Source organism: Solihabitans fulvus (genome assembly GCF_008386585.1).
Classification (GTDB): Bacteria; Actinomycetota; Actinomycetes; order Mycobacteriales; family Pseudonocardiaceae; genus Solihabitans; species Solihabitans fulvus.
This window is the reverse complement of the sequence record NZ_VUOB01000010.1, coordinates 229,034-285,181: the sequence shown is the minus strand read 5'-3', so window position 1 is coordinate 285,181 and position 56,148 is coordinate 229,034. Positions and strand designations below refer to the sequence as shown.

The following is a 56,148-nucleotide window of genomic DNA, read 5'->3' as shown; positions in this document are numbered from 1 at the left end:
GCCGAGGCGTTCGCGTTCCGGGCCGGGCAGTACCTCACGCTGCGGCAGGAGGTCGACGGACGGGAGGAGCGCCGCTCGTACTCGATCTGCGCGGCCGAGGGCGAGGCGCTGCGGATCGGCGTGCGGCGGGTGTCCGATGGCCTGTTCTCCAGCAGGCTCGTGGACGGCGTGCGGCCCGGCGACGCGCTGGAGGTGTTGCCGCCGTTGGGGAACTTCAGCCCGGCGCTGGACGGCCCTGCGCGGCACGCGCTGGTCGCGGCGGGGTCGGGCATCACGCCGGTGCTGTCGATCGCGCGGACCGTGCTCGCCGCGCACCCCGACAACCAGGTGATCCTGTTGTACGGCAACCGACGCAGCGACACGGTGATGTTCGCCGAGGAGCTGGCCGACCTCAAGGACGTGCACCGCGCGCGGCTCCAGCTCGTGCACGTGCTGTCCCGCGAGCCGAGGGACGTCGAGCTGTTCTCCGGGCGGCTGGACGCGGACCGGCTGCGGGCGCTGTTCGAGACGGTCGTGCCAGCGGGCGACGTCGACCAGTGGTGGCTGTGCGGGCCGTACGGCCTGGTCCGGGACACCGAGAAGGTGCTGGCGGAGCAGGGCGTGCCGGCCGAGCGCGTGCACCACGAGCTGTTCTACGTCGACGAGCCGCCGCCCGCGCCCGTTCGCGCCGAGGAGCGCACCACGAGCGGCCCGACCGCCGAGGTGACCGTCGTGCTCGACGGCAGGGAGACCACCCTGTCGCTGCCCGTGGACACCCCGATCCTGGACGCCGCGCAACGCGTCCGCGCGGACCTCCCGTTCGCCTGCAAGGGCGGGGTGTGCGGCACGTGTCGGGCGATGGTGACCGACGGCGAGGTGCGGATGCGCCGCAACTACGCCCTTGACCAGGGCGAACTCGACGCGGGCTTCGTGCTGACCTGTCAGTCGCTGCCGACCTCGGACCGCGTCACAGTCGACTTCGACGCCTGACCTACCGCGCGGCCGCCCGGCGGTCAGCGCTTGGTAGGTGGGCGGTCAGCGCGCCCGGCCAGTCTTTGGTCATCGGCGGTCCGCTCCCGCGGGCCGGTCGCCAGGACAGGCCAGGGAGCACACCATGAAGAACACCAACGTCCTCATCTCCGGTGCGGGCATCGCCGGTCCGGCGCTCGCCTACTGGCTGGAGCGGCGCGGCTTCACCGCCACCGTGGTCGAGCGGGCGGCGGGGCTGCGCGAGGGCGGCAGCGCGGTCGACTTCCGGGGCGAGCAGATGCGGTTGCTGGAGCGCATGGAGGTGCTGGCGGACATCCGCGCCAAGGAGACCGCCATGGGCGCGGAGGTCGTCGTCGACGAGAACGGCAGGGAGCTGGTCAGCCTGCCGTCCTCGTTCTTCGCAGGCGAGGTGGAGATCGCCAGAGGGGACCTCACCAGGATCCTGTACGAGCGCACCAAGGACAGCGCCGAGTACGTGTTCGGCGACTGGATCACGTCGCTGACCGAGACCCCCGACGGCGTCGACGTCACCTTCGCGCACGGCGAGCCCCGCAGGTTCGACCTGGTGGTCGGCGCGGACGGGCTGCACTCGGCGGTGCGCAGGCTCGCGTTCGGCGAGGAGGAGCAGTTCAGGACGGACCTCGGCTTCTACATCGCGGGCTTCAGCACCGACAACACCCTCGGCCTCGACCACACCGGGCGGATCTACAACGAGCCGGGCAGGGGCGTGATGGTCAGCAGCTCACGGGACCACGCCAAGGCCGACGTCATGTTCGTCTTCGAGGCCGCGAACCTGCCCTACGCCCGCCGCGACGCTGGGCAGCAGAAGCGGATCGTGGCCGAGGCGTTCGCCGGGGTCGGCTGGGAGACGCCGGGCCTCGTGCGGGCCATGTGGGAGGCGGAGGACATGTACTTCGACTCGCTCAGCCAGATCCACCTGGACCGCTGGTCCACCGGCCGGGTCGTGCTGCTCGGCGACGCGGCCTGGGCGTCGGGCCCCGGCGGCTCCGCGACCGGCCTCGCCATGCTCGGCGCCTACGTGCTGGCCAGCGAGCTGGCCGCCGCCGACGGCGATCACGCCACCGCGTTCGCCGCCTACGAGGCGCACCTGCGCCCCGGTGCGGCCCTCGGCCAGAAGCAGGCCAAGGGCGCGGGCCCGTTCCTCGCGCCGGTGACCGAGAAGAAGATCAAGCAGCGCAACCGGGTGTACCGGATGCTGTCCACGAAGATTCTTGCCGGGCTTTTCAACAAGATCACCGCGGGTGCGGCCAACAAGGTCAAGGTGAAGGACTACCCGACCCTGCCCACCGTTTCCCGTGCGGCCTGACAAACGGAACTCGCCCGAACTCGCCGGAGTTCGGGCGAGATTCTTTGTCCAGGCATGATTGGATCTCTGGGAAGGATTCCCGCCCGAATGCTTCGATAGGAGTAACCTGATGGACTGAATGGGAACGTCAATTCCGGGCTAGTGGATGATCCCTGTCATGACCTGGCACGGATTCGTCGATGAATCGCGACGCGGCGGCGTCTACCTGATGGCGGTAACGCTGGTTCGGCCCCGAGAGTTGGACAGGACGCGGGTTGGCCTGCGCCGTCTCGTGAAGCCCGGCCAACGCCGAGTTCACTTCAAGAAGGAAAGTGACTCCCGCCGGCGCGAACTCGTCTCCCGCCTGCACGACCTCGGGCTCCGTGCCAGGGTCTGGAGCTGCCGTCATCACGACGACCTGGTGGCGCGGCGAGCGTGTTTGGCGGCAATCGCACGGAAAATGCTTGAGCTCGGGGTGTCCCGGTTGGCGCTGGAGAGCTGCCAGCACCAGGACATTGGTGATCGCCACACGCTCGCCGAGATAGTGGGGACGAACTCCAAACTTCTCACCTACGATCACCTGCGTCCCGGCGAGGATCCGATCCTCTGGGTGAGCGACGGTGTCGCGTGGTGTCATGGCGCCGGTGGAGACTGGCGTCGACGGGTGGGCTGCCTCGTGGACGAGGTCACCCAGGTCGATGTTCCCTAGAAAGCGCGAAGCCCGGCAACCGACCGTCCGGACGGTGAACCGGGCTCACTTTCGCCTCCTATTGGAGGCGACATGCAGACAATAGCAGAACTCAGAGCCCCGCGCAGGACTGCCACCACGCCAACACCTCTTCGGCGGCGCCGGGCGCGGCCACCAGCAAACCGTCCACCGGCAACGGGGCGTCCTCGCCGTTGCGATCCAGCACCGCGGCCCCCGATTCCACCGCAAGCGCCACCGCCCCGGCCACGTCCCATTCGTGATAGCTGTGCAGCACTGCCGCCGCCGCGTGCCCGAGCGCCACCTGCGCCACCGCCAAGGCAGGCGAGCCGAGCACCCGCACGCCCGTCCTGGCGGCCGCCGCGGTGGCGATGAACTCGCCCATCCCCGGCCACGGGCCGGTCCTGGTCAGCTCGGTGCACACGATCGCCCCGCTCGCCGTCGTCCGGTCCGTCAGCCGCACCGGCGTCCCGTTCGCCCGCATGCCCCTGCCGCGCGCCGCCGCGTAGATCTGGGACCGGTACGGGTCCGCGACCACCCCGACCACCGGCCCCCACCTGTCCAGCAGCGCCAGGCTGTAGGAGCACCACGGCATCCCGGCCACGTAGTTCGACGTCCCGTCGACCGGATCGACCACCCAGCGGAACTCGGCCTCGCTGGCGACGGTCGCGTCGATGTCGGAGTCCTCGCACACCACCGGCATGCCGGGGAACTCCGCGGCCAACACCCGCCTGGTGTGCCGCTCCAGCGTCCGGTCGGTGTCGGTCACCCAGTCGAACGGCGACTCCGTGCTGTCCGGCCGCGCCCCTCGCCCCGCGGTCGCCATGATGACGTCCGCGGCATCGTTCGCCAGCCGGCCGGCGACCTCCAGGGCGAGTGACACCAGGCCTGGGTCGACGGGCTGTGCGGGCCGAGAGGACAAGACGGTCATGCCGCCCTAGGTTCGCCGCGCAGGGTGTCCGTGATGCGACGGTCAGATGACGCTGTGCCAATCACCAGGTCAAGTCTGCACACCGCGCCGACGCGGTTCGAGGAGTTACGAAGGTGTTCCCCGCCTCTTCACGCACGCGTCGGCTGGGCGGACCCCGCACCGGCAACGGTAGGGCCCGTGCGAGTCGCGATCGTCACCGAGAGCTTCTTGCCGCAGGTGAACGGGGTCACCAACTCCGTGCTCAGGGTTCTTGAGCACCTTCGGCGGCATGGGCACGCGGCGCTGGTCATCGCGCCGGGTGCCGGTCCAGACCACCACGAGGGCACCCCGGTCGTCCGGGTCCCCTCGGTTGACCTGCCCAAGGTCTCCTCGTTACCGGTCGGCGTGCCGACCAGACGGGTGCTGACCGCCCTCGAGTCCTTCCGCCCTGACGTGGTGCACCTCGCGTCGCCGTTCGTGCTCGGCGCGCGCGGCCTGTCTGCGGCCCGCAGGCTCGGCCTGCCGACGGTCGCGGTCTACCAGACCGACGTGGCCGGTTTCGCCGGCAGCTACGGCCTCGGCCTCGGCGCGCGGGCCGCCTGGCGGTGGACCCGCCGCCTGCACACCCAGGCCGACCGCACCCTCGCGCCGTCGAGTTCCGCCGTGCAGGCGCTGCTCGGGCACGGCGTGCCGAGGGTGCACCGCTGGGCGCGGGGCGTCGACGTCGACCTGTTCCACCCCGGCCGCCGCGACGACGCGCTGCGCGCCGAGCTGGCCCCGAACGGCGAGCTGCTGGTCGGCTACGTCGGCAGGCTCGCGCCGGAGAAGCAGGTCGCCAGGCTCGCCGCGTTGAACGGCGTGCCGGGGGTGCGGGTGGTCGTGATCGGCGACGGCCCGGACGCGCCCGCGTTGCGCCGCGAGCTGCCGGACGCGGCGTTCCTCGGCTTCCGCTCCGGTCCGGCACTCGCCACCGCCTACGCGAGCCTCGACGTGTTCGCGCACACCGGCCCGCACGAGACGTTCTGCCAGGCCGTGCAGGAGGCGCTGGCCAGCGGCGTCCCGGCGATCGCGCCGGACGCGGGCGGTCCGCGCGACCTGATCCGGCACGGCCACACCGGGTTCCTGCTGTCGGACGACCCGGCCGAGCTGCGCGCCGTCGTCGACCGGTTGCGGGATCCCGTGCTGCGCGCGGACTTCGGCCTGGCCGCCCGGCGTTCGGTGCTTGGCCGCACCTGGCCCGCGCTGTGCCGGGAGCTGCTCGGCCACTACGCGGACGTGCTGGCCCAACCCCTCGCCGCAAAGGCGGCCTGAGCTCATGCGGATCGTCCAACTGGCCAACTTCTACGGCCCGCGCTCCGGCGGCCTGCGCACCGCGCTGAACCACCTCGGCGCGGGCTACGTCGCGCGCGGCCACGAGGTGGTGCTGGTGGTGCCCGGCGCGGCGGCCGAGGACGAGTCGCTGCCCGACGGCGTGCGCCGGATCGTGCTGCCGGCGCCCAGGATCCCCGGCACCGGCGGCTATCGCGCGGTCGACCCGTGGCGGGTGCGGGCCCTGCTCGACCGGCTGCGCCCGGACCGGCTTGAGGTGTCCGACCGGTTGACGCTGCGCGGCATGGGCCGGTGGGCCGCCGAGCACGGCGTGCCGAGCGTGGTGATCTCGCACGAGCGGCTCGACCGGCTGCTCCAGCAGTTCCTGCTGCCGGACGGCCTGGCGCGGCGGGGCGCGGACTGGGCCAACCGCAGGATGGCGGCCAGCTACGACACCGTGGTGTGCACCACGGAGTTCGCCCGCGAGGAGTTCGACCGGATCGGCGCGCGCAACGTCGCCCAGGTGCCGCTCGGCGTCGACCTGCGCACGTTCTCGCCGACCAGGCGGGACCGCGCGCTGCGCGCCGAGCTGGCGATGGGCGCGGACGCCCTGCTGGTGCACTGCGGCAGGCTGTCCCCGGAGAAGCACGTGGAGCGCAGCGTGGACACCGCGGCCGAGCTGCACTCGGCGGGCCACCGGGTCCGGCTGGTGGTGGCCGGCGACGGCCCAAGGCGGGAGGCGCTGGAGCGCCGCGCGGCCGGCCTGCCGGTGACGTTCCTCGGCTTCGTGCACTCGCGCGCCGACGTGGCCGCGCTGCTGGCGACCTCGGACGTCTCGCTCGCGCCCGGCCCGCACGAGACCTTCGGGCTGGCCGCGCTCGAGGCGCTGGCCTCGGGCACGCCGGTGGTGGTCTCGGAGTCCTCGGCGCTGCGCGAGATCGTCCGGCCGGACTGCGGGGCCGCGGTCGGCGACGACGCCGGCCAGTTCGCCGACGCCGTCGCCGGGCTGCTGTCGGTCAGCCAGCCGACCAGGCGGGCGGCCGCGCGGGCGCGGGCCGAGCAGTACCCGTGGCGGACGGCCGTCGACGGCATGCTGACGGCGATGCGCGCGGGCGTCTCCTGACCCGTCGGACGGCCCTGCTGGCGGCCCGGCTGGCGACCCGGCATGCCGGTGTCGGCCTGATCCTCAGCGGACCCGGCATAAGCTGCTGACATGTCGAGGGCTGGTCTGGACAAGAAACCGAGTGAGGTCGCCGAGATGTTCGACGGCGTGGCCAAGGGCTACGACCGGACGAACTCGTGGATGACGCTCGGCTTCGACCGGCGCTGGCGGGAGTGGACCAGGCGGGTGCTGGAGGCCGGACCGGGGGAGAAGGTGCTCGACCTCGCGGCCGGCACCGCCGTGTCGACCGTGGAGTTCGCGAGTTCGGGCGCGTGGTGCGTCGCCGCGGACTTCTCGCTCGGCATGCTGCGCAGCGGCGCGCACCGGGACGTGCCCAAGGTCGCCGCCGACGCGCTGCGGCTGCCGTTCGCCGACGGCGTGTTCGACGCGGCCACGGTCTCCTTCGGGCTGCGCAACTTCAGCGACACCGTGGCGGCGCTCAGGGAGATGGCCAGGGTCGTCCGGCCGGGCGGTCGGCTGGTGATCCTGGAGGTGTCCACGCCGCCGTGGCGGCCGATGCGCGCGCTGTACCGCGGCATCGGGCTGCGGGTGCTGCCGGCGATCGCGCGGCCGTTCTCCTCCAACCCCGAGGCCTACCAGTACCTTGCGGAGTCCATGCACGACTGGCACGACCAGCGGGCGCTCGGCGAGCTGATCGCCGAGGCGGGCTGGGAGGACGTGGCGTGGCTCAACCTGACCTTCGGGGTTGCCGCGCTGCACAAGGCGACCAAGCCAGTGACCGACCCGACCGCGAGCCCCTGATCTGGAGTTTTGCCCTCATCAGGTCGGGCGAAGCTGTGTCGATCGCCGAATTGAGACGAAACGGGCCGGGTTAGACTCGGCTCCACTTCGTGAACGCATTCACAAGGAGCCCAGCATGAGCCGTCGTCAGGCAGGCGAAGACGCCGAGGTGATCGTGGTCGGCGCCGGGCCGGCTGGATCAACGGCCGCCACCTACCTGGCCCGCGCCGGGCTGGACGTGGTGCTGCTGGAGAAGAGCACGTTCCCGCGCGAGAAGGTGTGCGGCGACGGCCTCACCCCGCGCGGCGTGAAGCAGCTCATCGACCTCGGCATCGACACCCGCGAGGAGGCTGGCTGGCTGCACAACCGCGGCCTGCGGGTGGTCGGCGGCGGGGTCACCATGGAGCTGGACTGGCCCGACCTGGCCACCTTCCCGCCCTACGGCGTGGTGCGGCCGAGGCAGGACTTCGACGAGCTGTTGGCGCGCACCGCGCAGCGGGCGGGCGCGCGCCTGCTCGAACAGACCACGGTGACCGGCGCGATCACCGACGAGCGCACCGGGCGGGTCGTCGGCGTCACCGCGAAGGCGGGCCAGGACCGGGTTCCGGTCACCTACCGCGCGCCGCTGGTGTTGGCCTGCGACGGGGTGTCGGCGCGGCTGGCGCTGTCGGTGGGCATCGACAAGCGCGACGACCGCCCGATGGGCGTCGCGGTGCGCCGCTACTACACGAGCCCGCGCACCAAGGACGACTACCTGGAGTCGCACCTGGAGTTGTGGGACCGCAGCGACCCCGCGCAGCCGGTGCTGTTGCCCGGCTACGGCTGGATCTTCGGCATGGGCGACGGCACGGTGAACGTCGGGCTCGGCATCCTGTCGACGTCGAAGGCCTTCGGCACCACCGACTACCGCGCGCTGCTGCGGTCCTGGCTGGACGGCACGCCGGAGGAGTGGGGCTTCCGCGAGGAGAACGCCAGCGGCAAGATCGGCGGCGCCGCGCTGCCGATGGGTTTCAACCGAACCCCGCACTACCGCAACGGTTTGCTGCTCGTCGGCGACGCTGGCGGCATGGTGAACCCGTTCAACGGCGAGGGCATCGGCTACGCGATGGAGTCGGCGCGGCTCGCCGCCGAGTGCGTCGTGCAGGCGCTGGCGCGGCCCGCTGGCCTGTCGCGGGAGCGCGCCCTCGCGGGCTATCCGGCGGCGCTCAAGCAGGCGCTTGGCAGCTACTACCGGCTCGGCAACGTGTTCAGCAAGCTCATCGGCAACCCGGTGATCATGCGTACCGCCACCAAGTACGGCATGCCGAGGGAGTCGCTGATGCGGCTGGTGCTGAAGCTGCTGGCCGGCCTGTACGACCCGAAGGACGGCGACTCGATGGACCGCGTCATCGTCGCGGCCACGAAGCTGGCGCCCAGCGCCTGACGCCCGCTAGGGCATGTCCTGACGGGACCCTTCGTGACACTCGATGTCCTGCCGGGCCTCTGCATGACATGCCCGTCCGGCGGCTGCATCGTTGCTGGTCGGAGGGTGTGCGGGCGTGATCGGGGCCACACTGTCGTGCGCGTGTCAATCCGCCGACAGTGTCGGAATTGATTGCGCCGCGTGTTCACTCGATTGAGCGAGAATATTCAACTCGCCCGCGCGGGATCATGATCAACTCCGGGAGCGCGACCCCGTCCGTCCATTGTCGACTCGGAGTGTGATCCCGTTCACCTCGTGACGAGCGGGTTGCGGGCCCGTCGCGGTGGCGTGTCCCTCCTCACGTGCGGATCTTCGCCCCGCGTGGCCTCGCGCCGCCCTGGCTGGGCGTAACCCCAGGTCAACCGCGTTGGGAGGGGGGCGAGACAGCGGCCGTATGCGCGTCCTACACTGGGCCCGCACCTTGTGAATCACTTCACAACCACACGGTGCGGCTTGTGAAGTGATTCACAAGCGCGGTACCAGTGAAGCGGTCAAGGAGCCGGCGATTACCGCCGGTTCTGTTAGGCCCGCCTAACTGAGAAGTGGGCGAAGTACACCCCATAGGGTGCGATCGGATAGCGACCGGAAGGTCGCGCGGACAAGGAAAGGACGGCGGACGGTGCTCCAGGCCTACGTCCCCCTCGTGCTGTTGTTCGCGCTTGCCGGCGCGTTCGCGCTCTTCTCGGTCGCCGCGGCGCCCTACATCGGGCCGCGCCGGTACAACAAGGCGAAGCTCGACGCCTACGAGTGCGGCATCGAGCCGTCGCCGCAGCCGATCGTCGGCGGCGGTCGCATGCCCGTCGCCTACTACCTCACGGCGATGCTGTTCATCCTGTTCGACATCGAAATGGTGTTCCTCTACCCGTTCGCGGTGTCCGCGAACGCGCTCGGCATGTTCGGCCTGGTGGAGATCGCGCTGTTCGTCGCGACGGTCGGCTTCGCCTACGCCTACGTGTGGCGGCGCGGCGGGCTGGACTGGAACTAGGCGCCGGACAAGGCGCGGGGAAGGCGGGGGTCATGGGTCTTGAGGAGAAGCTTCCCAACGGGATCCTGCTGACCAGCGTGGAGAAACTGGTCAACTGGACGCGCAAGTCCTCGCTCTGGCCGGCGACCTTCGGGTTGGCCTGCTGTGCCATCGAGATGATGACGACCGGCGGGCCGCGCTACGATCTGGCTCGCTTCGGCATGGAGGTCTTCCGCGCGTCGCCGCGCCAGGCCGACCTGATGATCGTGGCCGGCCGGGTCACCAACAAGATGGCCCCGGTGCTGCGGCAGATCTACGACCAGATGCCCGAGCCGCGCTGGGTGCTGGCGATGGGCGTCTGCGCGTCCTCCGGCGGCATGTTCAACAACTACGCCGTGGTGCAGGGCGTCGACCACATCGTCCCGGTGGACATGTACCTGCCGGGCTGCCCACCCCGCCCCGAGATGTTGATCGACGCGATCCTCAAGATCCACGCGAAGATCATGGACGAACCGCTCGGCCAGACCAGGGCCGCGATCAAGGCCGAGAGCGGCCAGCGCACCGAGTTGATCCCGTCCTCGGTCCGCTTCGCGAAGAAGAGGTGAACACGATGAGCAGCGACGACTCCGCGAACAAGCCCGTGCCCGGCGGCGAGCAGTCCAGCGCGGACCGCCCGGCCGACGGCCTCGAGCCGAGGGCCAACGGCACGCAGCCCGCCGAGGCCAAGGACAGCCCCCTGGTCGCCGGCCGCGCACGCAAGGGCATGTTCAACGTGTCCGGCTCCGGCGACACCTCCGGGTTCGGCGGCCTCCGGCTGCCGGCGCACGTCGCGCCGCCGGCCGAACGGCCCTTCGGCGGCTGGTTCGACGAGGTCGCCGACGAGCTGATCGGCGCCATCCGCGAGCGGGGCCTGCCGGCCGACACCATCGCGCAGATCACCGTTGACCGCGGCGAGATCACCTTCTACCTGCTCCGCGACCACCTCGTCGAGGTGTGCCGGATCCTGCGGGACGACCCTGCGCTGCGGTTCGAGCTGTGCAGCTCGGTGTCCGGCGTCGACTACGGCGTCGACATCCCGCAGCGGCTGCACTCGGTCTATCACCTCACCTCGATGACCTTTCGCAGGCGCATCCGCCTCGAGGTCGCCGTCGACGTGGCCGACCCGCACCTGCCGAGCGTCGTGTCGGTCTACCCGACGGCCGACTGGCAGGAGCGCGAGGCGTGGGACATGTTCGGCATCATCTACGACGGCCATCCCGCGCTGACCAGGATCCTCATGCCGGACGACTGGGACGGCCACCCGCAGCGCAAGGACTACCCGCTCGGCGGCATCCCGGTGGAGTACAAGGGCGCCGAGATCCCCCCGCCCGACCAGCGGCGGTCGTACTCGTGAACCTCCAGTCAGCGCAGGCGATGGGCGGGTGTGGACGTTGACCCAGATGAAGGAGTCCCCTGCGGGGACGGGCCCCGAGCAGGACGCCGTGGACACCAGCGTGTTCGGCGCGGACATCGTCGAGAAGGCGCGGCAGATCATCGCGCGCTACCCGGTGCCCCGTTCCGCGCTGCTGCCCATGCTGCACCTCGTGCAGTCGGTGCAGGGGCACGTGAGCCAGTCCGGCATCGCGTTCTGCGCGGCTCAGCTCGACCTGACCGCCGCCGAGGTCAGCGCGGTCGCCACGTTCTACACGATGTACAAGCGCAAGCCCTGCGGCGAGCACCTGGTCAGCGTCTGCACCAACACCCTGTGCGCGATGCTCGGCGGGGACGCCATCTACGCGCGGCTGCGTGAGCACCTCGGCAGCGACGGAAAGCCGTTGGGCCACGAGGAGACCTCGGGCGAGCCCGGCACGACCGGCTCCATCACGCTGGAGCACGCCGAGTGCCTCGCCGCCTGCGACCTCGGCCCGGTGCTCCAGGTCAACTACGAGTTCTACGACAACCAGACGCCGGAGTCGGCCCTGGAACTCGTGGAGTCGTTGCAGGCAGGGCAGAAGCCCGCGCCGACCAGGGGCGCGCCGCTGACCGGCTTCCGCGAGGTCTCCCTCCAGCTCGCCGGGTTCTTCGACGGCCGCGAGGCCGACCTCGACGGGCCGTCGGCGGCCGCCGAGACCGTGCGCGGCGCGGCGCTGGCCGCCGAGCGCGGCTGGACGGCGCCCGCCATGCCCGACCACGTCGACCTGCCGGCCGCGCCGGACAAGAAGTGAGGGGGCCGCGATGACGACCGAGGGCCAAGTCGACGACCTCACGCCGGTGCTCACCAAGCGCTGGCTGTCGCCGCAGTCCTGGACGCTGCGCACCTACGAGCAGCTGGAGGGCTACACCGCGCTGCGCAAGGCGTTGGCGGCGAATCCCGACCAGCTCATCCAGCTGTGCAAGGACTCCGGGTTGCGCGGGCGCGGCGGCGCTGGCTTCCCCACCGGCATGAAGTGGGGCTTCATCCCGCAGGGCGACGGCAAGCCGCACTACCTGGTGATCAACGCCGACGAGGGCGAACCGGGGACCTGCAAGGACATTCCGCTGATGATGGCCGACCCGCACTCGCTGGTCGAGGGCATCATCATCACCGCGTACGCGATCCGCTCGAACTTCGCGGCGATCTACGTGCGCGGCGAGGCGCTGCACTGCATCCGCAGGCTGCACGCCGCCGTGCGCGAGGCCTATGACGCCGGGTACCTGGGCAAGAACATCCTCGGCAGCGGCTTCGACCTCGACGTGGTGGTGCACGCCGGCGCCGGCGCGTACATCTGCGGCGAGGAGACCGCGCTGCTGGACTCGCTGGAGGGCAAGCGCGGCCAGCCGAGGCTGAAGCCGCCGTTCCCGGCGACCGCTGGCCTCTACGCCTCGCCGACCGTGGTGAACAACGTCGAGACGATCGCGAGCGTCCCCTACATCGTCAACGGCGGCTCGGACTGGTTCCGCGCGATGGGTCGGGAGAAGTCGCCAGGCCCGAAGATCTACTCGCTGTCCGGCCACGTCGAGCGGCCCGGCCAGTACGAGGCACCGATGGGCACCACGCTGCGCCAGCTGCTCGAACTGGCCGGCGGCATGAAGGACGGCATCCCGCTGAAGTTCTGGACCCCCGGCGGGTCCTCGACGCCGCTGTTCACCGCGGAGCACCTGGACGTCCCGCTGGACTTCGAGGGTGCCGCGCAGGCCGGGTCGATGCTGGGCACCACCGCGTTGCAGATCTTCAACGAGACGGTGTCGGTGCCGTGGGCCGTGATGAAGTGGACCGAGTTCTACAAGCACGAGTCCTGCGGCAAGTGCACGCCCTGCCGCGAGGGCACCTACTGGCTGGTGCAGATCCTGCAACGGATGGTGGCCGGCAACGGCACCCCCGAGGACATCGACACGCTGCTCGACGTCTGCGACAACATCCTCGGCCGCTCGTTCTGCGCGCTGGGTGACGGCGCCGTCAGCCCGATCACCAGCGGCATCCAGTACTTCAAGCACGAGTTCCTCGCACTCTGCGAGAGCAACGCGGCACAAGCCAAGGCACCGGCACTCGCGGGAGCGCACTGACCATGACTCTGGCACCCGAGAAGAGCGAGCTGGTGGTCCCCGAGGGCCACGTCAAGCTCACCATCGATGGCTTCGAGGTCGTCGCGCCCAAGGGCGAGCTGCTGATCCGCACGGCGGAGCGGCTGGGCATCGTGGTGCCGCGCTTCTGCGACCACCCGCTGCTCGACCCAGCAGGCGCCTGCCGGCAGTGCCTCGTCGAGGTCGAGATGGGCGGGCGACCCATGCCCAAGCCCCAGGCCTCCTGCACGATGACCGTCGCCGACGGCATGGTGGTGCGCACGCAGCTCAGCTCGCCCGTCGCGGCGAAGGCCCAGTCGGGCGTGATGGAGCTGTTGCTCATCAACCACCCGCTGGACTGCCCGATCTGCGACAAGGGCGGCGAGTGCCCGCTCCAGAACCAGGCGCTCAAGCACGGCAGGGGCGACTCGCGGTTCCACGAGCGCAAGCGCACCTTCCCCAAGCCGATCGCGATCTCCACGCAGGTGCTGCTGGACCGCGAGCGCTGCGTGTTGTGCCAGCGCTGCACCAGGTTCTCCGCGCAGATCGCCGGCGACCCGTTCATCGAGCTGCTCGAACGCGGCTCGCAGCAGCAGATCGGCGTGTCGGAGCAGAAGCCGTTCCAGTCCTACTTCTCCGGCAACACCATCCAGATCTGCCCGGTCGGCGCGCTGACCAGCGCGGCCTACCGGTTCCGGTCGCGCCCGTTCGACCTGGTGTCCACGCCGAGCGTCTGCGAGCACTGCTCGTCGGGCTGCGCACAGCGCACCGACTGGCGGCGCGGCAAGGTGACCAGGCGACTGGCCGCCGACGACGCCGAGGTCAACGAGGAGTGGAACTGCGACAAGGGGCGGTTCGGCTTCACCTACGCCACCGCCGCCGACCGGCTGCTCCGTCCGCTGGTGCGCGACGAGGACAGCGGTGAGCTGCGAGAGAGCTCGTGGACCGAGGCGCTCCAGGTCGCCGCGGCCGGGCTCGCCAAGGCCAGGGCCGGCAAGGGAGTCGGCGTGCTCACCGGCGGCAGGCTGACCGTCGAGGACGCCTACGCGTACGCGAAGTTCGCCAGGGTCGCGTTGCGCACCAACGACATCGACTTCCGGGCGCGCCCGCACTCCGCGGAGGAGCTGGACTTCCTCGCCTCGACGGTCGTCGGCACCAACCCGGCGGACGGCGGCGTCAGCTACCTCGGCCTGGCCGCCGCGCCCGCCGTGCTGTGCGTGGCGTTCGAGCCGGAGGAGGAGTCGCCGATCGTCTTCCTGCGGCTGCGCAAGGCGGCCCGCAAGGGCACCACGAAGGTCTTCCACCTCGGCCAGTTCGCCACTCCCGGCGTGGAGAAGAGCTTCGGCACGCTGCTGTCCTCGGTGCCCGGCGGCGAGCCTGCCGTCCTGGACGGCCTCGCCGAGGACGTGACCGGCGCGCTGTCCTCGGACGGCGCGGTGCTGCTCGTCGGCGAGCGCGCCGCCGAGGTGCCCGGGCTGCTGTCCTCGGTGCTCCGGCTGGCCGAGCGCACCGGGGCCGCGATCGCGTGGATCCCGCGCCGCGCTGGCGAACGCGGCGCGCTCGACGTCGGCGCCGCGCCGACGCTGCTGCCCGGCGGCCGGCTGGTCATCGACCAGCAGGCCCGCGCCGAGGTCGAGCTGGCCTGGGGCCTCACCCAAGGCGCGCTGCCGGCCGAGCCCGGCCGCGACACCGACGGCATCATCGCGGCCGCGGCGGCCGGCGAGCTGGCGGCCCTGGTCGTCGGCGGCGTCGACCCCGGCGACCTGGCCGACCCCGAGCTGGCCGAGAAGGCGTTGGCAACGGCGGGTTTCGTGGTCAGCCTGGAACTGCGGCCGAGCGCGGTCACCGCGCACGCCGACGTGGTGCTGCCCATCGCGCCCGCCGCCGAGAAGGCCGGCAGCTACCGCAACTGGGAGGGCCGCAGCCGGGCGTTCCGCAGCACGCTGGACGGCACCGGCGCGCTGTCGGACTGCCGGGTGCTCGACACCCTCGCGGTCGAGATGGACGCGGACCTGTTCACCCAGACCCCGGCCGCCGCGGCGGCCGACCTGGCCAGGCTCGGCGGCACCGGCCGTCCCTCGGGCGCCCGGCCGTCGGTCGCGGCGTCGAGCGTGCCGGAACCCGGTGCGGGACAGGCGGTCCTGGCCACCTGGCGGCGGCTGCTGGACAACGGCTCCATGCAGGACGAGGAGCCGAACCTGGCCGGCACCGCCCGCCCGGTCGTCGCGACGCTGTCTGCGGCGACCGCCGAGAGCCTCGGCGTCGAGGCGGGCCAACTGATCACGGTGAGCAGCGACCGGGGCGCGGTGACGCTGCCCCTCGAACTCGCCGACCTGCCGAGCGGCGTCGTCTGGCTGCCGGGCAACTCGGGTTCGTCCACGGTGCGGCGCAGCCTCGCCGTCGGGCACGGCGCGATCGTGAACGTCGTCGGAGGGAACGCATGAAAACCACCGCGGAACTCATCGCGGACGACCCGCTCTGGCTGAGCATCATCAAGGTCGTCGCGATCTTCGCCTTCGGCGTCGTGATGACCCTGTTCATGATCTGGCTGGAGCGCAGGGTCGTCGGCCGCATGCAGCACCGGCCCGGCCCCAACCGGGTCGGCCCGTTCGGCCTGTTGCAGTCCCTCGCGGACGGCCTGAAGCTGGCGTTCAAGGAGGACATCCGCCCGGTCGTCGCCGACAAGTGGGTCTACTTCCTCGCGCCGATCATCTCCGCCATCCCGGCGTTCCTCGCCTTCTCGGTGATCCCGTTCGGCCCCGACGTGACGATGTTCGGGCACCACACAGCGCTCCAGCTCGTCGACCTGCCGGTCGGCGTGCTGGTGATCCTGGCGTGCTCCTCGCTCGGCGTGTACGGGATCGTGTTGTCCGGCTGGGCGTCCGGCTCGCCGTACCCGCTGCTCGGCTCGCTGCGCTCGGCGGCCCAGGTGATCTCCTACGAGATCGCGATGGGCCTGTCGATCGTCGGCGTCATCCTGCGCTCACACTCACTGTCCACTTCGGACATCGTCAATGCGCAGGAGGGCGGCTGGTACTTCTGGCTGCTCCCGGTGAGCTTCGTGGTGTACGCGATCTCCATGGTCGGCGAGACCAACCGCGCGCCGTTCGACCTCCCCGAGGCGGAGTCCGAGCTGGTCGGCGGCTTCCACACGGAGTACAGCTCGCTGAAGTTCGCGCTGTTCTTCCTCGCCGAGTACGTGAACATGGTCGTGGTGTCCGCGCTGGCCACCACGCTGTTCCTCGGCGGCTGGCGGGCGCCGTGGCCACTGTCCGCGATCGACGGCGGTGTGCTGAACACCGGCTGGTGGCCGATCCTGTGGTTCGTCGGCAAGACGTTCTTCTTCCTGTTCGTGTTCGTCTGGCTGCGCGGCACGCTGCCCCGCCTGCGCTACGACCAGTTCATGCGGCTTGGCTGGAAGGTCCTCGTCCCGGTCAGCCTGGTGTGGATCGTGCTGATCGCCGCGTCCAACGCGCTGTGGAACACCCCGGGTGTCACCACGGGTCAACGGCTGATCTTCTTCGGCGTCGGCATCGTCGTGCTGCTGGTGTTCGCGCTGCTGCTGCCGGACAAACGGGTGGCCGACGACGAGGAGTTCGTGCCGGTGACGGGCAGCGGGTATCCGTTGCCGCCACTGGATCTCTCGGTGCCCAAGTCACCTCCGCGTCGGAGGCTGCCGGCCGCGCCGGAACCCGCCGAACGGGAAATGGAGCCGGCGGCTGTCGCTGCGGCAGACAAGGAGACCGGTGATGGGAGTCTTTGATTCCGTCAAGGGGTTCGGGGTCACCTTCTCGACGATGTTCAAGAAGGTCATCACCGAGGAGTACCCCGAGGTCAAGAAGATCACCGCGCCCCGCTACCACGGGCGGCACCAGCTCAACCGGCACCCGGACGGGCTGGAGAAGTGCGTCGGCTGCGAGCTGTGCGCCTGGGCCTGCCCGGCCGACGCGATCTTCGTCGAGGGCGGCGACAACACCGAGGAAGCCCGCTTCTCGCCTGGCGAGCGGTTCGGCGCCGACTACCAGATCAACTACCTGCGCTGCATCGGCTGCGGCCTGTGCATCGAGGCGTGCCCGACCCGCTCGCTGACCATGACCAACGAGTTCGAGCTGGCCGACGACGACCGGCAGCGGCTGATCTACACCAAGGAGCAGCTGCTCGCGCCGCTGCTGCCCGGCATGGAGCAGCCGCCGCACCCGATGCGGCTCGGCGACAGCGACGACTACTACGTCAAGGGTCCTGAGCTGGCGCGCGGCGGGGAGCAGGCCAGGTGAGCGCCCTGTTCCTGACGCAGACGGCCGCGCAGACCGCGGCCCAGGCCGCCGACACCGTGTCCACCGGCGAGGCCATCGCCTTCTGGATCCTCGGGCCGCTGGCGCTCGCGGGCGCGCTCGGCATGCTGTTCGCGCGCAACGCGGTGCACTCCGCGCTGTGGCTCGCGCTGACCATGCTCAACCTCGGCGTGATCTACATGGTGCAGCAGGCGCCGTTCCTCGGTTTCGTGCAGATCATCGTCTACACCGGCGCGATCATGATGCTGTTCCTGTTCGTGCTCATGCTGGTCGGCAGGGACAGCTCGGACTCCGTCGTCGAGGTGCTGCGCGGGCAGCGGCTGGCGGCCATCGTGTTCGGCGTCGGCTTCGCCGGCCTGGTGGTCAGCGCGGTCGCGCGGGCGTTGACCAACGTCACCTCGGTCGGCCTCGCCAAGCAGAACACGGTGAACGGCGGCAACGTCGCCAACATCGGCACCTCGCTGTTCACCGACTTCCTGTTCCCGTTCGAGCTGACCTCGGCGCTGCTGATCACCGCGGCCATCGGCGCGATGGTGCTCGGCTTCAGCGACCGCAACGCCAAGGGCGTCAAGAAGACCCAGCGCGAACTGGTCGAGGAACGCTTCCAGGGCAACCGGCCCAGCCCGCTGCCAGGCCCCGGTGTGTTCGCCACGGCCAACTCCGTGGCCACTCCGGCGCTGCTGCCGGACGGCTCGATCGCGCCGGAGTCGTTGTCCGAGCTGATCGAGTCCACCGCCAAGGAGAGCCTCGCCGACGACCTCGCCGAGGTGTCCGGCACGGCCGATGGCCCGGACGCGCACGCGCTCAGCGGCACGAAGGAGGACCTGGCGTGACCGAGTTCGCGAGGGCGCCGATCAACCCGGCACACCTGGGCACTAGCGAGGAGGTCTCGTGACCGAGCTTGCGAGGGCACCGTTCAACACAGCACCGTTGGGCACGTGGTCGACGAGCGTTAGCGAGGAGGTCTCGTGACCCCGTCCTACTACCTGCTGCTGTCCGCGGTGCTGTTCAGCCTCGGCGCGGTCGGCGTGCTGGTGCGGCGCAACGCCGTCGTGGTGTTCATGTGCGTCGAGCTGATGCTCAACGCGGTGAACCTGAGCCTGGTGACCTTCGCCAGGATCAACGGCTCGCTCGACGGTCAGGTGATGGCGTTCTTCGTGATGGTCGTCGCCGCCGCCGAGGTCGTGGTGGGTCTCGCCATCATCATGTCGATCTTCCGGACGCGCCGCTCGGCCTCCGTCGACGACTCCAACCTGCTGAAGTACTAAAGGGGCACTGGTGACGGTGTTGACGCTCGACCCTGTAAGCAGGTCTGCGGTGACCAACCTCGCGGCCGACGCGCAAGGAGCAACCGGCCTCGCGGGCTCCGCGTGGCTGCTGCTCGCGCTGCCGACGCTCGGCGCGATAGTGCTGCTCGTCGGCGGCCGCCGGACGAACAAGTGGGGACACATCCTCGGCTCGGCGACGGTGCTTGGCACCTTCGTGTACGGCCTCGCGTTGTTCTTCTCCACCACCGGCCTCGACGCCTACAAGCGGACCCAGGAACTGCACCTGTTCGCCTGGATCCCGGTCAACGCGCTCAAGGTCGACTTCGGCCTGCGCCTCGACCCGCTGTCGCTGACCTTCGTGCTGCTGATCACCGGCGTCGGCGCGCTGATCCACATCTACTCGGTCGGCTACATGTCGCACGACCGGGACCGGCGGCGGTTCTTCGCCTACCTCAACCTGTTCGTCGCGGCGATGCTGTTGCTGGTGCTCGGCAACGGGTTCGTGACGCTGTACTTCGGCTGGGAGGGCGTCGGTCTCGCGTCCTACCTGCTGATCGGGTGGTACCAGGACCGGCCGTCGGCGGCCACCGCCGCCAAGAAGGCGTTCCTGATGAACCGGGTCGGCGACCTCGGCCTCGCCGTCGCGATCTTCCTGATGTTCGCGAACCTGGGCACCACGCAGTACTCCGAGGTGTTCGCGAAGATCGGCACGCTGCCGTCGGGCACGATCCTGGCGATCACGCTGCTGCTCCTGCTCGGCGCGTGCGGCAAGTCCGGCCAGTTCCCGCTCCAGTCCTGGCTGCCCGACGCGATGGAGGGCCCGACCCCGGTCTCCGCCCTGATCCACGCGGCGACGATGGTGACCGCGGGCGTCTACCTGATCGCGCGGTCCAACCCGATCTACGACCTGACCGGCGACGGCAGGCTGATCGTCACGATCATCGGCACGGTCACGCTGCTGATCGGGTGCATCGTCGGCTGCGCCTACGACGACATCAAGAAGGTGTTGGCGTACTCGACGGTCAGCCAGATCGGCTACATGATCCTCGCGGTCGGCCTCGGCCCGTTCGGTTACGCGCTGGGCATCATGCACCTGCTCACCCACGGCTTCTTCAAGGCTGGCCTGTTCCTCGGGGCCGGCTCGGTGATGCACGGCATGAACGACGAGGTCGACATGCGCAAGTTCGGCGGCCTGTGGCGGCTGATGCCGATCACGTTCGTCACCTTCGGCCTCGGCTACCTCGCGCTGATCGGCTTCCCCGGCCTGTCCGGCTACTTCTCCAAGGACGCCATCATCGAGGCGGCCTTCGGCCAGGAGGGTTGGCGCGGCTGGGCGTTCGGCGGGGCCGCGCTGCTCGGCGCGGGCCTCACCGCGTTCTACATGACCCGCCTGGTGCTGATGACCTTCTTCGGCGAGAAGCGCTGGAAGGACCTGAAGTCCGCGGACGGCAAGGACTTCCACCCGCACGAGTCGCCGAAGTCGATGACCATCCCGATGATCATCCTGGCGATCGGCTCGGTCGGGGCAGGCGCGTTCCTCTCCGTCGGCAACCGGCTGGTCGACTGGCTCGAACCGAGCCTCGGCGGCCTCAAGGAGAGCGAGCACTTCGTCATTCCCAAGGGCACCGTGACGATCCTGACGATCGTGCTGATGCTGCTCGGGGTCGGCGCGGCGTGGCTGTTCGTCGGCCGCAAGCCGGTGCCGGTGACGCGGCCGGCGCGGGTGTCCTTCCCGGTGCGTGCCGCGCGGGCGGACCTCTACGGCAACGCCCTCAACGAGGCGCTGTTCGCACGTCCCGGCACCTGGCTGACCAGGGCGCTGGTGTTCGTTGACAACAAGGGCGTCGACGGGGTGGTGAACGGGTTGGCCGCCATGCTCGGCGGCACCTCGGGCCGACTTCGCCGGGCACAGACCGGTTTCGTGCGCTCCTATGCGCTGAGCATGCTGGGAGGATCCATCCTCGTGGTAGCCGCACTTCTGGCAGTGAGGTTCTCGTGAACCACGTCCTGCCCGTCACGACGAGCGGCGGCGGTGGCATGTCCGCCCTCCTGATCGTGCTGCTCGTGCTGCCGCTGGTCGGCGCGGGCGCGGTCGCGCTGCTCCGCGCCAACGACCGGACGGCGAAGCTCACCGCGCTGGCCTTCTCGCTGGTCGAGCTGGTCCTCGCGATCGCGGTATGGGTCGGCTACGAGCCCGGCGGCACGCGGTTGCAGATGACCAGCTCGGTGGAGTGGATCGCCTCCTTCGGCGTGCACGTCTCGTTCGGCATCGACGGCATCGCGCTGGTGATGATCGCCGTCATCGCGCTGCTCGTGCCGGTCATCATCGGCGCGGGCTGGGTCGAGAAGCTGCCGGCCGGGCGGACCTCCGGCGGGTTCCTGTCGCTGATCCTGTTGCAGGAAGCCATCACCATCGGCGTGTTCTCGGCGACCGATGTCTTCCTGTTCTACGTGCTGTTCGAGATCATGCTGATCCCGATGTACTTCCTCATCGGCGGTTACGGCGGCGCGCGCAGGCAGTACGCGGCGGTGAAGTTCTTCCTGTACTCCTTCCTCGGCGGCCTGATCATGCTGGCCTCCGCGATCGGGGCGTACGCCTACTCGGCCGACCACCTCGGCGGTTCCGGCACCTTCGACTGGGCCACGCTGGTCACGGTTCTCAAGACCGCGCCGACCTCGACGCAGGTGTGGCTGTTCCTCGGCTTCTTCCTGGCGTTCGCGATCAAGGCGCCGCTGGTGCCGCTGCACACCTGGCTGCCCGACGCGGCCGCGGAGGCCCCGATCGGGGTCGCCGTGCTGCTGGTCGGCGTCCTGGACAAGGTCGGCACGTTCGGCTTCCTGCGCTACTGCCTGCCGATGTTCCCGGCCGCCAGCAAGCAACTCGCGCCGCTGGTGCTGGTGCTCGCGGTGGCCGGCGTCATCTACGGCTCGCTGCTGGCCACCGGCCAGCGGGACATGAAGCGGCTCATCGCGTACGTGTCGATCGCGCACTTCGGCTTCATCGCGTTGGGGATCTTCGCGTTCAGCTCGCAGTCCGAGGTCGGCGCGGTGTCCTACATGCTCAACCACAGCCTGGCCACCGGCATGCTGATCCTGGTGCTCGGCATGATCATCGCCAGGGGCGGGTCGACGCTGATCTCCGACTACGGCGGCATGGCGAAGGTGACGCCGCTGCTCGGCGGCATGCTGTTGATCGCGGGGCTGTCCACGTTGTCGTTGCCCGGCACCAACTCCTTCGTCAGCGAGTTCCTGGTGCTGATCGGCTCCTACCCGCGCGAGCCCGTCTACACGGTCATCGCGACCGTCGGCATGGTGCTCGCCGCGCTGTACGTGTTGTGGCTGTACCAGCGGATCATGCAGGGCCCGGTGCGCGGCACCGCGCTGGTCGGCCTGGCAGGCGGGCCGGGCACCGCCGTCGCTCCGGAGATCGGCGCGAAGTCCGCGATCGGCGACCTGTCCAAGCGGGAGATCGCCGTGCTTGCGCCGCTGGTGGCGCTGATCCTGGTGCTCGGGGTCTACCCGAAGCCAGTGCTTGACGTGATCACCCCGTCAGTGGGGGCGACGATGACCGAGGTCGGGTTCGCCGACCCGGTCGCCGCGCAGGGAGGCAACTGAGGTGTCCGCGATGTCAGGGTTCTTCTCGCAGGCGCAGCAACTCCAGGCGCCGGACGTCGCCTACCAGGCGGTCCTGCCGATGCTGCTGGTGCTCGGCGCGGCCTGCGTCAGCGTGCTGTTCGAGGCGTTCCTGCCGAGGGAACGACGCTGGGGCTGGCAGGTCGCGCTGACGGTCGTGACGCTGGCCGGCGCCGCGATCTCGCTGATCGTCTACGGCAACGACGCGCCCAAGGCCGGCGTGAAGACGTTCTCGGACGTGCTGACCATCGACCGGCCGACGCTGTTCCTGTGGGGAACGTTGCTGCTGCTGGCCTTCGGCGCGGTGCTGCTGATCGCGGACCGCTCGGTCGAGCCGGGCGGCGCGTTCGTGGCGCAGGCGGCGATCCGGCCAGGCACGCTCCAGGACCGCGTGCAGGCGGCCAAGGTCGGCATGCAGACCGAGGTCTTCCCGCTGACGCTGTTCGCGCTCGGCGGCATGATGGTCTTCTGCGCGGCCAACGACCTGCTGACCATGTTCGTCGCGCTCGAGGTGCTGAGCCTCCCGCTGTACCTGATGGCAGGCCTTGCGCGGCGGCGCAGGCTGCTGTCGCAGGAGGCCGCGGTCAAGTACTTCCTGCTCGGCGCGTTCGCGTCGGCGTTCTTCCTCTACGGCATCGCGCTGCTCTACGGCTACGCGGGCTCGGTGAAGCTCGCCGACATCGCCACCGCGGCGGCCGGCACGAACCGCTCGGACACGCTGCTGTTCGCCGGGATGGGCCTGCTGGTGGTCGGCCTGCTGTTCAAGGCGTCGGTCGGCCCGTTCCACACCTGGACCCCCGACGTCTACCAGGGCTCGCCGACGCCGGTCACGGCGTTCATGGCCGCGTGCACGAAGGTGGCCGCGTTCGGCGGCATCCTGCGCGTGCTGATGGGCGCGTTCGCGTCGACCAACTGGGAGTGGCGGGGCGTCCTGTGGGGCGTGGCCATCGCCTCGATGGCGATCGGCGCGGTGCTCGGCCTGACGCAGACCGACGTGAAGCGGATGATCGCGTACTCCTCGGTGGCGCACGCTGGCTTCCTGCTGGTCGGCTCGATCGCGCTGACCAGCAAGGGTGTCTCCGGCACGCTGTTCTACCTGCTGGCCTACGGCCTGACCACGGTCGCCACGTTCGGCATCGTGAGCCTGGTCCGCGACGCGGACGGCGAGGCGTCCCACCTGTCCCAGTGGGCCGGGTTGGCCAAGCGCTCGCCGATCGTCGCAGGGGTGTTCACCTTCCTGCTGCTCGCGCTCGCCGGGATCCCGCTGACCAGCGGTTTCGTCGGCAAGTTCGTGGTCTTCTCCGCCGCGCTCCAGAGCGGCATGGCGCCGCTGGTGGTGGTCGCCCTGGTGTTCAGCGCGGTCGCCGCGTTCTTCTACCTTCGGGTGATCGTGCTGATGTACTTCAGCGAGCCCGCGGCGGACGGCCCGACGGTGACGGTGCCGGGCGCGTTCACCACGATGGCGATCACCATCGGGGCCCTGGCGACGTTGGTCCTCGGCGTCTTTCCGAGCTTTGCCCTCGATTGGGCGGGTGCTGGCGGCTTTACCTTCTGAGCCTACGTAGGCTGCTACCCGTGACCACGAGCGAGCGTGCGGGACTGGGGGGAGCACAGGGGTTCCAGTTGGCCGACCCCGTGCTCGCGGAGGCAGTGCAGAGCGGCCTCGCCGAGGTGGAGTCGATGCTGCACAGCGTTGTGCAGAACGACTTCCTCCCGGTGACGGAGGCCGCGCTGCACTTGATGGAGGCGGGCGGAAAGCGCATCCGCCCGCTGTTCGCCCTGCTCGCCGCCCAGTTCGGCGACGCGGGCAGGGAGAACGTCCGCAAGGCGGCTGCGGTCGTCGAGCTGACCCACCTGGCCACGCTCTACCACGACGACGTGATGGACGAGGCGACCATGCGGCGCGGCGCGGTGAGCGCCAACGCCAAGTGGGACAACACGATCGCGATCCTGACCGGGGACTACCTGTTCGCGCACGCCTCTCGGCTGGTCTCCGAGCTAGGCACGGACGCGGCGCGGATCATCGCCGAGACGTTCAGCGAGCTGGTCACCGGCCAGATGCGGGAGACGATCGGCCCGTCGGTCGGCGAGGACGCGGTGGCGCACTACCTGACGGTGGTGCACGAGAAGACCGGCTCGCTGATCGCGACGGCCGCGCGGCTCGGCGCGATGTTCTCCGGCGCGGACGCGGCCGCGGTCGACGCGTTGACCCGATACGGCAAGGTCATCGGCACCGCGTTCCAGATCTCCGACGACGTCATCGACATCGCCTCGCCCGCCGAGGAGTCGGGCAAGACGCCCGGCACCGACCTGCGCGAGGGCGTCAAGACGCTGCCGATGCTCTACGCGCTGGCGCAGGAGCGGCCGGCGGACACCAGGCTGCGCGAGCTGCTCGCCGGGCCGATCACCCTCGACGCCGAGGTCGCCGAGGCCCTCGACCTGCTGCGGGCCTCCGAGGGCCTGCTGCTGGCCAGGCAGACCGTCGCCGACTACGCGGACCGGGCGCGGGCCGAGCTGGCCGCGCTGCCGGACTGCCCGGCGCGGGACGCGCTGGAGTCGGTGACCGAGTACGTGGTCGAGCGCACAAACTAGTCCAGCTGGCCAAGCCGGGTCTCGGCGAGCTCGGGGACCCGGTCCCGCCGCGGCCTGCGGCGGGCCGCGTCGACGGTGAACACCAGCAGCGCGAGCCACACCAGGCCGAAGCCGAGCCAGCGGGACGTCGGCATCGGCTCGTGCTTCACGAACACGCCCCAGGCGAACTGGAGGATCGGCGCGAGGTACTGGAGCATGCCGAGGGTGACCAGCGGCACCAGGCGGGCGGATGCGCCGAACAGCAGCAGCGGGATGGCCGTGACCGGGCCGGTCGACAGCAGCAGCAGGGTGTGGCCGAGGCCGTGCCCGGTGAACGTGCCGGCGCCGGTGGCGCCGAGCCAGACCAGGTAGCCGACGGCGAGGGGCCCGAGCACCAGGCTCTCGGCGGTCAGGCCGCTCACCGCGTCCAGCGGCAGGGTCTTCTTGAGCAGCCCGTACACGCCGAAGGACAACGCGAGGGTCAGGGAGATGACCGGCACCCTGCCGTAGTCGACGGCGAGCACGACCACGGCCAGCAGGGCGACACCCAGCGCGACGTACTGCGGCACCCGCAGCCGCTCCCGCAGCACCACCACCCCGAACAGGACGCTGACCAGCGGGTTGATGAAGTAGCCGAGCGCGGTCTCCACCACGTGCCCGCTGTTCACGCCGTAGATGTAGGTGATCCAGTTCACGGTGATCAGCACGGCGGCCAGCGCCACCAGCAGCCACGACCGCGCCGGCAGCGCGCGCAGCACCGGCCAGCGGCCGAACAGCAGGGCGACGGCCACCATGACGACCATGGTCCAGGCGATGCGCTGGGCGACCATCTCGATCGCCCCGGCAGGGGCGAGCAGCGGCCAGTAGGCGGGGAACAGCCCCCAGAGCACGTAGGCGACTGTGCCGAAGATCACACCTTGGGAGCCGCTGCGGCGGCTGATGCGTCCCACCGCCTGCGTGGAGCCGTTCATCAGGGGTGGCACGCGCCTACCCTACGCTGGAGTTTGGCCACAACTGACCTGCACTTCATCCCGCCGGGCTAGGTTAGAACCACCCGATCGGGGCCCGATGACGGGGCGTATAACGTCGACGAGCCTCCTGGGTTTGGCGACGGTCCCGCCTACGGGCGATAGTCCTCGTTCGGACAGACCTGCCCCGAGTCCTCGGGTGTACGGGGCTTGAGATGGTGGGCCGCCAGGTACCGTGCCGGCGGCCGGTAGGAGGGACTTCCCGTGGTGTCGCTCTTCGGGCAGGTCTGGCTGTGGAGCCTGCTCTCTTTCGTGCTGGGCGCCCTGCTGCTGTGGCTCGTGCTGGCGCGGCCGGCCAGACGGCACGCCGACGAGCTCGCGGCGGAGCTGGCCAGAGTCAGAGCCGCGGCGCAGAGTCAGCAGCGCGTCGCCGAGAGCCCGGTCGCGCGCGCCGCGGCCGAGCCGGCGTCGGCGGCGGGCGAGGACGCCTACGAGGACTGGCGGTCCGAGGTCCCGGCGGCGCGGCCGTACACCCTGATGGACGACGTGCTGGAGCCGGAGCCGCAGCGGGCCCGCTGGGACGACGAGCCGAGGGCGTACCCCTCGGCCGACCGGCGACCGGAGCCGCCCACCCAGTTCGTCGAGGCGGACGGGCAGCTCGACCACCGGTTCGCCGGCTCGGACCTGGCCGCCGACGACCACTTCGTGACGCAGGGCGGCGCCGAGAGCACCAGCCTGATGCACCGGCTCGCCCCGGCCCCAGACGACAGCGCCGAGCACGCCGTCGACGAGCGGCCGGAGCACCACGACCAGGACGACTACGAGGACTACGAGTCGTCCGAGTCCCGGCACGGCCTGCTGGACGACGCGGCCGGCCTGCCGATGCCGGCCGCCGACGAGACCACCGTGTTCCCGCACGGCGTGTTCGACGACCGGCACGACCGGCACGACGGTCACGCCGGGCACGACCAGTACGACGACCGGTACGAGGACGGGTACGACCAGGAGCTGCCGGCCGAGCAGCCGCACGGCCATGGCGACCCCGGCGGTCCCGCCGCGACACCAGGCGCCTACGCGCCCGAGCCGACGGCCCCCGCCGAGCTGGACGTCACCGACACCGAGCTGGCCGACCTCGGCAGCTCGCACCGGTACCCCTACCAGCCGCGCCAGGACGCCGAGCTCGCGGCGCCGCCCGCACCTCCGCTGCACGAGGGCGACTGGCTCGACGGCGACGACCCCGCCGACGACGTCTTCGCCGAGGACATGTCCGAGGAGCACCACGCCGCCGCCGCGGCCAGCACCGGACCCGTCTCGGCCGAGATCGTGCGCGCCGCCGAGCGCGCCATCGCCGAGCGGGACGCTGCCCACGAGGACGCCGCCTACGAGGACGCCGCGTACGAGGACGAGGACGCCCACGCCGGCGCGGAGTCCCGGCACGGCCTGCTGCCCGCCGACGAGGACGAGCACGGCTACGCGCCGGCCGAGGCGGGCGCCGGCGCCGCGCGGGCCGACTACCGCGACGGCTTCCTCAGCCACGCCGACGTGGACGAGGCCGAGCACGCGGACGACCTGTTCGCCGGCCCGGCCGAGCCCGACCTGTTCGCCGAGCACGGCGCGGAACACACCCAGCTGCTGTCGGTGGCGGAGATCGCCGACGAACAGGCCGTTGCGGGAGCAGCGGCCGAGAACCTGACCGAGCCCCAGGAGGTCGACGAGCCCGTGCGCGGCGCAGACGAGGCGAACGTCCACGCGAACCAGGTGCCGGCCGTCCCGCCACTGCCCAAGCGGCAGCCGAAGGCCGTGCAGGCGCCAGGGTCCTCGTCGACGTTCGACGCGTTCGGCGGCGGATCGTCGGCGGCGTCGATCAGGTCGGGCTACTCCGCCCCGCAGGCGCCGGTCCCCGCGTCCGCCCCGGTCGCCCCGCCGGTCTCGCAGCCCGCGCCGGTCGCGGCCGTGGACCGGCCGCGCTCGCTGTTCGAGCCGGTTATCGACCCGGACCAGGACCGCGACGGCGTGAGCTACCCGCCGCTGCCCACCTCGGGCGTGCCGCGCCCGGCGGAGGCCCCCGCGCCGCCGCCCCGCCCGCAGCGGCAGTACGACGACACCCCGTTCGTGCCGAAGTTCGTGCCGGACGGCACCCCGCTGCTCGGCGGGCTGCCGCAGCGCCCGACAGGGGGCTCCGGCTCGCCAGCCACGGCCGAGCCGTTCGCGCCGTCGCCCGAGTACGCCAGGACCGCGCCAGCGCCGGCCGAGGCGTCCTCGGAACCCGAGGTGGACTTCTTCGGGGTTCCGGTGCGCAGCAACGGGGTCACCCGGCCGCGGCGCACCGAGGCGTTCAATCCCCGCGCGCCGTACGGCCCCGGCTCGGTGCTGCCGAAGCCGGACGGCACGCCGCCGTCGTCGGAGTTCCTGGTGAAGGCCACGCTGGCCGGCCGCCGGTACTACACGGCGCAGTCGACCAGGTTCGGCACGGTCAAGCCGGACGTGTGGTTCGCCAGCGTGACGGCCGCCGAGCACGCCGGCTTCCGTCCCCCGAAGCAGCCCTAGTCAACCTCCCACGGACGACGAAAGCGGCCCGGCGCGAAGATCGCGCCGGGCCGCTCCCGTGTCCTGTCAGGGTTGCTCAGTCGCCCGCGACCGTCCAGGTGTCCTTGCCGCGCAACAGCGAGCGCAGGTCGGCGCGCCGGGACTGCTGTGCAAGGTGCACCTGCTCGCGGGCCAGGTCGTCGTAGGTCGGCCGGGACACCGAGCGGAACACCCCGGTCACGGTGTGCGTGAGGTCCTGGCCGCCGAGCCGGGACAGCGCGAACGAGTAGGACGGGTCGTCCAGGGTCGTGTCGTGCACGACAAGCGCCTGCTCGCCGACCGTCGCCACCTCGGCGACCTCCAGCATGCCCGTGGCCGGGTTGCGCACCACGCCGTGCTCGCCGGCCGGCCCGAACCGGATGGGCTGGCCGTGCCGCAGCGGGATGATCCGCTGCTCCCGCTCGCCCGGCTCCTTGAGCACCTCGAACGCGCCGTCGTTGAAGATCGGGCAGTTCTGGTAGATCTCCACCAGCGCGCTGCCCCGGTGCTCGGCTGCGGCCTGCAACACCTCGGTGAGGCCCTTGCGGTCGGAGTCCAGCGCGCGGCCGACGAACGTCGCCTCGGCCCCCAGCGCCAGCGAGACCGGGTTGAACGGGTGGTCGAGCGAGCCCATCGGGGTGGACTTGGTGACCTTGCCCTCTTCGGAGGTCGGCGAGTACTGCCCCTTGGTCAGCCCGTAGATCCGGTTGTTGAACAGCAGGATCTTCAGGTTCACGTTGCGGCGCAGCGTGTGGATCAGGTGGTTGCCGCCGATGGACAGCGCGTCGCCGTCGCCGGTGACCACCCAGACGCTCAGGTCCGGCCGGGACACGGCGAGTCCGGTCGCGATCGCCGGCGCGCGGCCGTGGATGGAGTGCATCCCGTAGGTGTTCATGTAGTACGGGAAGCGTGAGGAGCAGCCGATGCCGGAGACGAACGTGATGTTCTCCCGCTTCAGGCCGAGCTGCGGCAGGAACGACTGCACGGCGGCGAGCACGGCGTAGTCGCCGCACCCGGGACACCAGCGGACCTCCTGGTCGGACTTGTAGTCCTTGGCCGTCTGCTTGTCCTCGGTGGTCGGGACGCCGTCGAGCCCACCAAGGCTCGGCAGCCCCAGGTCAATCGTTGTCACTGTGCAACCCCCTGCACGAAGTCGATCAGCACGTTCTGAAGCTCCTCGGCCTTGAACGGCAGCCCGGCCACCTTGGTGTAGCTGACCGCGTCGACCAGGTACTTGGCGCGCAGCAGCAGCGCGAGCTGGCCGAGGTTCATCTCCGGCACCACGACGCGGTCGTAGCTGGCGAGTACCTCGCCGAGGTTGTCCGGAAACGGGTTCAGATGGCGCAAATGGGCATGCGCCACGGTCATGCCGAGCCGCCGAACCCGCCGGCACGCCGCGCCGATCGGGCCGAACGAGGAACCCCAGCCGACGACCAGCACCCGCGCCTTGCCGGACGGGTCGTCGACCACGACGTCCGGCACGGTGATGCCGTCGATCTTGGCCTGCCGCAACCGAACCATCTTGTCGTGGTTGTCGGGGTCGTAGGAGATGTTGCCCGTGCCGTCGGCCTTCTCAAGGCCGCCGATGCGGTGCTGGAGGCCGGGTGTGCCCGGCACAGCCCACGGCCGCGCGAGCGTCTCGGGGTCGCGCAGGTAGGGCCAGAACTCGCCGGAGCCGTCCGGGGCGTTGGGCTCGGAGGCGAACTCGACCGACAGGTCCGGCAGCGCGTCCACGTCGGGGATCAGCCACGGCTCGGAGCCGTTGGCGATGGCGCCGTCGGAGAGCAGGATGACCGGCGTCCGGTAGGTCAGGGCGATCCTGGCGGCTTCGAGGGCGGCGTCGAAGCAGTCGGCCGGCGACATCGGGGCGATGATCGCCACCGGCGACTCGCCGTTGCGGCCGAACATCGCCTGCAACAGGTCGGCCTGCTCGGTCTTGGTCGGCAGGCCGGTGGACGGGCCGCCGCGCTGGATGGCCAGCACGATCAGCGGCAGCTCGGTCATCACCGCGAGCCCGATGGTCTCCGACTTCAGGGCAACGCCGGGGCCCGAGGTCGAGGTGACGCCGAGCGCGCCGCCGAAGGAGGCCCCCAGCGCCGCGCCGATGCCGGCGATCTCGTCCTCGGCCTGGAGCGTGGTGATGCCGAAGTTCTTGTGCTTGGCCAGTTCGTGCAGCACGTCGGAGGCCGGCGTGATCGGGTAGGTGCCGAGCACGACCGGCAACCCGGACTGCTGACCAGCGGCCACGATCCCGTAGGCCAGCGCGGTGTTCCCGGTGATCTGCCGGTAGGTGCCGGTGGCCAGCTTCGCCGGGGCGACCTGGTAGGTCACCGCGAAGGACTCGGTGGTCTCGCCGTAGTTCCAGCCTGCCCGGAACGCGAGCACGTTGGCCTCGGCGATGTCGGGCTGGCGGGCGAACTTCTCCCGCAGGAAGCGCTCGGTGCCCTCGGTCGGCCGGTGGTACATCCAGGACAAAAGGCCGAGCGCGAACATGTTCTTCGCCCGTTCGGCGTCCTTCTTCGACAGCCCGGTCGCCTCGAGCGCGCCCTTGGTGAGGGTGGCCATGGCGACCTTGTGCACGTTGAAGGCGGCGAGCGAGTCGTTCTCCAGCGGGTCCTCGTCGTAGCCGACCTTGGTCAGGTTCCGCTTGGTGAACTCGTCGGTGTTGACGATCAGCGTGCCGCCCTTGGGCAGGTCGGCGATGTTCGCCTTCAGCGCGGCCGGGTTCATCGCGACCAGGACGTCCGGCCGGTCGCCCGGGGTGAGGATGTCGTAGTCGGCGAAGTGCAGCTGGAAGCTCGACACACCGGGCAGGGTGCCCTGTGGCGCGCGGATCTCGGCTGGGAAGTTGGGCAGCGTCGCGAGGTCGTTGCCGAACGCGGCCGCCTCTGAGGTGAACCGGTCACCTGTCAACTGCATGCCGTCGCCGGAGTCCCCGGCGAAACGGATCACGACCCGATCCAGCTTGCGGACCTCGGTGCCTTCGGGGGAGGCTCCGTTACCCACGTCGGTGCTCATCGGTTGGCCGGTCCCTCTCTTCACGGGTTGGCCGGGCAGCTCCGACTAGAGCGGCCCGATGGCGGGCGGGACACCGCTACGGTCGGGGGGCGTGTTCGGTGCCACATGCCTGTCCGCGAGGGTAGTCGCCGTCGCGGATCGGCAGTTTCGGCAATCTCCCTAGGTGGGAAAAGCCCTGGTGCGCCTGCCCATCGACCCCATGCTCTGTGTTTACGGTAGGCACGGCGTCACCCCTGAACCGAGAAACGCGGCACAGGTCACACCCGGTGTGCCCAGTGCCTATGACTTGTAGTAACCGTTACCGCAAGTTACAGCTAACTGGCATCGCCAGTCCAGGCTATGGCACCCCGTCGGGGAAACGGCCTGCTATCCGGTAATCGGGGACCTCCCCGTGCGGTCATGCCCGATTGGGCACGCCCGAACGGCCCAACCCCAGGTCAGCGCCCGCTGATCTTCGCCTTCATGGCGGCGAGCAAGTCCGCGAACGCCGGGGTGTCCATCGAGGCGACCTGCGGCACCAGCTCGGTGTCCACGGCCTCGGCGTGCTCGTGCAGCGCCCAGGTCGTCCGCATCGTGCGCTTCGTGGCGAGCACCAGGTCCCTCGGCGCGGCGGCGGCCGCCGAGGCCAGCTCGACGGAGGCCCGCACGAGGTCGTCGTGGTCGCCGTCGACCGCGCGCAGCGCGAGCCCGGCCCGCTGCGCGGCCCCGGCGTCCAGGATCTGGCCGAACAGCGTCATCGCGGTCGCGGTCTGCGGGCCGACCAGGCGTTGCAGCATCCAGGTCATGCCGCCGCCCGGGTGGATGCCGAGCTGGAGGAACCGCGCGTCGAACCTGGCGCGCGGGCCGGCCAACCGGACGTCGCAGGCGAGCGCCAGATTCAGCCCGGCTCCGACCGCGGCCCCGCCGACCGCCGCGATCGTGGGCAGCGTGCAGTTGGCCACGGCGAGGAAGCCTGCGTAGATCCGGCGCAGCCCCTCGGCCCGCGCCTCGCCGAGCGCGGTCAGGTCGGCCCCTGCGCAGAACGCGGGCGGCGCGCCCGTGACGACGACCGCGTGCGTGGACTCGTCCCGCTCGCAGGCCGCGACGGCCTCGGCGAGCTGGTCGGACAGCACATGCGTCAACGCGTTGCGGCGGTCGGGATCGTGCACGGTGAGCACCGCGACCCCGTCCCGGCGTTCGGTGCGAACCTCAGCGGTCATGTCGGCATCCTGCCAGCAGAAGGCGTGCGCCAGCCCATGGCCGGTCGGCCGGGTTTCGCCGAAGTTCAGGTGGGTCAGGCGGTCGGTGCCGGCGGCCGGTCGAGCAGCCGGGACAGCACCACGGTCGACACCGTCCGGTCGATGATCTCCACGGCGCGCACGCGCTCCAGCGCCGTCTCCAGGTGGTGGATGTCGGCCGCGCGCAGGTGCACGATCGCGTCGGCCGCGCCGGAGACCGTGTAGGCGGCGACGACCTCGGGCAGCGGTTCCAGCCTGGCGCGGATCTGGGCCGGGGAGATGTTGCCCCGGCAGTGCACCTCGACGAAGGCCTCGGTGCCCCAGCCGAGCGCCTCCGGGTCGACCACGGCGGTGAACCCGCGCAGCACGCCGGTGTCCAGCAGCCGGTCCACCCGGCGCTTCACCGCGGGCGCGGACAGACCCACCTTCTTGCCGATCTCGGCGTAGCTGGAGCGGGCGTCGGCTACCAGGCGCGAAATGATTCGCTGGTCGATGGAGTCCACACGCAACATTCTGCCCTGATCAACGCAATATCGCGGCGTTGTTCGATGGTCTACCGGCCGTTTACATTTCGATCCATGACCACTGTCTCCATCCTGGGCCCCGGCGATCAGCCCCTCGTGCTCGACGGGCCACTCTCCGTGACGGAGCCGGCCCGCGTGCCGACGTCGCGCCGGTACCTGATGTGCCCGCCGACGTACTTCACGGTGGAGTACTCGATCAACCCCTGGATGGACCCGTCCAAGCCGGTCAGCACCGAGCTGGCCGTGGCGCAGTGGACCGAGCTCAAGGAGACCTACGAGCGGCTCGGCCACAAGGTCGAGCTGATCGACGCCCAGCCCGGCCTGCCGGACATGGTGTTCGCGGCCAACTCGGGCACGGTCATCGACGGCCGCGTCCTCGGCTCCCGCTTCCGAGCCCCGCAGCGCGCGGCCGAGGCGGACCACTTCCGCCGCTGGTTCCTGGAGCACAGCTACCGGGCCGTGGTGATGCCGACCAGGACGAACGAGGCCGAGGGCGACTTCACCTGGACGGGCCAGCTGCTCCTGGCCGGGACGGGCTTTCGGACCGACCCCGCCGCGCACGCGGAGGCCCAGGAGGTGCTCGGCGTCCCGGTCGTGTCCCTCCAGCTGGTCGACCCGCGCTTCTACCACCTCGACGTCGCGCTGTTCGTCCTCGACGACCAGGCCGAGCGTCCGCAGGTCTGCTACTACCCCGAGGCGTTCTCGGCCGGCTCGCAGCGGGTCCTGCGCAGGCTCTTCCCCGACGCGGTCCTCGCCACCGCGACCGACGCCGAGTGCCTCGGCCTCAACGCCGTGTCCGACGGCCGCAACGTGGTGCTCCCCGTCGAGGCGACCGCCCTGGCCGACCGTCTCGCCGAACGCGGCTTCGAGCCGGTGTTCGTGGACATCTCCGAGCTGCGCAAGTCCGGCGGCGGCCCCAAGTGCTGCACGATGGAACTGCGGGGGTGAACGCCCGGGTCCCGGGCGCAGCGACGTGCAATGGTTCGGCGATATCCCGCTGAACCTCTAAGGATAACCCCTTTGTGGTTGGTGTCGAATGGCGCGCTGTGCACATTTGTTTGGCGCCGCGCGCCTGTTTAGCGGCCAGGCGAACCAGCTCGTTACCTCGGCTGGCCCAACTTTTGCAGACATTGCCGGGATGTCAAAATTATGCCGCTATTCGCCGTGAGTCAGAACGATTCTGTTCAAGATCCTTCACATTATTGATCTTATTGGTCGAGCTGGCGGAACTTCATTGACTTCCTATTAGCGGGTCATCTATCGTCATAAATCTGGGCCGGCTGCTCGAGTCGGTTGACGCACCTGAGGGGCGGGCTGATCGGCAACGCAACCAGAAACGACGAATAGTTGGGAAACAAGATGTCTCGTTACGACTGGGGCAAAACGCACCCAGGAATCGAGCGTTTGGAAAAGTCGATCGGCGCGGCGCGTGACCGGGTCGTGTCCCATCCGCTGTACGCGAACCTGGACAACCACGACGCGATCGTCACCTTCATGGGGCATCACGTGTTCGCGGTGTGGGATTTCATGTCACTACTCAAGTCGTTGCAGCGTCAGCTGACCTGCGTCACGGTGCCGTGGATTCCCAGCGGGCCAACCGGAAGCCGGCGGCTGATCAACGACATCGTCATGGTGGAGGAGAGCGACGAGCTGGAGGACGGCTTCATCAGCCACTTCGAGCTGTACCTCGACGGGATGCGGGAGGCGGGCGCGGACACCGGGCCGGTGACCACGCTGATCGACCTGCTGCGCTCGGGCACCGACATACGCACCGCGCTCGCGGCGGCTGCCGTGCCCAAGCCGTCGGTGGAGTTCGCGGAGACCACCTGGTCGATCATCGAGAGCATGCCGGTGCACTGCCAGGCCGCGGCGTTCGCGTTCGGCCGCGAGGACCTGATTCCGGACATGTTCACCCAGGTCGTCGCCGTGAACGAGCGGAGCAGGCGGCTCGGCACCTTCGTGGACTACCTGGAGCGCCACATCGAGGTGGACGGCGAGCAGCACACTCCCATGGCCATGCAGATGCTCGCCGACCTGTGCGGCGAGGACGACGAGAAATGGCGCGACTGCGCGGACACGGTGAACACCGCGTTGGCCGCCCGTGCCCGACTCTGGGACAGCATCTTGGAGGCGATCAAGGCGGGGTAGTTCGGTTATCCCACTGGCCGGCGCTGGGAGCCGCCGCTGCCCACGCATCCTGGCCGCGGCGGCCAGTGGGTCGATCACCGCCTGTTTGTTGGCACGCCTTGTTGGTGCGCCGAGGAAATGTCCCGGTCCGCGTTGCGCGCCGCGGCCCAGCCTCTGAAGGACTCCTGAGGACTCTCCGAGGAGGCTCCCCAGGCCGTTCGGGCGGTCGTAAGGTCTGCGCCTGTGACACGGGACCGAGGCGGCCGGCCGGTTGAGCTGGTGATCGCGGCCGCGCTGCTGGTCGGCTTCGGGCTGTTCGGCGCGTTCGCCGGCATCGCGCTGATGGCCGCGGGCCCGATGGCCGCGCTGTCCACCGTCGGCGGGTGCCTCGTCGCGCTGCTCGCCTGGTGCGCCTGGCTCGGCAGCTCGCTGGCGCGCGGCACGCTGCTGGTGATCCTCGTGATCGGCGCCGCGCTGCTGCTGACCCAGCACCGCTTCTGGCCGGTCGGGGTGCTCGCGGCCGGTGGCCTCACGTTCGTCGCCTCACCCCGCGTTCGCGCCTGGTACGACTGACGCCTGCGCCTGGAACGCGTCCCACAGCAGGTTGAGCGGATGGTTGGCCGCGTACGCGGACCGCTCGCCCCGCCTGGCGAACACGCCGACGAGCCGTTCCAGCCTCGGCGCGGTCTCGTTGCGTAACTCCATCGCGCGCAGGCCGTTCGCCTCCGGCAGCCCGCCGGCCGCGATCGACCTGCCGAGCCCGGTCGTGACGATCATGCACCCGCTCATCAGCCGCGACCGGAGCAGGGAAAGGCCGTACTGGATTTCGTCGATCTCCGCCGTGATTTCCAACCGGTTGCGGTAGTCGGATCCGTACCAGCCGCGCAGGAAGTCCGCGATCAATCCCTCGGACGGCACCACCAGCGGCAGCGCGGGCAGTTGCTCGACGGTCACGTGTCCGCCGGGCAACTCCCGCTCCGACAGGTTCGTGATCACCGCCAGGCCGCCGCGCCGCCATTCGATCACGTCGTAGGAATCCAGCCGCGCGTCGCTGTCCGACGAGGTCACCACGCTCCCGCACACCAGGTCCACCTGCTTGGCGTCGAGCTTGCTCCAGGTGTCCTTCGTGCGGATGTGCACCACCTTCAGCTCCACCTCGCGGCGGCGGAACTCGGCGGAAACCTCGTCCCAGGCCGCCGCCAAAGAATCCAGCATGAATCGTGTCGTGCCGACGGTGAGCGTGGTGCCGAGCCGCCGCCCGCATTCGTGGATCTCGTTCAGCCAGTTTCCCAGCGTGCGATGGGCCAACTCGGCCAGCGCCTCGCCGGTCGGCGTGAAGTACACGTCCTTGCCGCGTCCCTGTTTCACGACGAGCGATTCCCCGCACAGCTCGCGGAAATTGCGGTTCAACGTGTCGATCTGTTTCTGCACGCTGGACTGCTCGCGCCCGAGCATGCGGGCGGCGCGCAGCGCGCTTCTGGCCTCCCGCACGGCGAGCAGCGTGCGTAACTGGTCCATCGTCGTGTCGAGCAGCGCTGGCTGACACTGCAACAGCCGGCCGAGCTGGTTGGCCGCCGGCACATGCAACGGGTTCGGGCCGGACATGGATCCCCTCGTTCCTGTCGCGGCGAACCGCGAACATGTTCTTGAGATCAGTGCGATTGAACTTAATCGCACTTCGCTCTCAAGTTATCTCCAGATCGCTTTGGCATCGGCTAGACATCTCACGGTTGAATGTAGAAGACTAGCCACGTCCTGGTGATCGGTTGGGGAACCGAACCAAATGGACGATCCGGAAGTGGTCGCAGGTCGGTCCAGTTGATGCCGCGCGCGCCGAGGCAGTACCTCGGCAGTGCGGTTTCCGGCTGTGCGGATCGGACAGGGGGGCCGCTTCCGGGACACGGCAGTGAGCGGGGGAGCTCGCGCCACCACAGGGGGCCTGGGGGTGTGGGGCTCCGCTGACCGGAAGGTTCGGCGGGGCCCCACGGATTACGCTCGGGCTGTGACGGCAGTGACGTTCGGCAACCGGTTGACCGAGTTGCGCCTCGACTGGGGCACCACCTACCACGTGACCGTGCTCGACCTGGGCCTCGCGTGCTGCGGCGTCGAGGTGATGGCCGCCCTGGAGGGCAGGGGGAACGGCGTGGACGAGCTGGCCGCGCTCGGCGTGACGCCGGTGCACGGAGCGCCGGAACAGGCGCACGTGCTGATCGTCTCCGGCACGGTGACCGACGTGATGCTGCCCGCCGTGCTCGCCACCTACGCTGAGCTGCCCGAGCCCCGCTACGTGCTGTCCGTCGGGGCGTGCAGCAACACCGGCGGCCCCTACTGGGACTCCTACTGCGTCACCAAGGGCATCGACCAGGTCCTGCCGGTGCACGTCGCCATCCCTGGCTGCCCGCCGCGTCCCGAGGCGCTGCTGGAGGGCCTGGTCGCCCTGCACAAGCTGGTGACGGCGTGAGGCCGATCGGGACGGCCGCGCGTCCCGCCTTCCCTGCGGGCACGGCGTGAACGCCGCGTCGGCGGAACTGGCCGGCAGGCTGGCCCAGGCGGAGCCCGAGGCCGAGGTCGGCACGGCGTTCGGGCAGAGCACCGTGCGCGTACCGGTGGGTCGCTGGCTCGCCGCGGCGGCCGCGGCGCGGGACACCCTCGGCTGCCTGATGTTCGACTGGCTCGGGGTCGAGGACGCCGGCAGGCCCGGCGCCAGCGGGACCCGGCACGCGGTGCTCCTGCACGTGCTCGACCCGGACAGCCGCCATGGCCTGCTGCTGCGCACCGAGTTGGGCGCGGGCGACGCGCTGCCCAGCCTGGCCGGCCTGTGGGCCGGGGCCGCCTGGCACGAGCGGGAGGCCGCCGAGATGTTCGGTGTCCGGCTGGCCGACCAGCCGACGCCGGACCGGCTGTTGCTGCCCGACTCCTTCGCGGGCCACCCGCTGCGCAAGGACTTCGTGCTTGCCGCGCGGGTCGCCCGCCCGTGGCCCGGCCGGCTGGAGCCGGGCGAGGACGGCACGGCCGCGCCGAGCCGACGCCGGCTCGCACCACCCGGCGTGCCCGACCCGTCCTGGGGACCCCGACGTGAAGAACCCCGACCTGAACGTGAAGAGGAGAACACGCCGTGACCGAGCTGCCGCCGAGGTCGAGGGGCGTGATCGCGCTACTGGAGCAGAACTGCACGGTGTGCATGCTGTGCGCGCGGGAGTGCCCGGACTGGTGCATCCACATCAGCTCGCACACCGAGGTCGAACAGCCGCCGGGCAGCGCGCGGCCCCGCAGCCGCAACGTCCTTGACCGGTTCGCCATCGACTACGGGCAGTGCCTCTACTGCGGCATCTGCATCGAGGTCTGCCCCTTCGACGCGCTGCACTGGGCGCCGGAGTTCGGCTACCCGGGCACCGGCACTCCCGACGGCGACGGCGCCGTCGCCGAGCTGGTGCACGAGCGCGACCGCCTGGGCGAGTGGGTCGCCGACGTGCCGCCCCCGCCTCCGCTTGACCCGGCCGCCGAGCCGGCGCCGGAGGGCAGGCGAGGGCGCTGATCGGGGGGCTGTTGAGGGTTTGTCGAGGGCCTGTGGCGGGGCCGACATTGAGACTTGACAGGAACTACACGCAGGCCAGGACCGTTGAAGGTGAGGACGCAACGACCCGGAGGCTGAGAACGTGCACAAGCACTACAACGGGTTGAAGACCGCGTTGTTGCTGGGTGCAATGAGCGCGCTGATCATCGTGATCAGCTCGTTCTTCGGGCGAACCGCCCTGGTCATCGGCCTGGTGCTGGCACTGGGCGTGAACGCCTACGCGTACTTCAACTCCGACCGACTTGCCCTGCGCGCGATGCACGCGAGGCCCGTCTCGCAGGCCGAGCAGCCTGCGATGTACCGCATCGTGCGGGAGCTGGCCACCGTCGCCAGGCAACCGATGCCGAGGCTGTACCTGAGCCCGACGCAGGCGCCCAACGCCTTCGCCACCGGCCGCAACCCGCGCAACGCGGCCGTCTGCTGTACCACGGGGATCCTCGAGCTGCTCGACGAGTCCGAGCTGCGGGCCGTGCTCGGCCACGAGCTGTCCCACGTCTACAACCGCGACATCCTGATCTCCTGCGTGGCCGGCGCGCTGGCCAGCGTCGTGAGCGCGCTGGCCAACCTGGCCCTGTTCGCCGGCCTGTTCGGCGGGGGCGACGACGGCAGCGGCGACCGACCCAACCCGTTCGGCGCGCTGCTGATCGCGATCCTCGGCCCGGTGGCCGCCGGCATCGTGCAGATGGCCGTGAGCCGGTCCCGCGAGTACCAGGCCGACGCGTCGAGCGCCGAGCTGACCGGCGACCCGCTCGCCCTCGCCTCCGCGCTGCGCAAGCTGGAGATCGGCACGCAGCTCGCCCCGCTCGCGCCGGAGCCCGCGCTGGTGTCCCAGTCGCACCTGATGATCGCCAGCCCGTTCCGGGCGGGGGAGCAGGCGACCCGGCTGTTCTCCACCCATCCGCCGATCAAGGACCGGATTCGCCGGTTGGAGGAGCTGGCCGGCCGCAAGCTGTGACCCTGTAGGTCTCAGCTTGCGGCGCCGAACCAGCGGGGCGTCAGCCGTGGCGTCGAACCAGCGGGCGTTAGCCGGTGGCGCCGGCTGAGCGGGCGACGGTCATCACGTACTCGCCGTACCCGGACTTGGCCAGCCGGCTACCCAGCTCGAAGCACTGCTCGGCGGAGATGAAGCCCATCCGCAGCGCGATCTCCTCGAGACAGGCGATCCGCACGCCCTGCCGGTGCTCCAATACCTGCACGAACTGGCCGGCCTCCAGCAACGAGTCGTGCGTGCCGGTGTCCAGCCAGGCGAACCCCCGGCTCAGCTCGACCAGGTGCGCCCTGCCCTCGCGCAGATAGGCGAGGTTGACGTCGGTGATCTCCAGCTCGCCGCGCGCGGACGGCGTGAGGCCGGCCGCGATGTCGACCACGGCGTTGTCGTAGAAGTACAGGCCGGTGATCGCCTTGTTGGAGCGGGGCGCCGCCGGCTTCTCCTCGATGGAGATGAGGTTGCCTTCGCCGTCGACCTCACCGACGCCGTAGCGCTCGGGATCCTTGACGGGGTAGCCGAACAGCACGCACCCGTCCAGCTTCGCGGCCTGCTGCTGGAGCATGCTGGAGAAGCCCTGGCCGTAGAAGATGTTGTCGCCCAACACAAGCGCGACGTCGTCGCCGCCGATGAACTCGGCCCCGATCACGAACGCCTCGGCGAGCCCGTTGGGCTGAGCCTGCTCCGCGTACTCGAGGCGGAGGCCGAACTGCGAGCCGTCGCCGAGTAAACGCCGGAACTGCGGCAGGTCGGTCGGTGTCGAGATGATCAGCACCTCGCGGATGCCGGCGAGCATGAGCACCGACAGCGGGTAGTAGACCATCGGCTTGTCGTAGACCGGCAGCAGCTGCTTGGACACGGCCTGCGTGATCGGATGCAGGCGGGTGCCGCTGCCCCCGGCCAGAACGATCCCCTTCATTCAGGGCCCCCTTGGTGATCGTGTGCTGCGGTGATCGTGTGATGACGATCACGGGCCGCCGGGCGGCTGTCGCCGTCCGGCGGCCCGGTGTCGTCAGCGGTAGTTCGTGAACTGGAGCGCGATACCGAAGTCCGCGCCCTTCAACAGGGCGATGACGTCCTGAAGGTGGTCCTTCTTCTTGCCGGTCACCCGGAGCTGGTCGCCCTGGATCTGCGCCTGGACGCCCTTGGGGCCCTCGTCGCGGACCTTCTTGGCGATCTCCTTGGCCTTCTCCGAGGAGATGCCCTGCACGAGCGAGCCGGTGACCTTGTAGATCTTCCCGGACAGCTCGGGCTCGTCGATCTCGAAGGCCTTCATCGAGATGCCGCGCTTGACCAGCTTCTCCCGGAAGACCTCGATGGCCGCGAGGCAGCGCTCCGCTGTCTCGGCCTGGAAGGCGATCGCCTCCTCGCCGGCCCAGGACACCTCGGCGCCGGTCCCCCGGAAGTCGAACCGGTTGGACAGCTCCTTGGCAGCCTGGTTGAGGGCGTTGTCGACTTCCTGTCGGTCGACCTTGCTCACCACGTCAAAGGACGGGTCCGCCACGTGCGTAGCACCTCCGCGTTGCTGGTTGCCTACCGATGCGGATGCTACCGGGGGCATACCGATTGGAACTTCGCCTACAGGGTTATGTATTGTCTCCCTCGCGCCCGGCAGTGCCGGGAGCGGAGGCGGGTTGCCCGAGCGGCCAATGGGAGCGGACTGTAAATCCGTCGCGAAAGCTACAGAGGTTCGAATCCTCTACCCGCCACCCGCAACTTGAGCGACGTGGTCTGTGCACAGCGCAGGCCACGTCGCTCTTTGCGTTTCACGGCAGTGGGGGACGCGGCGGGGATGGCAACGGGCCCCCAGCCGCGGCTGCGGTCTGGGGGCCCGTTGGGTGCTTGTGTCCTCCGAGTTAGGAGGGCACGACGTTCTCGGCCTGCGGGCCCTTGGGGCCCTGGGTGACGTCGAACGTGACGACCTGGTCCTCATCCAAGGAGCGGTAACCGGTGCTCTGGATCGCCGAGAAGTGAACGAACACGTCGGGACCGCCGTCGTCCTGGGCGATGAAACCGAAGCCCTTCTCAGCGTTGAACCACTTCACCTTGCCGGTAGCCATAAATCTCCTTGTAAGCCGGAGCCGGGCCTCCACCCCGGAGGCCCCGCGTAGCCGTCACGCCGTGAACGTGTTGGCACCCTTAAGTTACAGGCGCGGGCTGACGGTGACCACTGTGTGTTTTGGGGGAGTTTTGGGGCCACACTTGGGCCGTTTGCCGGGCGGACGGGACCAGATGGCTCGCTTCGCTCCGGCCGTCTGTCGGGTACGACGCTCTGGCCGTTTGACGGGTACGGCGCTCTGGCCGCTTGATGGGCGAGACGCTCCGGCCGTGTGTCAGGTGAGGACGACGCTCTGGCCGGCGACTCGCTTCGCTCGCTGCCCGGTTTCTGAGCTACCTGTGTTTATTGGGNNCGACTCCGCTTCGCTCCGTCGACCCTCCTGCGCCTCCAGGGGCCGACGGCGAACTCGCACACCCCGCACCGCCACGAAGTGAAAAAGCGGTGCGCTGGGCGCGAGGCGTGCACCGTCAACCGGTGAAGACGCTGGCGCGGGGTGAGGTGCGCGGGGCGCGAAATGTGGGTCGCCCACCTGTGGAAATCCCCCACCCACCCTGGGGGACGTGCCCTTGGCCAGCGTTGTCACCGGCGGCCGTGCGGGCGGGTGGTGTGGGGCGGGCTGTGGGTAACTGGGTGGGTTGTGGATAGCTGGCGCGAGGTCGAGGGCTCGCGGCTCGCGGGGCGCGACTTGCGGAGTGTGGGGCGAGGTCGCGGTTCGCGGGCGCGGGGCGTGCGCCGTGCGCCGGGGCCTGGTGAAGGCGGCGGGGTGCAGTGGTGAAGCCGGCGCGCTGGGGCTTCCTCTCCCCAGCGTGCCGGCCTCGAGTGAAGCATAACCCATGTCGAACGTATGTTCGATGATCTGGGTGTTCTTCAGCGCGCCGTGTCCAGCGCGGCTGCCCCCGCTTCGGTCAGTTCCGCTCGAACCCGCTCGCTCAGGCTCGCCGGCTGGGCCGGTCGGAGCAGTCCCGCGTGGGCGAGTTCGTGCGCCGCCACCTGATCGCTACAGGACAGTCCGTCCACGTAGAGATCGGGCTCGGAGCCGCCGGAGAGCTCTCCCCGCCCGGCCGCCACCGCCCTGAGCATCGCGCGCGCTCTAAAGGTCAGTTCCGCTTCCATGCTCGCGGTCATCTCGGACCCCCCTGTCCGGTTGTGTCCCACAACACACTAAGAGGCGGATGTCCAGTAGGAAGTACAAATGGTTTTTCCCGTTTGTCGTTAACCGTTGCCTGTTGACGCCCTGACGGCGGGTCGACGCAGCCACGTTGTCCACAGTGGACGGTAGCCGTGCGAGTACCAGAACGGCGTCGACCTGGGGTTGGGCACGGCGTGGTGCAGCAGCGTCACGGCGACCCCGGCCTCGTCGAGCGCCCGGTGCGCCTCGGCCGTCAACGCCGTGCCGACCCCGCCACCTCGGGCGTCCGGCACCACCGCAAGGCAGCCGAGGTAGCCGACGGGACCGCCGGCGACCAGGTGGGCGATCCAGTCCGCGTGTGCCGGCAGGTCGACATAGAGCAGGCCGACGGCCCGCCCGTCCCGTTCGGCCAGCCACGCGCACGGCTCGGGTCGCGCGAGGACCTCGGCGATCGAGTCGTGCAGCCTGGCCGACGAACCGGCGCGCTCGGTGACCATGCCGAACTGCGCGTCATAGGTCACGTCCAGCATGTTCAGCGCCACGGCGACGTCGAGGTCGTCCGGCCCGGCCCGGCGGACCAGCAGGCCGGTGGCCCACGGGGCCAGGGTCGGCCGACCGGCCGGGCGCGCGGCGATCGTCATCAGCGGGGCGAGGCCGTGCCGGATCAGCGCGGGCACCGCCTCGATGTCCCGGCTCGGCCAGTTCACCGTGAGAGCGGTCTCCTGGTCGCCGACCTCGACCCGGTCGGCGAGGTGCTCCGCCCAGCGGTCCAGCAGCGCGTCGAGGGCGCTCGCCTGGTCCGGTCCGGCGACCCGCACGGTCAACAGGTGGTTGCGCAGCGGAACCCAGGTCGCGGTCTCCGAGTCCGGGGCGTGCTCCACGTACTTGGCGAGCCCGACCGCAGTCGACTCGCCTGCCGTCGCGGTGAGCAGCACCTGTCCCTCGGCGGCCGCCAGTTGGGCGGGCTTCGGCAGCAGTGGATCGATCGAGGCGAGTCGCGCGGTGTGCTCCGCGTGGACCAAGTTTGGCTTCATGTCTGGCATCCAAACTTGTATCCATTTCGCGGTAAACGCGAACTCCGTGGCGGGTGACGTCCTGCGGGCGCACCGACGGTGGCTCCTGGGAGGAGCTGGCGCGAGCGGGGGTCACCGGGTTGCCCGCCCGGCCAGCCATCTGCCGTACTGCGGGTAAATGCTTGTCACGCAACGTGGTTCCTGCCTCGACGACCTGCCTTTTCATCCTCCAACCGAGGTACATTGAGCCACCGCAGGGGCACCGGGAGCATTCCCGGACTCCTCGGTCACGCGAACGACAGTCACGCCGACAGTTCGACTTCCGACAACTGGGTCAACCGATGCGGGTCCCTGGCGGCAGCCGGGTTCGCCCGGTTGCCGCAGTCGAGGGGGATCGGGCATCAGCGCGCGCCGGCCGGCGGAGCACGGCCAGGGGCGGCGCAGGCCGACGAGGAGGGTGGATGACCGACCGCCGCGTGATCGAGCCGGACACGGTGGAGCCGTTACCCAACCCGAAATCGGCGCAGCCGACCGACCGCGTCTTCACCGTCTTCGCGGTGAGCCTCCTGGCCGTCGGCATCATCGCCGCCTTCCTGGTCGCCGCGTGGCTGCCGCAGACCAGGGCCGAAGGCAAGCTGTTCTGGGCCGGCCCGCTGCTGATCGTCGGCTTCCTGCTCGCCGAGCAGCTCTCCATCAACATCGACGTGCGCAGCGGCGTCGCGTGGACGATCTCCTTCACCGAGATCCCCCTCGTGCTCGGCCTGCTCACCGCGCCGTTCGAGGTGGTGCTCGCCGCGCACGTGGTCGCGGGCGTCGGCACCCTGCTCGGCCGCCGCATCCTCGACCGCGCCATCTACAACGCGGGCCTGATGTTCCTGGAGATCTCCGTCGCCTTCGCGGTGGCCAAGGTCGTCAAGGACCAGATCGGCTCGTACGGGCCGCCGTGGGCAGGCGCGTTCCTCGGCACGCTGGCCGTGCCGCTGCTGGCCATCGTGCTCGGCCTCGTCGCGCTGCACCTGCTCGGCAGGTCCGTCCGGATGGGCAACGCGGTCCGCCTGGTGCTGCGCACGCTCGTCGTCGCGCTGCTGAACACCTCGGTCGGCCTGGTCAGCTACGAGGTCGCCACCAACACGCCGTGGGGCTGGGCGCTGGTGACGCTCGTCTACGCCGGCCTGGCCGCTTTGTACGTGGCGTACTCCGGCATGCTCCGCGAGCAGCGCGATCTCGAGGCGCTCAGCGACGTGAGCCTGCGGGTGGCTCGCTCCGGCCAGCAGGCCGCCGGGCGCCCGGCCCGAGGCACGGACGACCTGACCGCCGCCGTGGACAGCAACGAGTGGCAGGTCATCGCCGAGCGGATCAGGGAACAGCTCAACGCCGACCGCGTGGTGCTCCGGCTGCGCACCGACCCGCAGTCCGCGATGCGCACGCTGGTCGCCGGCACTCCGCTGCCAGAGGAGATGCGCCAGGCCGACGCGAAGGCCGTGCGCGAGGACCCGATGTTGCAGCTGCCCGGCAGCCACGTGCGGTACTTCCGCGCCGCCGACGCCACCGAGGACGTGCGCGACGCGCTGTACCGGCGCGAGGTGGACGAGGCGCTGGTGGTGCCGCTGCGCGGAGCCACCCAGCTGCTCGGCGCAGTGGAGGCGCACGACCGGCTGAGCCGGTGGCGCGGTTTCGGCAAGGCCGACATCCAGCTGCTGCGCACGTTGGCCAGCCACCTGGCCACTGCCGTGGACAACCGTCGGCTGCTCGCGCGGCTGCGCCACGACGCCTACCACGACCCGCTGACCGGCCTGCTCAACCGGCCCGGCTTCCGCGAGGCCGCCGTCGAGCCGCTGCGGCTGCACCCCGAGTCCGTGGTGCTGCGCATCGACCTCGACGTGTTGTCCACGGTCAGTGACGCGCTCGGGCAGGCCTGGGGCGACCGGATGGTCGTCGCGGCCGGCCGCAGGCTCCGCGACGCGCTCGGCCAGGACGTGCCGTTGGCGCGGCTGGAGGGCGGCTCGTTCGCCGCCCTGCTCGTGGACTGCCTGCCGGAGCAGGCGCACGAGACCGCGGTGCGGCTGCGGGACGGGCTGTCCGCGTCCTACCCGGTCGACCGGCTCACGGTGGAGGCGAGCGCCGTCGTCGGGTACGTCTCGGCGACCGTCGAGGCCACCGACGAGGACGAGCCGGACGCGGACGCGCTGTTGCAGCGCGCCGACGTCGCGGTGCGGGCGACGAGCACCGGCGACCCCGTCAAGTGCTACGTGCCGAGCATGGGGCAGATCTTCCTGCGCCGGTTCCAGCTGGTCACCCAGTTCCGGCAGGCGCTGGAGACCGGCCAGGTCTCGGTGCACTACCAACCCAAGATTGCGCTGCCCAGCCGGCAGGTGATCGGCGCAGAGGCGCTGGTGCGCTGGCGGCATCCCGAGTTCGGCAGGCTCGACCCCGACGAGTTCGTGCCGGCCGTCGAGGCGACCGGACTGGTGGACGTGCTGACCGGCTTCGTCATGGAGCGTGCCCTGATCAGGGTGCGCCAGTGGCTGGACCGCGGCCTGCGGCTGTCGGTGTCGGTGAACCTCTCGGTGCGCAACCTCGCCGACGAGGACTTCCCGACCAGGGTCGCCGCGGCGCTGGAACGGCACGACGTCCCGCCGAGCCTGCTCACCCTCGAACTCACCGAGTCCGGCGTGATGTCCGACCCCGAGCGGGACCTGCCGGTGCTGCGCAGGCTGCACGCGCTCGGTGTGGTGCTCGCCGTCGACGACTTCGGCACCGGCTACTCGTCGCTGGCCTACCTGCGTCAGCTGCCGGTGGACGAGGTGAAGATCGACAAGAGTTTCGTGCTCGGCATGGGCACGGACCTCGGCGACATGGCCGTGGTGCGGTCGATCGTCGAGCTGGGCCACTCGCTCGGGCTGACGGTCGTGGCCGAAGGCGTCGAGGACGACGCGGCGCGGGACCAGCTGGTCGGGATGGGCTGCGACGTCGCGCAGGGCTACCTGATCTCCCGGCCGCTGTCCGAGGACCGCTTCGAGGCGTGGCTGCGGGCGCGAACCGTGCAGGTCAGGGGATGTCGGGATGAGACGGTGCTCACGTTGGTGCACTGAACACGGGTTTTGCCGCCGACCCGATTTCACTCCCGGCGGGTCGTCCGTGTAGAGTCGTCCACGCCTGAACAAGAAAGAGCACGCCCCCTTAGCTCAGTCGGCAGAGCGTCTCCATGGTAAGGAGAAGGTCTACGGTTCGATTCCGTAAGGGGGCTCGATGACACAGCCGTGGTGCTCTCCCAAGTGGGCATCGCGGCTGAGTCATGTGGAGCGGTGTAGCTCAGTCGGTAGAGCAAGCGGCTCATAATCGCTGTGTCGCCGGTTCAAGTCCGGCCACCGCTACGTTCATGGGTGAGCTGTGTTCGCGGAGAGCGCGAACGGGTTCACTCCGCATTACACTGGGGGGCCAAGCCCCCCAGACCCCCAGCCGGGGCTCTGCCCCGGACCCCGACCGAGGGGGCTTGCCCTCTCGGACTTCCACTCCGCTGTGGTCCGTTTGGTTCGTCCGGGGCCAGGATTCCCCCTCGGGGGGCGTTTCAGAGAGAGGCTGTGCCGTGGCTGCAACCGACGTGCGACCCAAGATCACGATGGCGTGCGAGGAGTGCAAGCACCGCAACTACATCACCAAGAAGAACCGGCGTAACGACCCGGATCGCCTGGAGATGAAGAAGTTCTGCCCGAACTGCGGCACGCACCGTACGCACAAGGAGACCCGCTGACCTCAGCGGTCCACCAGGTTCACGCCGAAGCCGCCCCGGATCACCGGGGCGGCTTCGGCGCGTTCTGGCTGGCTGTGCTGGGCGGGTAACCTGCTTCGGTGGCACTGGACCAGTCGTTCATCGGACGTTCGTATCCGCCCTCACCGGTGTACGAGGTGAGCAGGGAGAAGATCCGCGAGTTCGCCGACGCGATCGGCGAGACCGGCGCGGTGCACCGGGACACCGAGGCGGCCCGCGCCGCCGGGTATCCCGACGTGATCGCGCCCCCGACGTTCGCGGTGCTCATCTCGATGAAGGCCAACGACGTCATCATCAACGACCCCGACCTCGGGCTCGACTACAGCAGGGTCGTGCACGGCGACCAGGCTTTCGTGCACCACCGCCCGATCAGGGCGGGCGACCGGCTCGTGGCGGTCGCGCACGTGGACGACGTGCAGACCAGGGCGGGCAACGACATGTTGACCGTGCGGGCGGAGCTGAGCACCGAGGACGGCGAGCCCGTCACCACCACGCGGGCGCTGCTGGTGTCGCGGGGCCCCGAGGAGGCACAGGCATGAGCACGCCGACGATCACGCCGAAGGCCGCCGAGGTCGCCGTCGGCGACGAGCTGCCCCCGCTGCGGGTGCAGGTCAGCAGGGCCGACCTGGTTCGCTACGCGGGCGCTTCGCTGGACTTCAACCCCATCCACTGGAACGAGCGGTTCGCCCGCGAGGTGGGCCTGCCGAACGTGATCGCGCACGGGATGCTCACCATGGCGCTCGGCGGCAGGCTGGTGTCGGACTGGGCTGGCGACGCGGGCGCGATCGTGGAGTACGGCGTGCGGTTCACCCGTCCCGTGGTGGTGCCCGACGATGAGAACGGCGCGTCGGTCGAGCTGACCGGTCAGGTCGCGGAGAAGCGGGACGACGGCATCGTGCGGATCAACATCACCGCGAAGTTCGAGGGCAGGACCGTCCTCGGCAAGGCCATTGCCCTGGTTCGGCTTCGCTGATCGCACACCGACGCCGGGTCGCCAGCGAGAATTGTGGCGACCCGGCGTTTGTTGCCGGTGGACTGTGTTTCGGTTGACCGTTGTTGTGCGCCGGGTCAGAAACCTTCGCAGCTGGCCGTCGCGAATGGGCCGGTGGCCGTCGCGGTCTTCTTCACCTGGCCGTCGATGGTGACCTTGCAGGTGACCGTCCCGCCGGCCTCGCCGGCCGTCACGGAAACCGTGCCGCCCTTGACGATTCCCTTGATCTTCAGTTCCTTCTTCCAGGGAAGGGCGGCGGGCTGCTCCTCGTTGCTCGAGGTGTTGCCCTGGTCCAGCGTCGAGTAGTTGACCGTGGCGCCCTTTGCGTTGCCGCCGACCTCGTAGACCAGGGTGGACTCCGCGTTGTCCGCGTTCTGGACGTCGTCGACGGCCTTGTTGATCACCAGCACCCACACGACGCAGACCACCAGGCCGACGGCGGAGAGCACGACGCCGGTGATGGAGAGCCCCTTGTTGGTCGCCCGACCCTTGGCCGCCCGGCTGACGCCGAGGATGGACAGCACCAGGCCGACGATCACCAGGGGCCACGCGACCAGGCCGATGACGGGGATCGGGCTGAAGACCAGGCCGATCAGACCCGTCACGAAACCGGCGGTGCCGAGCCCGTTCTTCGGCTGGCTCGGCGCTAATTCCTGGTGAGCGCTCGGCGGGTATGGCGCGGTCATGGATTGTGCCCCTCTGTGTTGGATTCTCCGCTATTGGCGAGGCGTGGCACGTTAGCGGAGTCCGCGCATTAACGGAAATCGGGGGCCGCGTATTGGCGCTGACGTGGGAAGTATTCTTTGGTTCCGTCGGCCTGATCTTGCGGACAATGTTTCACGCTGTGATCAGGTCCGGTTCGCCTTGTTCTGTCGGGTGCGCGACGAAAAGGCCGGGTTGCCCGAATATCGCGGGCAACCCGGCCTTGGCCGTTCGGTGTGCTGATATTTAGTGCACTATTCCTGCACTGAAGTTCAGTGGGGTAGTTCCGGTGCTCAGAATCCGGTGCAGCTGGCCATCGCGGCCGGGCCGGTGGCCGTCGCGGTCTTCTTCTCCACGCCGTCGATGGTGACCTTGCAGGACACCGTGCCGCCGTCCGGGCCGGCCAGCGCCGTCACCGAGCCGCCCTTGAGGATCCCCTTGGTCTTGAGCTCCTTCTTCCACGGGAGCGTCGCCGCCTGCTCCTGGTTCGTCGAGGCGGCGCCGTTGTCGAAGCTGGAGTAGGTGATCGAGGCGTCCTTGGCGTCCCCGGTGACCTCGTAGACCACGGTGGCCTCCGAGTTGGCCGCCTTGTTTAGGTCGTCGGCGGCCTTGCCGAACGCGACCACCCACAGGATGCAGATCACCAGGCCGACGACCGACACCACGAGGCCGGCGATGGACAGCCCCTTGTTGGTCGCCTCGCCCTTGACCGCGCGGCTGACGCCGAGCGCCGACAGCACCAGGCCGACGATCACCAGCGGCCACGCGATCATGCCGACGATGGGGATCGGGCTGAAGACCAGTCCGATCAGACCCGTGACGAAACCGGCGGTGCCCAGCCCGTTCCTCGGCTGGCTCGGCGCGGGTTGCTGCGGCGCGGCGGGTTGGTAAGGCGCGGTCATGCTGTGTTGCCCCCTCATGGTGTTCGGCCCCTCGGTATTCGAGGCGCCGTGGACGCTATCGGCGCGTGCATCGCGTTGGTTACCGATGGTGCCGAATTGATATCTGGGGCCGCGGTCTTTCGATTGTCGCCGCTATGTTTGCGGACCGACCATAATGGTTGATATAAGACGAAGGGCCGCCGGCAGCGTATGCGGTCGGCGACCCTTCGGTGACAATGATGCTTAACGGGTCTCGGTGTGCCGGGTCAGAGCGTCGCCACCGGGGCGCTGAAGGCGGCGACCCAGAGGATGCACACCACGAGCCCGACGATCGACAGCACCAGGCCGGCGATCGCGAGCCCCTTGTTGTTGGCCTGCCCCTTGTTCGCCTTGGAGAGGCCGACGGCGGACAGCACCGCGCCGACGATCGACAGCGGCCAGGCGATGACGCCGATGATGGGGATCCAGCTGAAGATGGCGCCGAGCAGGCCGAGCACGAAGCCGGAGGTGCCGAGACCGTTCTGTGGCTGCGCGGGCGCGGGGTATCCGCCGGGCTGCACGGGGTAGGGCTGGGACATGGCGGGTCTCGCTTTCGGGGGTATCCGGCGGAACGAGCCGGGCAGATGTCATGCCGAAACGACGTTTGGCAGTGCTATCTCTTACCCGGTCGCGCCGTCACCCCGCAGCGGAGTTCACCATATCGTCGCATTCAGTTGTGCAATTCCGATACAAAGGTCGGAATTTTCGCCGTGACCGCGATCGGGTCAGCGTGCCTCGCGCAGCAGATCGCCCATCCGGTTCACGCCGGTCGCCAGGTCCTCGTCGCCAAGGGCATAGGACAGCCGCAGGTATCCGGGCGTGCCGAACGCCTCGCCGGGCACCACGGCGACCTCGGCGTGCTCGAGGATCAGCGCGGCCAGCTCGACGGAGCTGCTCGGGCGTTGGCCGCGGATCTCCTTGCCGATCAGGTCCTTCACCGAGGGGTAGGCGTAGAACGCGCCCTTGGGCACCGGGCAGTGCACGCCGGGGATCGCCGACAGCAGCTCGACCATGGTCCGCCGCCTGCGGTCGAACGCGGCGCGCATGTCGGCGACGGCGTCGAGGGACCCCGACACCGCGGCCAGCGCCGCCTCCTGCGCCACGTTGTTGACGTTCGAGCTGAGGTGCGACTGGAGGTTGCTGGCGGCCTTGACCACGTCGGCGGGCCCGATCAGCCAGCCGACCCGCCAGCCCGTCATCGCGTAGGTCTTGGCGACGCCGTTGAGCACGATGCAGGTGTCCGCGAGCTCCGGCACGACGACGGGCATCGACACGTGCCGCGCGTCGTCGTAGACCAGGTGCTCGTAGATCTCGTCGGTGATCACCCAGATGCCGTTGGCCACGGCCCAGCGGCCGATCGCCTCGACCTGCTCCGGCGGGTACACCGAGCCGGTCGGGTTGGACGGCGAGCAGAACAGCAGCACCTTCGTGCGCGGGGTGCGGGCCGCCTCCAGCTGCTCGACGGTCACCAGGTAGTCGGTGGACTCGTCGGCCGTCACCTGCACTGGCACGCCGCCGGCCAGCGTGATCGCCTCCGGGTAGGTGGTCCAGAACGGCGCGGGCAGCAACACCTCGTCGCCGGGATCCACGATCGTGGCGAACGCCTGGTAGACGGCCTGCTTGCCGCCGTTGGTGACGAGCACCTGGCTCGCCTCGACCCGGTAGCCGGAGTCGCGCAGCGTCTTCGCGGCGATCGCCGCGCGCAGCTCGGGCAGGCCGGCGGCCGGCGTGTACCGGTGGTTGCGCGGGACCTCGCACGCCGCCTTCGCGGCCGCCACGATCGCCGGCGGCGTCGGGAAGTCCGGCTCGCCGGCGCCGAAGCCGATCACCGGGCGGCCGGCGGCCTTGAGGGCCTTGGCCTTGGCGTCGACCGCGAGGGTGGCGGACTCGGCGATGCCGCCGATCCGCTTGGACACCCTGGTGCGGGCTGGCTGGGTGGTCGCTGTGTCGCTGCCGGGGGTGGCCATGGCCTCATCGTGGCAGACACCACGTTCGCCGCCCCGCCGGCATGGTGCCGACGCGGCGAGAACGGGGCCGAAAACGCGGCCCCACCTGCCCGGTTGGAGTGTGGGGGTGCTGGTGCCGTACACTTCTGAACTTGGAACGTCTGGCTACCTGCCCCACGGACTCCGCGGGGAGGGTGAAAGGCGTCCATCTCGGTGTTGTGCGCTGGTGACAACGCCAAAGGGGTGTAGCTCAATTGGCAGAGCAGCGGTCTCCAAAACCGCAGGTTGCAGGTTCAAGTCCTGTCACCCCTGCGTCGAGTAGACGGTGAGCGGAGGATCGCGTGAGCGACGAGGATCGCGAGCAGGATCAGGCGGGGGAGCGCGAGAGCGCGGCTCGTCCGGTCACCGCCGCAGCACGGCGCGAACGTCGCGCCTCCGCTCGTCCGGTAGGCCGGAAGGAATCCGGCGACCGGACAGCGGAGTCGGCGACCGCCCCGTCTTCGGACAGTGGGCGCGCCAAGGCCAAGGCGGCCAAGGCGGAGTCGTCTGCTGATGACGGCAAGAAGGGCCGGCCGACCAAGGCTCGGGACCGGGACGAGAAGCGCGTCTCGGTGTTCGCGCGGTTGTTCCGCTTCCTTCGTGAGGTGGTTTCGGAGCTGCGCAAGGTCATCTGGCCGACGCGCAAGCAGCTCGTCACCTACACGACGGTCGTGCTGGTCTTCGTGGCCTTCATGGTCGCACTGGTGGCGGGGCTGGATGCCGGCTTCCACTGGGCCGTGTTCAAGGTGTTCGGCTGAGCCGAGCTGTCCAGCTCCGCTCATGCACGGAGCTAGGCAAGTGATGCACGAGAGGATGCGAGACCAACAGTGACCTCCCAGGACGGCAGCCACGAGGACGAGGTGCTCGCCGCTTCGGACGGCGACACCGAGCACGTCGAGGCGGTCGAGGAGCACGAGCCGGAGGCCACGCAGCCGCAGGATTCGGAGCAGGACGACGCCGAGGCGGATGACGCCGAGGTCGAGGAGACCGACGCCGAGGACAGCGAGGCTGTCGAAGAAGTCGAGGCTGTTGAGGCTGAGGCCGAGCTTCCCGACATCACCGAGGCGCCCGCCGACCCGGCAGCCGAGATGCGCGAGGCCCTTCGCTACGCGCCCGGCGACTGGTACGTCGTGCACTCCTACGCCGGCTACGAGAACAAGGTCAAGACCAACCTCGAGACGCGCATCCAGACCCTCGACATGGAGGACTTCATCTTCCAGGTCGAGGTGCCGACCGAGGAAGTGACCGAGATCAAGAACGGCCAGCGCAAGCTGGTCCAGCGCAAGGTGCTGCCGGGCTACATCCTGGTCCGCATGGAGCTGAACGACGCCTCGTGGAGCGCGGTGCGCAACACCCCGGGTGTCACCGGCTTCGTCGGCGCGACCTCGAAGCCGTCGCCGCTGACCATCGACGAGGTGCTCAAGTTCCTGCTGCCTCAGGTCGAGCAGGAGAAGCCCGCCGCTGGAAAGCCCGCGCAGACCGCGTCGAAGCCGACCGTCGAGGTCGACTTCGAGGTCGGCGAGTCGGTCACCGTCATGGACGGCCCGTTCGCCACGCTGCCCGCGACGATCAGCGAGGTCAACGCGGACGGCCAGAAGCTGAAGGTCCTGGTGTCGATCTTCGGCCGGGAGACCCCGGTCGAGCTGTCGTTCAGCCAGGTCTCCAAGATCTGACCGGTTCCCTCGGGGAGCCGGCAGCCACGCTGCGGCGGGCAGGGCCGCTGCGCGGACACTGCAAAAACAGGAAGCACGAGATGCCACCCAAGAAGAAGAAGCTCGCAGCGATCATCAAGCTGCAGATCAAGGCCGGCGCGGCCAACCCGGCTCCGCCGGTCGGCCCCGCGCTGGGTCAGCACGGCGTCAACATCATGGAGTTCTGCAAGGCGTACAACGCCGCGACCGAGTCGCAGCGCGGTGACGTCGTGCCGGTCGAGATCTCCGTGTACGAGGACCGGTCGTTCGACTTCAAGCTGAAGACCCCGCCCGCCGCTCGGCTGCTGCTCAAGGCCGCCGGCGTCGAAAAGGGCAGCGGCGAGCCGAACCGGACCAAGGTCGCCAAGGTGACCATGGACCAGGTGCGCGAGATCGCGACGACGAAGATGGTCGACATGAACGCCAACGACCTCGACCAGGCCGCGAAGATCATCGCTGGCACCGCCCGCTCCATGGGCATCACCGTCGAAGGCTGACCAGGCCGCATCACCTGTGGGAGAGCCACGCGCTGGCTCGCACCACTACTGATCCACGAATTAAGGACAGAAGCATGAAGCGCAGCAAGGCCTACCGTCAGGCCGCCGAGCTGGTGGACCGGGAGCGGCTGTACTCGCCGCTGGAGGCCGCCCAGCTCGCCAAGGAGACCTCCAAGATCAAGCAGGACGCCACCGTCGAGGTCGCGATCCGCCTTGGTGTCGACCCCCGCAAGGCCGACCAGATGGTCCGCGGCACCGTGAACCTGCCGCACGGTACCGGCAAGACCGCCCGCGTCATCGTCTTCGCCACCGGCGACAAGGCCGCCGAGGCCGAGGCCGCCGGCGCGGACGCCGTTGGCTCGGAAGACCTGATCGCCCGCATCCAGGGTGGGTGGCTCGACTTCGACGCCGCCATCGCCACCCCGGACCAGATGGCCAAGGTCGGTCGCATCGCCCGCATCCTCGGCCCGCGTGGCCTGATGCCGAACCCGAAGACCGGCACGGTGACCCCGGACGTCACCAAGGCCGTCAACGAGATCAAGGGCGGCAAGATCAACTTCCGGGTGGACAAGCAGGCCAACCTGCACCTGGTGATCGGCAAGGCGTCGTTCGACACCGCCAAGCTGGTGGAGAACTACGCGGCCGCGCTGGACGAGATCCTGCGCGCCAAGCCGTCCGCCGCCAAGGGTCGGTACCTGAAGAAGGTCACCGTCAGCACCACCATGGGCCCCGGCATCCCGGTCGACCCGAACCGCACGCGCAACCTGCTCAGCGCCGACGAGAGCGCCTGATTCTCGTCTGACTGACGCACCAGTGGGGCGGCATCCCGATCGGGATGCCGCCCCACTGTTCGTTCGGCGGCTGTCGTTCGGCGGCTAGCGGCTGGTCGGGCTGGTGCTGCTGGTGGCGGCACAGTCCTCGTGCTGGTAGCCGGTGATGATCCAGTTCTTGTTCGGCAGCGACGAGACCGTGAACCTCCCCAGCGGGGTGAAGCCAGGCTTGAGCGCGTCGGGCGCGAAGATCAGGCGGCAGGTGCTGATCTGCACCGACCCCGTCGCGGGGAACTTGAGGTACTCGTCCGGAAAATCGGGATGGGCGTAGTGCGTGACATCGCCGACCGACGTGCGTTTGAGCGCCAGAACCGCTGCGGCGCAGTCCTTTTCACCGACGTCCTTAGCGAACGCGTTCCTGGCCGTGTCGTCCTGGAACAGCAGGCAGGCGTAGGTGGTGTCGGCCATGGAGATGTGCTGGAACAGGTACTCGACGGTGCCCTTCGGCGTGCCGGGAGTGAGCGGGGTCTGTGACTGGCCGCCGCTGTCGTGCGCGACGCCGCCGTTGTCGTCGGTGCCGAAGTAGTGCTGGTAGGCCCAGTTCGCCAGGAGCAGCACGATAATCAGCGTGATCAGCCTGCGGACCAGCTTGAGCTTCAGGATCCGCAGCCACAGCGGCGGCCCCTCCCGCTTCGGCGGTGGCGGCGGGGTTGGCGGCCACTGGCCGGGGGGCACCGCGGGCGGCCACTGGCCCGGTTGGGCCTGCGGTGTCTGCGGTGTCGGCGGGTTGTAGGGGACGACGTCCTGGTGCGGCGCGCCACCTTGTTGCGGTG

At 69.9% G+C, this 56,148-nt stretch carries 54 protein-coding genes and 4 tRNA genes (2 of these 58 only partly in view); 41 read left to right on the top strand and 17 right to left on the bottom strand.

Going from position 1 to position 56,148, the window contains the following annotated elements; all coding sequences use genetic code 11:
- The 3 genes from paaE to F0L68_RS06920 all read left to right on the top strand — a co-directional run.
- Positions 1-969, top strand: the 3' portion of a protein-coding gene (paaE, locus tag F0L68_RS06930; protein ID WP_149848605.1) for a 1,2-phenylacetyl-CoA epoxidase subunit PaaE. 117 nt of this gene lie to the left of the window's left edge; only the last 969 of its 1,086 coding nucleotides appear in the window; its start codon lies off the left edge, out of view; the stop codon is at positions 967-969.
- Between the two features lie 124 nt (positions 970-1,093).
- On the top strand, positions 1,094-2,296 hold the full coding sequence (locus F0L68_RS06925; protein WP_149848604.1) for an FAD-dependent monooxygenase: 1,203 nt from the start codon (positions 1,094-1,096) through the stop codon (positions 2,294-2,296).
- Positions 2,297-2,453: 157 nt separating this feature from the next.
- Positions 2,454-2,984 carry a hypothetical protein gene (locus tag F0L68_RS06920; protein WP_149848603.1) on the top strand — a complete coding sequence of 177 codons (531 nt, stop codon included), beginning with the start codon at positions 2,454-2,456 and terminating at the stop codon, positions 2,982-2,984.
- 91 nt (positions 2,985-3,075) lie between these two features.
- Here F0L68_RS06920 and F0L68_RS06915 read toward each other — a convergent pair whose 3' ends face one another.
- Positions 3,076-3,912 carry an inositol monophosphatase family protein gene (locus tag F0L68_RS06915; protein WP_149848602.1) on the bottom strand — a complete coding sequence of 279 codons (837 nt, stop codon included), beginning with the start codon at positions 3,910-3,912 and terminating at the stop codon, positions 3,076-3,078.
- A gap of 177 nt (positions 3,913-4,089) precedes the next feature.
- Between F0L68_RS06915 and F0L68_RS06910 the strand changes: the two genes are divergently transcribed.
- The 18 genes from F0L68_RS06910 to F0L68_RS06825 all read left to right on the top strand — a co-directional run bounded on the left by F0L68_RS06910 (position 4,090) and on the right by F0L68_RS06825 (position 24,832).
- Positions 4,090-5,202, top strand: a complete 1,113-nt coding sequence (locus F0L68_RS06910; protein WP_223198554.1) for a glycosyltransferase family 4 protein — start codon at positions 4,090-4,092, stop codon at positions 5,200-5,202.
- Positions 5,203-5,206: 4 nt separating this feature from the next.
- Positions 5,207-6,322 (top strand): glycosyltransferase, encoded by a 1,116-nt coding sequence (locus tag F0L68_RS06905; RefSeq protein WP_149848600.1) that lies wholly within the window; start codon positions 5,207-5,209, stop codon positions 6,320-6,322.
- Positions 6,323-6,412: 90 nt separating this feature from the next.
- Positions 6,413-7,123, top strand: coding sequence for a demethylmenaquinone methyltransferase (locus tag F0L68_RS06900; protein ID WP_149848599.1), 711 nt, complete (start codon positions 6,413-6,415; stop codon positions 7,121-7,123).
- A gap of 115 nt (positions 7,124-7,238) precedes the next feature.
- Complete coding sequence (locus tag F0L68_RS06895) at positions 7,239-8,525, top strand: geranylgeranyl reductase family protein (RefSeq protein WP_149848598.1); 1,287 nt, start codon at positions 7,239-7,241, stop codon at positions 8,523-8,525.
- 658 nt (positions 8,526-9,183) lie between these two features.
- Positions 9,184-9,549, top strand: coding sequence for an NADH-quinone oxidoreductase subunit A (locus F0L68_RS06890; protein ID WP_149848597.1), 366 nt, complete (start codon positions 9,184-9,186; stop codon positions 9,547-9,549).
- 32 nt (positions 9,550-9,581) lie between these two features.
- Complete coding sequence (locus F0L68_RS06885; RefSeq protein WP_149848596.1) at positions 9,582-10,133, top strand: NuoB/complex I 20 kDa subunit family protein; 552 nt, start codon at positions 9,582-9,584, stop codon at positions 10,131-10,133.
- A gap of 5 nt (positions 10,134-10,138) precedes the next feature.
- Positions 10,139-10,921 carry an NADH-quinone oxidoreductase subunit C gene (locus tag F0L68_RS06880; protein ID WP_149848595.1) on the top strand — a complete coding sequence of 261 codons (783 nt, stop codon included), beginning with the start codon at positions 10,139-10,141 and terminating at the stop codon, positions 10,919-10,921.
- A gap of 46 nt (positions 10,922-10,967) precedes the next feature.
- The gene (gene nuoE / locus F0L68_RS06875) at positions 10,968-11,732 is read left to right on the top strand and encodes an NADH-quinone oxidoreductase subunit NuoE (protein ID WP_149848594.1); all 765 of its coding nucleotides are present in this window, start codon (positions 10,968-10,970) and stop codon (positions 11,730-11,732) included.
- A 10-nt stretch (positions 11,733-11,742) separates the two neighbouring features.
- Positions 11,743-13,050 carry an NADH-quinone oxidoreductase subunit NuoF gene (nuoF, locus tag F0L68_RS06870; protein WP_149848593.1) on the top strand — a complete coding sequence of 436 codons (1,308 nt, stop codon included), beginning with the start codon at positions 11,743-11,745 and terminating at the stop codon, positions 13,048-13,050.
- Between the two features lie 2 nt (positions 13,051-13,052).
- Positions 13,053-15,491, top strand: coding sequence for an NADH-quinone oxidoreductase subunit G (locus F0L68_RS06865; RefSeq protein WP_149848592.1), 2,439 nt, complete (start codon positions 13,053-13,055; stop codon positions 15,489-15,491).
- On the top strand, positions 15,488-16,810 hold the full coding sequence (gene nuoH, locus F0L68_RS06860; protein ID WP_149848591.1) for an NADH-quinone oxidoreductase subunit NuoH: 1,323 nt from the start codon (positions 15,488-15,490) through the stop codon (positions 16,808-16,810). Before F0L68_RS06865 ends, nuoH begins: the two co-directional genes overlap by 4 nt.
- Positions 16,797-17,321 carry an NADH-quinone oxidoreductase subunit NuoI gene (gene nuoI / locus F0L68_RS06855; protein WP_149848590.1) on the top strand — a complete coding sequence of 175 codons (525 nt, stop codon included), beginning with the start codon at positions 16,797-16,799 and terminating at the stop codon, positions 17,319-17,321. Before nuoH ends, nuoI begins: the two co-directional genes overlap by 14 nt.
- Positions 17,318-18,172: an NADH-quinone oxidoreductase subunit J gene (locus tag F0L68_RS06850; protein WP_438672250.1), complete on the top strand. Its 855-nt coding sequence runs from the start codon at positions 17,318-17,320 to the stop codon at positions 18,170-18,172. The genes nuoI and F0L68_RS06850 overlap by 4 nt, the downstream gene beginning before the upstream one ends.
- Before the next feature lie 135 nt (positions 18,173-18,307).
- Positions 18,308-18,607 carry an NADH-quinone oxidoreductase subunit NuoK gene (nuoK, locus tag F0L68_RS06845; RefSeq protein WP_149848589.1) on the top strand — a complete coding sequence of 100 codons (300 nt, stop codon included), beginning with the start codon at positions 18,308-18,310 and terminating at the stop codon, positions 18,605-18,607.
- Between the two features lie 49 nt (positions 18,608-18,656).
- A complete protein-coding gene (nuoL, locus tag F0L68_RS06840) occupies positions 18,657-20,606 on the top strand; it encodes an NADH-quinone oxidoreductase subunit L (RefSeq protein ID WP_149848745.1) in 1,950 nt (649 codons plus the stop codon).
- A 38-nt stretch (positions 20,607-20,644) separates the two neighbouring features.
- Entirely contained in the window at positions 20,645-22,222 is a 1,578-nt protein-coding gene (locus F0L68_RS06835) for an NADH-quinone oxidoreductase subunit M (RefSeq protein WP_149848744.1), read from the top strand.
- Between the two features lie 10 nt (positions 22,223-22,232).
- The gene (gene nuoN, locus F0L68_RS06830) at positions 22,233-23,795 is read left to right on the top strand and encodes an NADH-quinone oxidoreductase subunit NuoN (protein WP_149848588.1); all 1,563 of its coding nucleotides are present in this window, start codon (positions 22,233-22,235) and stop codon (positions 23,793-23,795) included.
- 20 nt (positions 23,796-23,815) lie between these two features.
- A complete protein-coding gene (locus F0L68_RS06825) occupies positions 23,816-24,832 on the top strand; it encodes a polyprenyl synthetase family protein (RefSeq protein WP_223198553.1) in 1,017 nt (338 codons plus the stop codon).
- Here F0L68_RS06825 and rarD read toward each other — a convergent pair.
- Positions 24,829-25,794: an EamA family transporter RarD gene (rarD, locus tag F0L68_RS06820; RefSeq protein ID WP_223198552.1), complete on the bottom strand. Its 966-nt coding sequence runs from the start codon at positions 25,792-25,794 to the stop codon at positions 24,829-24,831. The genes F0L68_RS06825 and rarD overlap by 4 nt on opposite strands.
- Positions 25,795-26,043: 249 nt before the next feature.
- Here rarD and F0L68_RS06815 point away from each other — a divergent pair, with 249 nt between their 5' ends.
- On the top strand, positions 26,044-28,326 hold the full coding sequence (locus tag F0L68_RS06815; protein ID WP_149848587.1) for a sunset domain-containing protein: 2,283 nt from the start codon (positions 26,044-26,046) through the stop codon (positions 28,324-28,326).
- A gap of 76 nt (positions 28,327-28,402) precedes the next feature.
- Here the strand turns inward: F0L68_RS06815 and F0L68_RS06810 are convergent, their stop codons facing one another.
- The 4 genes from F0L68_RS06810 to F0L68_RS06795 form a co-directional block, all read right to left on the bottom strand.
- Positions 28,403-29,476: a 2-oxoacid:ferredoxin oxidoreductase subunit beta gene (locus F0L68_RS06810; protein WP_149848586.1), complete on the bottom strand. Its 1,074-nt coding sequence runs from the start codon at positions 29,474-29,476 to the stop codon at positions 28,403-28,405.
- On the bottom strand, positions 29,473-31,362 hold the full coding sequence (locus tag F0L68_RS06805; protein WP_149848585.1) for a 2-oxoacid:acceptor oxidoreductase subunit alpha: 1,890 nt from the start codon (positions 31,360-31,362) through the stop codon (positions 29,473-29,475). Before F0L68_RS06805 ends, F0L68_RS06810 begins: the two co-directional genes overlap by 4 nt.
- 437 nt (positions 31,363-31,799) lie before the next feature.
- Positions 31,800-32,561, bottom strand: a complete 762-nt coding sequence (locus F0L68_RS06800; protein WP_149848584.1) for an enoyl-CoA hydratase — start codon at positions 32,559-32,561, stop codon at positions 31,800-31,802.
- 74 nt (positions 32,562-32,635) lie between these two features.
- The gene (locus F0L68_RS06795; protein ID WP_149848583.1) at positions 32,636-33,082 is read right to left on the bottom strand and encodes an Lrp/AsnC family transcriptional regulator; all 447 of its coding nucleotides are present in this window, start codon (positions 33,080-33,082) and stop codon (positions 32,636-32,638) included.
- A 75-nt stretch (positions 33,083-33,157) separates the two neighbouring features.
- Between F0L68_RS06795 and ddaH the strand changes: the two genes are divergently transcribed.
- The 3 genes from ddaH (at position 33,158) to F0L68_RS06780 (ending at position 35,803) form a co-directional block, all read left to right on the top strand.
- A complete protein-coding gene (gene ddaH, locus F0L68_RS06790; protein WP_188316426.1) occupies positions 33,158-34,051 on the top strand; it encodes a dimethylargininase in 894 nt (297 codons plus the stop codon).
- Positions 34,052-34,507: 456 nt separating this feature from the next.
- Positions 34,508-35,251, top strand: a complete 744-nt coding sequence (locus F0L68_RS06785; RefSeq protein ID WP_223198551.1) for a DUF3050 domain-containing protein — start codon at positions 34,508-34,510, stop codon at positions 35,249-35,251.
- A gap of 222 nt (positions 35,252-35,473) precedes the next feature.
- On the top strand, positions 35,474-35,803 hold the full coding sequence (locus tag F0L68_RS06780; protein ID WP_149848581.1) for a hypothetical protein: 330 nt from the start codon (positions 35,474-35,476) through the stop codon (positions 35,801-35,803).
- On the opposite strand, the gene F0L68_RS06775 is transcribed toward F0L68_RS06780, so the two are convergent.
- Entirely contained in the window at positions 35,774-36,835 is a 1,062-nt protein-coding gene (locus tag F0L68_RS06775) for a LysR family transcriptional regulator (RefSeq protein ID WP_149848580.1), read from the bottom strand. The genes F0L68_RS06780 and F0L68_RS06775 overlap by 30 nt on opposite strands.
- Before the next feature lie 397 nt (positions 36,836-37,232).
- On the opposite strand from F0L68_RS06775, the gene F0L68_RS06770 reads away from it, so the two are divergent.
- The 4 genes from F0L68_RS06770 to htpX all read left to right on the top strand — a co-directional run bounded on the left by F0L68_RS06770 (position 37,233) and on the right by htpX (position 39,759).
- Positions 37,233-37,691, top strand: a complete 459-nt coding sequence (locus tag F0L68_RS06770; protein ID WP_223198550.1) for an NADH-quinone oxidoreductase subunit B — start codon at positions 37,233-37,235, stop codon at positions 37,689-37,691.
- Between the two features lie 46 nt (positions 37,692-37,737).
- The gene (locus tag F0L68_RS06765) at positions 37,738-38,349 is read left to right on the top strand and encodes an NADH-quinone oxidoreductase subunit C (protein WP_149848579.1); all 612 of its coding nucleotides are present in this window, start codon (positions 37,738-37,740) and stop codon (positions 38,347-38,349) included.
- Positions 38,346-38,765, top strand: a complete 420-nt coding sequence (locus F0L68_RS06760) for a 4Fe-4S binding protein (protein ID WP_149848578.1) — start codon at positions 38,346-38,348, stop codon at positions 38,763-38,765. The genes F0L68_RS06765 and F0L68_RS06760 overlap by 4 nt, the downstream gene beginning before the upstream one ends.
- A 121-nt stretch (positions 38,766-38,886) precedes the next feature.
- Positions 38,887-39,759 carry a zinc metalloprotease HtpX gene (gene htpX / locus F0L68_RS06755; RefSeq protein ID WP_149848577.1) on the top strand — a complete coding sequence of 291 codons (873 nt, stop codon included), beginning with the start codon at positions 38,887-38,889 and terminating at the stop codon, positions 39,757-39,759.
- Positions 39,760-39,826: 67 nt separating this feature from the next.
- Here htpX and rfbA read toward each other — a convergent pair whose 3' ends face one another.
- On the bottom strand, positions 39,827-40,708 hold the full coding sequence (rfbA, locus tag F0L68_RS06750) for a glucose-1-phosphate thymidylyltransferase RfbA (RefSeq protein WP_149848576.1): 882 nt from the start codon (positions 40,706-40,708) through the stop codon (positions 39,827-39,829).
- A 93-nt stretch (positions 40,709-40,801) separates the two neighbouring features.
- A complete protein-coding gene (locus F0L68_RS06745; RefSeq protein ID WP_188316425.1) occupies positions 40,802-41,293 on the bottom strand; it encodes a YajQ family cyclic di-GMP-binding protein in 492 nt (163 codons plus the stop codon).
- Between the two features lie 124 nt (positions 41,294-41,417).
- On the opposite strand from F0L68_RS06745, the gene F0L68_RS06740 reads away from it, so the two are divergent.
- A tRNA-Tyr gene (locus F0L68_RS06740) sits at positions 41,418-41,498 on the top strand.
- Between the two features lie 147 nt (positions 41,499-41,645).
- Here the strand turns inward: F0L68_RS06740 and F0L68_RS06735 are convergent.
- The 3 genes from F0L68_RS06735 to F0L68_RS06725 all read right to left on the bottom strand — a co-directional run bounded on the left by F0L68_RS06735 (position 41,646) and on the right by F0L68_RS06725 (position 44,011).
- Entirely contained in the window at positions 41,646-41,849 is a 204-nt protein-coding gene (locus F0L68_RS06735; protein ID WP_149848574.1) for a cold-shock protein, read from the bottom strand.
- 866 nt (positions 41,850-42,715) lie between these two features.
- Positions 42,716-42,973: a hypothetical protein gene (locus F0L68_RS06730; RefSeq protein WP_149848573.1), complete on the bottom strand. Its 258-nt coding sequence runs from the start codon at positions 42,971-42,973 to the stop codon at positions 42,716-42,718.
- Between the two features lie 87 nt (positions 42,974-43,060).
- Entirely contained in the window at positions 43,061-44,011 is a 951-nt protein-coding gene (locus tag F0L68_RS06725; RefSeq protein ID WP_149848572.1) for a GNAT family N-acetyltransferase, read from the bottom strand.
- A 440-nt stretch (positions 44,012-44,451) separates the two neighbouring features.
- Between F0L68_RS06725 and F0L68_RS06720 the strand changes: the two genes are divergently transcribed.
- From F0L68_RS06720 to F0L68_RS06695, 6 genes are all read left to right on the top strand, one after another.
- On the top strand, positions 44,452-47,082 hold the full coding sequence (locus tag F0L68_RS06720; RefSeq protein WP_149848571.1) for an EAL domain-containing protein: 2,631 nt from the start codon (positions 44,452-44,454) through the stop codon (positions 47,080-47,082).
- 82 nt (positions 47,083-47,164) lie between these two features.
- Positions 47,165-47,237, top strand: a tRNA-Thr gene (locus tag F0L68_RS06715).
- Between the two features lie 54 nt (positions 47,238-47,291).
- Positions 47,292-47,364 (top strand) — tRNA-Met (locus tag F0L68_RS06710).
- 212 nt (positions 47,365-47,576) lie between these two features.
- Positions 47,577-47,741 carry a 50S ribosomal protein L33 gene (rpmG, locus tag F0L68_RS42190; RefSeq protein WP_188316424.1) on the top strand — a complete coding sequence of 55 codons (165 nt, stop codon included), beginning with the start codon at positions 47,577-47,579 and terminating at the stop codon, positions 47,739-47,741.
- A 98-nt stretch (positions 47,742-47,839) separates the two neighbouring features.
- A complete protein-coding gene (locus F0L68_RS06700) occupies positions 47,840-48,298 on the top strand; it encodes a MaoC family dehydratase N-terminal domain-containing protein (RefSeq protein WP_149848569.1) in 459 nt (152 codons plus the stop codon).
- Positions 48,295-48,732: a MaoC family dehydratase gene (locus F0L68_RS06695; protein ID WP_149848568.1), complete on the top strand. Its 438-nt coding sequence runs from the start codon at positions 48,295-48,297 to the stop codon at positions 48,730-48,732. Before F0L68_RS06700 ends, F0L68_RS06695 begins: the two co-directional genes overlap by 4 nt.
- Before the next feature lie 95 nt (positions 48,733-48,827).
- Here the strand turns inward: F0L68_RS06695 and F0L68_RS06690 are convergent, their stop codons facing one another.
- From F0L68_RS06690 to F0L68_RS06675, 4 genes are all read right to left on the bottom strand, one after another.
- Complete coding sequence (locus tag F0L68_RS06690) at positions 48,828-49,436, bottom strand: MmpS family transport accessory protein (protein ID WP_149848567.1); 609 nt, start codon at positions 49,434-49,436, stop codon at positions 48,828-48,830.
- A 309-nt stretch (positions 49,437-49,745) separates the two neighbouring features.
- A complete protein-coding gene (locus tag F0L68_RS06685) occupies positions 49,746-50,372 on the bottom strand; it encodes an MmpS family transport accessory protein (RefSeq protein ID WP_306463144.1) in 627 nt (208 codons plus the stop codon).
- A gap of 227 nt (positions 50,373-50,599) precedes the next feature.
- Positions 50,600-50,911, bottom strand: a complete 312-nt coding sequence (locus F0L68_RS06680; RefSeq protein WP_149848566.1) for a DUF4190 domain-containing protein — start codon at positions 50,909-50,911, stop codon at positions 50,600-50,602.
- Between the two features lie 186 nt (positions 50,912-51,097).
- Positions 51,098-52,339 (bottom strand): pyridoxal phosphate-dependent aminotransferase, encoded by a 1,242-nt coding sequence (locus tag F0L68_RS06675; protein WP_149848565.1) that lies wholly within the window; start codon positions 52,337-52,339, stop codon positions 51,098-51,100.
- 218 nt (positions 52,340-52,557) lie between these two features.
- Here F0L68_RS06675 and F0L68_RS06670 point away from each other — a divergent pair.
- The 5 genes from F0L68_RS06670 (at position 52,558) to rplA (ending at position 55,336) form a co-directional block, all read left to right on the top strand.
- Positions 52,558-52,630: transfer RNA gene (locus tag F0L68_RS06670), tRNA-Trp, on the top strand.
- 29 nt (positions 52,631-52,659) lie between these two features.
- Positions 52,660-53,115, top strand: a complete 456-nt coding sequence (gene secE, locus F0L68_RS06665) for a preprotein translocase subunit SecE (protein WP_149848564.1) — start codon at positions 52,660-52,662, stop codon at positions 53,113-53,115.
- Between the two features lie 69 nt (positions 53,116-53,184).
- Positions 53,185-54,030: a transcription termination/antitermination protein NusG gene (gene nusG / locus F0L68_RS06660; protein ID WP_149848563.1), complete on the top strand. Its 846-nt coding sequence runs from the start codon at positions 53,185-53,187 to the stop codon at positions 54,028-54,030.
- An 80-nt stretch (positions 54,031-54,110) separates the two neighbouring features.
- On the top strand, positions 54,111-54,545 hold the full coding sequence (gene rplK / locus F0L68_RS06655; protein WP_149848562.1) for a 50S ribosomal protein L11: 435 nt from the start codon (positions 54,111-54,113) through the stop codon (positions 54,543-54,545).
- Between the two features lie 74 nt (positions 54,546-54,619).
- The gene (gene rplA / locus F0L68_RS06650; protein WP_149848561.1) at positions 54,620-55,336 is read left to right on the top strand and encodes a 50S ribosomal protein L1; all 717 of its coding nucleotides are present in this window, start codon (positions 54,620-54,622) and stop codon (positions 55,334-55,336) included.
- A gap of 84 nt (positions 55,337-55,420) precedes the next feature.
- Here the strand turns inward: rplA and F0L68_RS06645 are convergent, their stop codons facing one another.
- On the bottom strand, positions 55,421-56,148 hold the 3' portion of the coding sequence (locus F0L68_RS06645) for a hypothetical protein (RefSeq protein ID WP_149848560.1). The gene runs 130 nt beyond the window's last position; the window shows 728 of its 858 coding nt (coding positions 131-858); its start codon lies off the right edge, out of view — the gene reads right to left on this strand; it ends in the stop codon at positions 55,421-55,423.

Excerpts from the sequence above, each read along its gene's own strand:
- F0L68_RS06685 (WP_306463144.1), bottom strand. The coding sequence starts at position 50,372 with ATGAGGGGGCAACACAGCATGACCGCGCCTTACCAACCCGCCGCGCCG.
- F0L68_RS06805 (WP_149848585.1), bottom strand. The coding sequence starts at position 31,362 with ATGAGCACCGACGTGGGTAACGGAGCCTCCCCCGAAGGCACCGAGGTC.
- rfbA (WP_149848576.1), bottom strand. The coding sequence starts at position 40,708 with ATGAAGGGGATCGTTCTGGCCGGGGGCAGCGGCACCCGCCTGCATCCG.
- rplA (WP_149848561.1), top strand. The coding sequence starts at position 54,620 with ATGAAGCGCAGCAAGGCCTACCGTCAGGCCGCCGAGCTGGTGGACCGG.
- nuoE (WP_149848594.1), top strand. The coding sequence starts at position 10,968 with ATGAAGGAGTCCCCTGCGGGGACGGGCCCCGAGCAGGACGCCGTGGAC.
- F0L68_RS06725 (WP_149848572.1), bottom strand. The coding sequence starts at position 44,011 with ATGAAGCCAAACTTGGTCCACGCGGAGCACACCGCGCGACTCGCCTCG.
- nuoI (WP_149848590.1), top strand. The coding sequence starts at position 16,797 with ATGGGAGTCTTTGATTCCGTCAAGGGGTTCGGGGTCACCTTCTCGACG.
- F0L68_RS06920 (WP_149848603.1), top strand. The coding sequence starts at position 2,454 with ATGACCTGGCACGGATTCGTCGATGAATCGCGACGCGGCGGCGTCTAC.
- F0L68_RS06730 (WP_149848573.1), bottom strand. The coding sequence starts at position 42,973 with ATGACCGCGAGCATGGAAGCGGAACTGACCTTTAGAGCGCGCGCGATG.
- nuoN (WP_149848588.1), top strand. The coding sequence starts at position 22,233 with ATGTCAGGGTTCTTCTCGCAGGCGCAGCAACTCCAGGCGCCGGACGTC.
- F0L68_RS06925 (WP_149848604.1), top strand. The coding sequence starts at position 1,094 with ATGAAGAACACCAACGTCCTCATCTCCGGTGCGGGCATCGCCGGTCCG.
- F0L68_RS06900 (WP_149848599.1), top strand. The coding sequence starts at position 6,413 with ATGTCGAGGGCTGGTCTGGACAAGAAACCGAGTGAGGTCGCCGAGATG.
- F0L68_RS06885 (WP_149848596.1), top strand. The coding sequence starts at position 9,582 with ATGGGTCTTGAGGAGAAGCTTCCCAACGGGATCCTGCTGACCAGCGTG.
- nuoH (WP_149848591.1), top strand. The coding sequence starts at position 15,488 with ATGAAAACCACCGCGGAACTCATCGCGGACGACCCGCTCTGGCTGAGC.
- F0L68_RS06800 (WP_149848584.1), bottom strand. The coding sequence starts at position 32,561 with ATGACCGCTGAGGTTCGCACCGAACGCCGGGACGGGGTCGCGGTGCTC.
- F0L68_RS06720 (WP_149848571.1), top strand. The coding sequence starts at position 44,452 with ATGACCGACCGCCGCGTGATCGAGCCGGACACGGTGGAGCCGTTACCC.
- F0L68_RS06690 (WP_149848567.1), bottom strand. The coding sequence starts at position 49,436 with ATGACCGCGCCATACCCGCCGAGCGCTCACCAGGAATTAGCGCCGAGC.
- F0L68_RS06895 (WP_149848598.1), top strand. The coding sequence starts at position 7,239 with ATGAGCCGTCGTCAGGCAGGCGAAGACGCCGAGGTGATCGTGGTCGGC.
- F0L68_RS06735 (WP_149848574.1), bottom strand. The coding sequence starts at position 41,849 with ATGGCTACCGGCAAGGTGAAGTGGTTCAACGCTGAGAAGGGCTTCGGT.
- F0L68_RS06865 (WP_149848592.1), top strand. The coding sequence starts at position 13,053 with ATGACTCTGGCACCCGAGAAGAGCGAGCTGGTGGTCCCCGAGGGCCAC.
- F0L68_RS06905 (WP_149848600.1), top strand. The coding sequence starts at position 5,207 with ATGCGGATCGTCCAACTGGCCAACTTCTACGGCCCGCGCTCCGGCGGC.
- rplK (WP_149848562.1), top strand. The coding sequence starts at position 54,111 with ATGCCACCCAAGAAGAAGAAGCTCGCAGCGATCATCAAGCTGCAGATC.
- F0L68_RS06775 (WP_149848580.1), bottom strand. The coding sequence starts at position 36,835 with ATGTCCGGCCCGAACCCGTTGCATGTGCCGGCGGCCAACCAGCTCGGC.
- nuoF (WP_149848593.1), top strand. The coding sequence starts at position 11,743 with ATGACGACCGAGGGCCAAGTCGACGACCTCACGCCGGTGCTCACCAAG.
- ddaH (WP_188316426.1), top strand. The coding sequence starts at position 33,158 with ATGACCACTGTCTCCATCCTGGGCCCCGGCGATCAGCCCCTCGTGCTC.
- F0L68_RS06675 (WP_149848565.1), bottom strand. The coding sequence starts at position 52,339 with ATGGCCACCCCCGGCAGCGACACAGCGACCACCCAGCCAGCCCGCACC.
- F0L68_RS06695 (WP_149848568.1), top strand. The coding sequence starts at position 48,295 with ATGAGCACGCCGACGATCACGCCGAAGGCCGCCGAGGTCGCCGTCGGC.
- F0L68_RS06835 (WP_149848744.1), top strand. The coding sequence starts at position 20,645 with ATGTCCGCCCTCCTGATCGTGCTGCTCGTGCTGCCGCTGGTCGGCGCG.
- F0L68_RS06880 (WP_149848595.1), top strand. The coding sequence starts at position 10,139 with ATGAGCAGCGACGACTCCGCGAACAAGCCCGTGCCCGGCGGCGAGCAG.
- F0L68_RS06915 (WP_149848602.1), bottom strand. The coding sequence starts at position 3,912 with ATGACCGTCTTGTCCTCTCGGCCCGCACAGCCCGTCGACCCAGGCCTG.
- F0L68_RS06680 (WP_149848566.1), bottom strand. The coding sequence starts at position 50,911 with ATGTCCCAGCCCTACCCCGTGCAGCCCGGCGGATACCCCGCGCCCGCG.